This is a genomic window from Providencia alcalifaciens DSM 30120 (genome assembly GCF_000173415.1).
Classification (GTDB): Bacteria; Pseudomonadota; Gammaproteobacteria; order Enterobacterales; family Enterobacteriaceae; genus Providencia; species Providencia alcalifaciens.
In genome coordinates, this window is sequence record NZ_ABXW01000016.1 from 1 (window position 1) to 56,411 (window position 56,411).

The 56,411-nt window shown below is 42.8% G+C and carries 55 protein-coding genes and 1 tRNA gene; 38 read left to right on the forward strand and 18 right to left on the reverse strand.

Features of this window, described 5'->3' with window-relative positions; all coding sequences use genetic code 11:
• Window positions 1–666: 666 nt before the first annotated feature.
• Complete coding sequence (gene queG / locus PROVALCAL_RS04650; RefSeq protein ID WP_006657965.1) at window positions 667–1,824, reverse strand: tRNA epoxyqueuosine(34) reductase QueG; 1,158 nt, start codon at window positions 1,822–1,824, stop codon at window positions 667–669.
• A 214-nt stretch (window positions 1,825–2,038) separates the two neighbouring features.
• On the opposite strand from queG, the gene tsaE reads away from it, so the two are divergent.
• From tsaE to rplI, 16 genes are all read left to right on the forward strand, one after another.
• The gene (gene tsaE, locus PROVALCAL_RS04655) at window positions 2,039–2,503 is read left to right on the forward strand and encodes a tRNA (adenosine(37)-N6)-threonylcarbamoyltransferase complex ATPase subunit type 1 TsaE (protein ID WP_006657966.1); all 465 of its coding nucleotides are present in this window, start codon (window positions 2,039–2,041) and stop codon (window positions 2,501–2,503) included.
• Window positions 2,504–2,517: 14 nt separating this feature from the next.
• Window positions 2,518–3,843, forward strand: a complete 1,326-nt coding sequence (gene amiB, locus PROVALCAL_RS04660) for an N-acetylmuramoyl-L-alanine amidase AmiB (RefSeq protein ID WP_006657967.1) — start codon at window positions 2,518–2,520, stop codon at window positions 3,841–3,843.
• 12 nt (window positions 3,844–3,855) lie between these two features.
• Window positions 3,856–5,799, forward strand: coding sequence for a DNA mismatch repair endonuclease MutL (mutL, locus tag PROVALCAL_RS04665; RefSeq protein WP_006657968.1), 1,944 nt, complete (start codon window positions 3,856–3,858; stop codon window positions 5,797–5,799).
• The gene (miaA, locus tag PROVALCAL_RS04670) at window positions 5,792–6,733 is read left to right on the forward strand and encodes a tRNA (adenosine(37)-N6)-dimethylallyltransferase MiaA (RefSeq protein WP_006657969.1); all 942 of its coding nucleotides are present in this window, start codon (window positions 5,792–5,794) and stop codon (window positions 6,731–6,733) included. Before mutL ends, miaA begins: the two co-directional genes overlap by 8 nt.
• 107 nt (window positions 6,734–6,840) lie before the next feature.
• A complete protein-coding gene (gene hfq / locus PROVALCAL_RS04675) occupies window positions 6,841–7,137 on the forward strand; it encodes an RNA chaperone Hfq (protein WP_006657970.1) in 297 nt (98 codons plus the stop codon).
• A 92-nt stretch (window positions 7,138–7,229) separates the two neighbouring features.
• A complete protein-coding gene (hflX, locus tag PROVALCAL_RS04680; protein WP_006657971.1) occupies window positions 7,230–8,510 on the forward strand; it encodes a ribosome rescue GTPase HflX in 1,281 nt (426 codons plus the stop codon).
• 173 nt (window positions 8,511–8,683) lie between these two features.
• Window positions 8,684–9,895, forward strand: a complete 1,212-nt coding sequence (gene hflK, locus PROVALCAL_RS04685) for an FtsH protease activity modulator HflK (protein ID WP_006657972.1) — start codon at window positions 8,684–8,686, stop codon at window positions 9,893–9,895.
• Between the two features lie 2 nt (window positions 9,896–9,897).
• Window positions 9,898–10,899 carry a protease modulator HflC gene (gene hflC / locus PROVALCAL_RS04690; protein WP_006657973.1) on the forward strand — a complete coding sequence of 334 codons (1,002 nt, stop codon included), beginning with the start codon at window positions 9,898–9,900 and terminating at the stop codon, window positions 10,897–10,899.
• 285 nt (window positions 10,900–11,184) lie between these two features.
• The gene (locus tag PROVALCAL_RS04695) at window positions 11,185–12,486 is read left to right on the forward strand and encodes an adenylosuccinate synthase (RefSeq protein ID WP_006657974.1); all 1,302 of its coding nucleotides are present in this window, start codon (window positions 11,185–11,187) and stop codon (window positions 12,484–12,486) included.
• A 292-nt stretch (window positions 12,487–12,778) separates the two neighbouring features.
• Window positions 12,779–13,201, forward strand: a complete 423-nt coding sequence (gene nsrR, locus PROVALCAL_RS04700; RefSeq protein ID WP_006662386.1) for a nitric oxide-sensing transcriptional repressor NsrR — start codon at window positions 12,779–12,781, stop codon at window positions 13,199–13,201.
• A gap of 41 nt (window positions 13,202–13,242) precedes the next feature.
• Window positions 13,243–15,720, forward strand: a complete 2,478-nt coding sequence (gene rnr / locus PROVALCAL_RS04705) for a ribonuclease R (protein WP_039861614.1) — start codon at window positions 13,243–13,245, stop codon at window positions 15,718–15,720.
• A gap of 82 nt (window positions 15,721–15,802) precedes the next feature.
• Window positions 15,803–16,540 (forward strand): 23S rRNA (guanosine(2251)-2'-O)-methyltransferase RlmB, encoded by a 738-nt coding sequence (rlmB, locus tag PROVALCAL_RS04710; RefSeq protein WP_006657978.1) that lies wholly within the window; start codon window positions 15,803–15,805, stop codon window positions 16,538–16,540.
• 153 nt (window positions 16,541–16,693) lie between these two features.
• Entirely contained in the window at window positions 16,694–17,089 is a 396-nt protein-coding gene (gene rpsF, locus PROVALCAL_RS04715) for a 30S ribosomal protein S6 (RefSeq protein ID WP_006657979.1), read from the forward strand.
• An 8-nt stretch (window positions 17,090–17,097) separates the two neighbouring features.
• The gene (priB, locus tag PROVALCAL_RS04720; RefSeq protein WP_006657980.1) at window positions 17,098–17,415 is read left to right on the forward strand and encodes a primosomal replication protein N; all 318 of its coding nucleotides are present in this window, start codon (window positions 17,098–17,100) and stop codon (window positions 17,413–17,415) included.
• 4 nt (window positions 17,416–17,419) lie between these two features.
• Window positions 17,420–17,647 carry a 30S ribosomal protein S18 gene (gene rpsR, locus PROVALCAL_RS04725; RefSeq protein WP_000135199.1) on the forward strand — a complete coding sequence of 76 codons (228 nt, stop codon included), beginning with the start codon at window positions 17,420–17,422 and terminating at the stop codon, window positions 17,645–17,647.
• A 38-nt stretch (window positions 17,648–17,685) separates the two neighbouring features.
• Window positions 17,686–18,135, forward strand: a complete 450-nt coding sequence (gene rplI / locus PROVALCAL_RS04730; RefSeq protein ID WP_006657981.1) for a 50S ribosomal protein L9 — start codon at window positions 17,686–17,688, stop codon at window positions 18,133–18,135.
• 90 nt (window positions 18,136–18,225) lie between these two features.
• Here the strand turns inward: rplI and PROVALCAL_RS04735 are convergent, their stop codons facing one another.
• Entirely contained in the window at window positions 18,226–18,990 is a 765-nt protein-coding gene (locus tag PROVALCAL_RS04735) for a CDP-diacylglycerol diphosphatase (RefSeq protein ID WP_006657982.1), read from the reverse strand.
• Window positions 18,991–19,159: 169 nt separating this feature from the next.
• Window positions 19,160–19,780 (reverse strand): LysM-like peptidoglycan-binding domain-containing protein, encoded by a 621-nt coding sequence (locus tag PROVALCAL_RS04740; RefSeq protein ID WP_006657983.1) that lies wholly within the window; start codon window positions 19,778–19,780, stop codon window positions 19,160–19,162.
• 208 nt (window positions 19,781–19,988) lie between these two features.
• Between PROVALCAL_RS04740 and bamJ the strand changes: the two genes are divergently transcribed.
• Together bamJ and cysQ are read left to right on the forward strand one after the other, a co-directional pair.
• Window positions 19,989–20,609, forward strand: coding sequence for a BamJ family beta-barrel-assembly machinery protein (bamJ, locus tag PROVALCAL_RS04745; protein ID WP_006662392.1), 621 nt, complete (start codon window positions 19,989–19,991; stop codon window positions 20,607–20,609).
• A gap of 136 nt (window positions 20,610–20,745) precedes the next feature.
• Entirely contained in the window at window positions 20,746–21,480 is a 735-nt protein-coding gene (cysQ, locus tag PROVALCAL_RS04750; protein ID WP_006657985.1) for a 3'(2'),5'-bisphosphate nucleotidase CysQ, read from the forward strand.
• Window positions 21,481–21,543: 63 nt separating this feature from the next.
• Here the strand turns inward: cysQ and mqo are convergent, their stop codons facing one another.
• The 4 genes from mqo to PROVALCAL_RS04770 all read right to left on the reverse strand — a co-directional run bounded on the left by mqo (window position 21,544) and on the right by PROVALCAL_RS04770 (window position 25,026).
• Window positions 21,544–23,037: a malate dehydrogenase (quinone) gene (gene mqo / locus PROVALCAL_RS04755; protein WP_006657986.1), complete on the reverse strand. Its 1,494-nt coding sequence runs from the start codon at window positions 23,035–23,037 to the stop codon at window positions 21,544–21,546.
• Between the two features lie 8 nt (window positions 23,038–23,045).
• Entirely contained in the window at window positions 23,046–23,435 is a 390-nt protein-coding gene (locus tag PROVALCAL_RS04760; RefSeq protein WP_006662395.1) for a cupin domain-containing protein, read from the reverse strand.
• 464 nt (window positions 23,436–23,899) lie between these two features.
• Entirely contained in the window at window positions 23,900–24,493 is a 594-nt protein-coding gene (locus PROVALCAL_RS04765; protein WP_006657989.1) for an NUDIX domain-containing protein, read from the reverse strand.
• A 119-nt stretch (window positions 24,494–24,612) separates the two neighbouring features.
• Window positions 24,613–25,026, reverse strand: coding sequence for a YgiW/YdeI family stress tolerance OB fold protein (locus PROVALCAL_RS04770; protein WP_006657990.1), 414 nt, complete (start codon window positions 25,024–25,026; stop codon window positions 24,613–24,615).
• Window positions 25,027–25,203: 177 nt separating this feature from the next.
• On the opposite strand from PROVALCAL_RS04770, the gene qseB reads away from it, so the two are divergent.
• Window positions 25,204–25,866, forward strand: coding sequence for a quorum sensing response regulator transcription factor QseB (gene qseB / locus PROVALCAL_RS04775; protein ID WP_006662398.1), 663 nt, complete (start codon window positions 25,204–25,206; stop codon window positions 25,864–25,866).
• Window positions 25,863–27,215 carry a quorum sensing histidine kinase QseC gene (gene qseC, locus PROVALCAL_RS04780; protein ID WP_006657992.1) on the forward strand — a complete coding sequence of 451 codons (1,353 nt, stop codon included), beginning with the start codon at window positions 25,863–25,865 and terminating at the stop codon, window positions 27,213–27,215. The genes qseB and qseC overlap by 4 nt, the downstream gene beginning before the upstream one ends.
• A 196-nt stretch (window positions 27,216–27,411) precedes the next feature.
• Here qseC and PROVALCAL_RS04785 read toward each other — a convergent pair whose 3' ends face one another.
• On the reverse strand, window positions 27,412–27,975 hold the full coding sequence (locus PROVALCAL_RS04785) for a YtfJ family protein (protein WP_006657993.1): 564 nt from the start codon (window positions 27,973–27,975) through the stop codon (window positions 27,412–27,414).
• 288 nt (window positions 27,976–28,263) lie between these two features.
• Here PROVALCAL_RS04785 and PROVALCAL_RS04790 point away from each other — a divergent pair, with 288 nt between their 5' ends.
• Window positions 28,264–28,470 carry a DUF1107 domain-containing protein gene (locus PROVALCAL_RS04790; protein ID WP_039861619.1) on the forward strand — a complete coding sequence of 69 codons (207 nt, stop codon included), beginning with the start codon at window positions 28,264–28,266 and terminating at the stop codon, window positions 28,468–28,470.
• Between the two features lie 116 nt (window positions 28,471–28,586).
• On the opposite strand, the gene paeA is transcribed toward PROVALCAL_RS04790, so the two are convergent.
• Both paeA and msrA read right to left on the reverse strand, forming a co-directional pair.
• Window positions 28,587–29,951 carry a polyamine export protein PaeA gene (paeA, locus tag PROVALCAL_RS04795; RefSeq protein ID WP_006657995.1) on the reverse strand — a complete coding sequence of 455 codons (1,365 nt, stop codon included), beginning with the start codon at window positions 29,949–29,951 and terminating at the stop codon, window positions 28,587–28,589.
• A 166-nt stretch (window positions 29,952–30,117) separates the two neighbouring features.
• The gene (msrA, locus tag PROVALCAL_RS04800; protein WP_006657996.1) at window positions 30,118–30,747 is read right to left on the reverse strand and encodes a peptide-methionine (S)-S-oxide reductase MsrA; all 630 of its coding nucleotides are present in this window, start codon (window positions 30,745–30,747) and stop codon (window positions 30,118–30,120) included.
• A 133-nt stretch (window positions 30,748–30,880) separates the two neighbouring features.
• On the opposite strand from msrA, the gene tamA reads away from it, so the two are divergent.
• The 3 genes from tamA to PROVALCAL_RS04815 are packed head-to-tail and all read left to right on the forward strand — an operon-like array spanning window position 30,881 to window position 36,741.
• Window positions 30,881–32,623 carry an autotransporter assembly complex protein TamA gene (gene tamA, locus PROVALCAL_RS04805; RefSeq protein ID WP_006657997.1) on the forward strand — a complete coding sequence of 581 codons (1,743 nt, stop codon included), beginning with the start codon at window positions 30,881–30,883 and terminating at the stop codon, window positions 32,621–32,623.
• On the forward strand, window positions 32,620–36,390 hold the full coding sequence (gene tamB / locus PROVALCAL_RS04810; protein ID WP_006657998.1) for an autotransporter assembly complex protein TamB: 3,771 nt from the start codon (window positions 32,620–32,622) through the stop codon (window positions 36,388–36,390). The genes tamA and tamB overlap by 4 nt, the downstream gene beginning before the upstream one ends.
• 3 nt (window positions 36,391–36,393) lie before the next feature.
• A complete protein-coding gene (locus tag PROVALCAL_RS04815; RefSeq protein ID WP_006657999.1) occupies window positions 36,394–36,741 on the forward strand; it encodes a gamma-glutamylcyclotransferase family protein in 348 nt (115 codons plus the stop codon).
• A gap of 190 nt (window positions 36,742–36,931) precedes the next feature.
• Here PROVALCAL_RS04815 and ppa read toward each other — a convergent pair whose 3' ends face one another.
• Window positions 36,932–37,462: an inorganic diphosphatase gene (gene ppa / locus PROVALCAL_RS04820; protein ID WP_006658000.1), complete on the reverse strand. Its 531-nt coding sequence runs from the start codon at window positions 37,460–37,462 to the stop codon at window positions 36,932–36,934.
• Between the two features lie 137 nt (window positions 37,463–37,599).
• The gene (fbp, locus tag PROVALCAL_RS04825; RefSeq protein WP_006658001.1) at window positions 37,600–38,607 is read right to left on the reverse strand and encodes a class 1 fructose-bisphosphatase; all 1,008 of its coding nucleotides are present in this window, start codon (window positions 38,605–38,607) and stop codon (window positions 37,600–37,602) included.
• A gap of 171 nt (window positions 38,608–38,778) precedes the next feature.
• On the opposite strand from fbp, the gene mpl reads away from it, so the two are divergent.
• Complete coding sequence (gene mpl, locus PROVALCAL_RS04830) at window positions 38,779–40,158, forward strand: UDP-N-acetylmuramate:L-alanyl-gamma-D-glutamyl-meso-diaminopimelate ligase (protein WP_039861622.1); 1,380 nt, start codon at window positions 38,779–38,781, stop codon at window positions 40,156–40,158.
• 45 nt (window positions 40,159–40,203) lie between these two features.
• On the opposite strand, the gene PROVALCAL_RS04835 is transcribed toward mpl, so the two are convergent.
• On the reverse strand, window positions 40,204–40,614 hold the full coding sequence (locus PROVALCAL_RS04835) for a DUF6122 family protein (RefSeq protein ID WP_006658003.1): 411 nt from the start codon (window positions 40,612–40,614) through the stop codon (window positions 40,204–40,206).
• Window positions 40,615–40,721: 107 nt separating this feature from the next.
• Complete coding sequence (gene argR, locus PROVALCAL_RS04840; RefSeq protein ID WP_039861624.1) at window positions 40,722–41,192, reverse strand: transcriptional regulator ArgR; 471 nt, start codon at window positions 41,190–41,192, stop codon at window positions 40,722–40,724.
• A 471-nt stretch (window positions 41,193–41,663) separates the two neighbouring features.
• Between argR and mdh the strand changes: the two genes are divergently transcribed.
• Window positions 41,664–42,602: a malate dehydrogenase gene (gene mdh, locus PROVALCAL_RS04845; RefSeq protein WP_006658005.1), complete on the forward strand. Its 939-nt coding sequence runs from the start codon at window positions 41,664–41,666 to the stop codon at window positions 42,600–42,602.
• 198 nt (window positions 42,603–42,800) lie between these two features.
• On the opposite strand, the gene PROVALCAL_RS04850 is transcribed toward mdh, so the two are convergent.
• Window positions 42,801–43,118, reverse strand: a complete 318-nt coding sequence (locus PROVALCAL_RS04850) for a helix-turn-helix domain-containing protein (RefSeq protein WP_006658006.1) — start codon at window positions 43,116–43,118, stop codon at window positions 42,801–42,803.
• Between the two features lie 514 nt (window positions 43,119–43,632).
• Between PROVALCAL_RS04850 and PROVALCAL_RS04855 the strand changes: the two genes are divergently transcribed.
• Both PROVALCAL_RS04855 and PROVALCAL_RS04860 read left to right on the forward strand, forming a co-directional pair.
• The gene (locus tag PROVALCAL_RS04855) at window positions 43,633–43,989 is read left to right on the forward strand and encodes a DNA-binding protein (protein ID WP_006658007.1); all 357 of its coding nucleotides are present in this window, start codon (window positions 43,633–43,635) and stop codon (window positions 43,987–43,989) included.
• Window positions 43,990–44,089: 100 nt separating this feature from the next.
• Window positions 44,090–44,443: a DNA-binding protein gene (locus PROVALCAL_RS04860; protein WP_006658008.1), complete on the forward strand. Its 354-nt coding sequence runs from the start codon at window positions 44,090–44,092 to the stop codon at window positions 44,441–44,443.
• 62 nt (window positions 44,444–44,505) lie between these two features.
• Here PROVALCAL_RS04860 and ispB read toward each other — a convergent pair whose 3' ends face one another.
• Complete coding sequence (ispB, locus tag PROVALCAL_RS04865) at window positions 44,506–45,477, reverse strand: octaprenyl diphosphate synthase (RefSeq protein WP_006658009.1); 972 nt, start codon at window positions 45,475–45,477, stop codon at window positions 44,506–44,508.
• 334 nt (window positions 45,478–45,811) lie between these two features.
• On the opposite strand from ispB, the gene rplU reads away from it, so the two are divergent.
• The 3 genes from rplU (at window position 45,812) to cgtA (ending at window position 47,705) form a co-directional block, all read left to right on the forward strand.
• A complete protein-coding gene (rplU, locus tag PROVALCAL_RS04870) occupies window positions 45,812–46,120 on the forward strand; it encodes a 50S ribosomal protein L21 (RefSeq protein ID WP_006658010.1) in 309 nt (102 codons plus the stop codon).
• A gap of 19 nt (window positions 46,121–46,139) precedes the next feature.
• On the forward strand, window positions 46,140–46,397 hold the full coding sequence (gene rpmA, locus PROVALCAL_RS04875; RefSeq protein ID WP_004905922.1) for a 50S ribosomal protein L27: 258 nt from the start codon (window positions 46,140–46,142) through the stop codon (window positions 46,395–46,397).
• A gap of 132 nt (window positions 46,398–46,529) precedes the next feature.
• Entirely contained in the window at window positions 46,530–47,705 is a 1,176-nt protein-coding gene (cgtA, locus tag PROVALCAL_RS04880) for an Obg family GTPase CgtA (RefSeq protein WP_006658012.1), read from the forward strand.
• A gap of 85 nt (window positions 47,706–47,790) precedes the next feature.
• On the opposite strand, the gene dacB is transcribed toward cgtA, so the two are convergent.
• Window positions 47,791–49,239, reverse strand: coding sequence for a serine-type D-Ala-D-Ala carboxypeptidase (gene dacB, locus PROVALCAL_RS04885; protein WP_006658013.1), 1,449 nt, complete (start codon window positions 49,237–49,239; stop codon window positions 47,791–47,793).
• Between the two features lie 256 nt (window positions 49,240–49,495).
• On the opposite strand from dacB, the gene greA reads away from it, so the two are divergent.
• Complete coding sequence (greA, locus tag PROVALCAL_RS04890) at window positions 49,496–49,972, forward strand: transcription elongation factor GreA (RefSeq protein WP_006658014.1); 477 nt, start codon at window positions 49,496–49,498, stop codon at window positions 49,970–49,972.
• A gap of 118 nt (window positions 49,973–50,090) precedes the next feature.
• Here greA and yhbY read toward each other — a convergent pair whose 3' ends face one another.
• A complete protein-coding gene (yhbY, locus tag PROVALCAL_RS04895; RefSeq protein WP_006658015.1) occupies window positions 50,091–50,384 on the reverse strand; it encodes a ribosome assembly RNA-binding protein YhbY in 294 nt (97 codons plus the stop codon).
• A 259-nt stretch (window positions 50,385–50,643) separates the two neighbouring features.
• Between yhbY and rlmE the strand changes: the two genes are divergently transcribed.
• From rlmE to PROVALCAL_RS04925, 6 genes are all read left to right on the forward strand, one after another.
• On the forward strand, window positions 50,644–51,273 hold the full coding sequence (gene rlmE / locus PROVALCAL_RS04900) for a 23S rRNA (uridine(2552)-2'-O)-methyltransferase RlmE (RefSeq protein ID WP_006658016.1): 630 nt from the start codon (window positions 50,644–50,646) through the stop codon (window positions 51,271–51,273).
• A gap of 57 nt (window positions 51,274–51,330) precedes the next feature.
• On the forward strand, window positions 51,331–53,298 hold the full coding sequence (ftsH, locus tag PROVALCAL_RS04905; protein ID WP_006658017.1) for an ATP-dependent zinc metalloprotease FtsH: 1,968 nt from the start codon (window positions 51,331–51,333) through the stop codon (window positions 53,296–53,298).
• 70 nt (window positions 53,299–53,368) lie between these two features.
• The gene (gene folP, locus PROVALCAL_RS04910) at window positions 53,369–54,217 is read left to right on the forward strand and encodes a dihydropteroate synthase (protein ID WP_006658018.1); all 849 of its coding nucleotides are present in this window, start codon (window positions 53,369–53,371) and stop codon (window positions 54,215–54,217) included.
• Window positions 54,210–55,547, forward strand: coding sequence for a phosphoglucosamine mutase (glmM, locus tag PROVALCAL_RS04915; protein WP_006658019.1), 1,338 nt, complete (start codon window positions 54,210–54,212; stop codon window positions 55,545–55,547). Before folP ends, glmM begins: the two co-directional genes overlap by 8 nt.
• Window positions 55,548–55,796: 249 nt before the next feature.
• Window positions 55,797–56,141: a preprotein translocase subunit SecG gene (secG, locus tag PROVALCAL_RS04920; RefSeq protein WP_006658020.1), complete on the forward strand. Its 345-nt coding sequence runs from the start codon at window positions 55,797–55,799 to the stop codon at window positions 56,139–56,141.
• 121 nt (window positions 56,142–56,262) lie between these two features.
• A tRNA-Leu gene (locus tag PROVALCAL_RS04925) sits at window positions 56,263–56,352 on the forward strand.
• Window positions 56,353–56,411: the final 59 nt, after the last annotated feature.

Below are 56,411 nucleotides of genomic sequence, written 5' to 3' on the forward strand. Positions count from 1 at the left end.
CTTAGTATCTCCTCAATATACTTCACTGATTTTTAGTTTTATAGCTAAGCATTAATACTTATTTTGGCTTTCAGCGTCTATTCTTTGCGCACAAACAATTTTTATCATGAGAATCCAAGATCCTTTTATTATTTATGATCTTTTTAGGATCCAAGTGAGTTTTTTGCTTGCATTCATAAGCAGAGCGCCATAGAATAGCCACCCCTTAGCAATAGGGCACTCTATAAGAACTTCGACTAAAAATGGCGAACGTTCTACTGAATAGTAAAAAATCCTATTTTTGCCATTTCAGCTAAAATTTCTTCTCAACCTGATTTTTTACCAACTTTACTTTAGTTAGTTAAGTGAAATTCAGCGTTTTTTATTATTTCTTTCCATGAGAAAGTTATCCACAATTTGAGTGGGTCTGGGTTCAATCTATCCTAGACGGAAACACTTTACTACACAGAGTTATCCACAGGTTGCGTGTTGGTTAACTTTTGACTATCACAAAATGAATATTCATCGTTTTTACTTTAATCCATTGAAATTAAAGTAAAAAAATATTTGTTCAAAATGTGCTGAGCACAACTTGCAAATCCTTTACCTATTGTCGGCTAAGCCTTTTTTTATTTTATTCACATCAGTTTGACAATTTACTACTTAGGATATAAGGGTGGGCTTTTTTTAGGCGTCTCGCGGTAAACCTTTAGTAATTGCCCTAACAAGACGTTTTTGTTGCGAAGTTTGAATTGTGACTTGATTTTCTTCTCGGCGCTTTAATTGCTGCTCAATAGACCATTGGAAGTGTTCGTCTAGCATTGGGTTCATTCCAAGACGATTTTGCAATGCGAGGACAATACTATCTTGATAGGGCGCGTTACCCAAAGCGACACTGACATTTCGAAGCCATTTAATATAGCCAATGCGGCGGATTGCCGATCCTTCTGTAATACGTAGAAATTTCTCTTCACTCCATGAAAAAATATCTAATAGCTCTGGCGTATGCAATGCAGCCCTTGGGCTAAAATCGCTTTCATCAGTGAGCTGAGAAAAGCGATTCCATGGGCAGATGAGCTGACAGTCATCACAGCCATAAATTCGATTACCCATCAATGGGCGAAATTCCTCAGGAATTGCACTATCTAATTCAATGGTCAGATAGGAAATACAGCGTCTTGCATCGACAGTATAGGGTTCAACAATCGCACCTGTCGGGCAGGTTGTCATGCAAGCAACGCAGCGCCCACATTGTTCTTCAACGGGTTGATCGACAGGAAGTGGCAGGTTGATCAGTAACTCACCAAGAAAAAACCAAGATCCCGCATGTTGATTAAGTACCAATGAGTGCTTACCAGTCCAACCTAACCCCGCTTTAACCGCTAATGGACGTTCAAGGATAGGGGCTGAATCAACAAACGGGCGAAAGTTTATGTCATCGGAACATTCAAACTGTTGGCAATAGTCTAAGATTTGATCTCCAAGCACTTTTAAGCGTTTTTTTAATAGCTTATGATAATCTCGACCGAGAGCATAGCGACTGACGTAGCCTAGCTCAGGGTTGTTAAGTGTGCTGGCAAAAGCCGCCTTCGCAGGGAGATAATTCATGCGGACGCTGATGACCCGTAGTGTGCCGGGATGTAATTCGTGGGGTCTTGCCCGCATCATGCCATGGCGATTCATCCACTCCATGTCGCCATGATATTGTTTATCCAGCCAGGCTTGGAGCTTGGGTTCCTCAAGGGTAAGATCCGTATCGCAAATACCGACTTGTTGAAAGCCAGCATCGATGCCCCATTGCTTAATATTTTGGGCTAGAAGTTCAAGATTGAGGCGTGTGGACATGGGAAATATCTAGATAAAAGTGGATTCGCAGGCACTCTAACACGATCGTTTGATTTCTCAAAATCAACGGATCTTGTGGGGGCGATCTTAGTCGGATATTTCCGATCTCGATGTTCCAACAATGTTAAATAACAAAAATAGATCCGCTTGAGTTAAAATAGGCGTTAATATCAATCTTGAATAGATCTCATCATTATAATTGGCTGCACCAACTATGAAAGAACGCACAATACAACTTGCTAATGAAGAGCAAACCGTAGCACTAGGGCGCACGATTGCAATGGCTTGCAAACAAGGCGCGATAATTAACCTTTATGGGGATCTTGGCGCGGGGAAAACAACGTTTAGCCGTGGATTTTTGCAAGCGTTGGGTCACAAAGGCCATGTTAAAAGCCCAACTTATACATTAGTTGAGCCTTATGAATTAGCGGATAGACATGTTTTTCACTTTGATTTATATCGTTTAGCCGATCCTGAAGAACTTGAGTTTATGGGGATTCGCGACTATTTTTCTGACACCTCCGTCTGTTTGGTTGAATGGCCACAGCAAGGCAAAGGCTTCTTACCTGAAGCGGATCTTGAGATCCATTTAACGTATCAAAATGAAGGGCGTCAGGCTCGCGTTGTCGCTTTTTCGGCAACCGGAGAGTCATTATTGGAAGCGTTAACGGTATTCTAAGGAACATATAGCTCATGATGAATGCATCGATGAACAGAATAACTACCAAGGGTATTTTTTCTTTTTTCCTATTATTGATGATGTTTGTATTGGCTTTGGTGACATCGACCGCCAAAGCTGCATCACTGTCTAATATTCAAGTCAGTAATAGCCCTTCACAGGCTCAAGTTACATTAACATTTGTTGATGGAAAGCCTGATTATTCGTACTTTCCGCTGCATTCACCAGAACGTTTAGTGATAGATGTCCAGCAACGTGGTGAAATTATTGGCTTACCATTAAAGCTCGCTAAAGGGGATTTAGTGAAGCAAGTACGTGCAAGCCAAGCGCCAGATAGCCAGCACAAACGTATTGTACTTGAGCTTGCCCAAGCGGCGAAAACGAAAGCGACCGTTCAGCAGGTTTCAGGTCAATATCAGGTCATATTCACTTTATCTACAGGTAAAGGACAGGCATCAAGCTCATTTAATAATACCGTGATGCCAACACAGTCTGCGGTCACGCCATCCACACGAAATTCGCAACCTGCTCAGCCTGCGCAAGAAAAATCATTAAAAATGAATGCGCCAGCCACAGCACCTGCGGCGGTTCCAGTATCAACAACACCGACTAAAACTTTGCCAAAAGGCACCAAGCAGGTCGTGATTGCTATTGATGCGGGTCATGGAGGGAAAGACCCTGGGGCAATCGGTAAAAATGGATATAAAGAAAAAGATGTTACCCTGAGTGTCGCGCGTAAGCTGTACCAGAAATTGGATGCAGACCCGATGTTTAAACCTGTTATGACAAGGGACGGTGACTATTTTATTTCAGTGAGTGGTCGTTCGGATGTTGCCCGTAAAAAAGGTGCCAACATGTTAGTGTCTATCCACGCGGACTCTGCACCTAACAGTAGCGCTCGCGGCGCCTCTGTATGGGTGTTATCAAACCGCCGTGCAAACAGCGAATTAGGTAGCTGGTTAGAGCAACGTGAAAAACAATCTGAGCTTTTAGGTGGAGCAGGAGATGCATTGAGCGGTGCGGATCCATACCTCAGCCAAGCCGTATTGGATTTACAATTTGGGCACTCCCAGCGTGTTGGTTACGATGTAGCAGTTCATGTGATTCAGCAACTAAGAAAAATTGGTAACATTCATAAGAAAACACCAGAACATGCGAGCCTTGGGGTACTGCGTTCCCCTGATATTCCATCAATCTTAGTCGAAACGGGGTTTATTAGTAACACTTCAGAAGAGCAGTTACTGAAATCGAATGACTATCAGGAAAAAGTGGCAGATGGTATCCATCAAGGGCTACGTCAGTACTTTTTAGCCAACCCGCTGCAAGCAGCGCCAAAATAAGTGAATTAGGTTATGGCAATCCAGATCCTTTCTCCTCAATTAGCAAACCAAATAGCGGCTGGAGAGGTGGTCGAAAGACCCGCCTCTGTTGTGAAGGAATTAGTAGAAAATAGCCTTGATTCTGGTGCGACTCGTATCGACATCGAGATAGAGCGAGGGGGAGAAAAGCTGATCCGCATTCGGGATAATGGCTGCGGGATCAACAAGGATGAGTTGGTTCTTGCTTTAGCACGCCATGCTACCAGTAAAATTGCGACATTGGATGATCTCGAAGCCATCATGAGCATGGGCTTTCGTGGCGAAGCCCTTGCCAGTATTAGCTCAGTTTCTCGACTGACATTAACCTCCAAGCCTGCGGAACAGAGTGAAGCATGGCAATCTTATGCAGAAGGTCGTGACATGCAAGTGACGGTGAAACCTGCCGCACACCCTAATGGCACGACGGTAGAAGTGCTTGATCTCTTTTACAATACACCTGCTCGTCGCAAATTTATGCGTACAGAAAAAACCGAGTTTGGGCATATTGATGAGGTTGTGCGGCGTATCGCACTTTCCCGCCCTGATGTTGCGATGAATCTGTCTCATAACGGCAAGTTGGTGAAACAATACCGAGCTGCGCAAGATGCTAACCAGCAAGAGCGCCGTTTAGGCGCCATCTGCGGCACAGGGTTTATGCAAGGCGCGCTTGCACTTTCTTGGGAGCACAGTGATTTAGGCATCAAAGGATGGGTCGTTGCTCCTTCAACGTCCCCGTCAGGCATCAATGATATTCAATATTGCTATGTGAATGGTCGCATGATGCGCGATAAGCTGATCAACCATGCTATTCGTCAAGCTTATGAAGGGCATTTAGAGGATAATCAGCAACCTGCCTATGTACTGTACTTGACGATTGACCCCAAACAAGTTGATGTCAACGTTCATCCTGCCAAGCATGAAGTACGCTTTCATCAAGCCAGACTTGTACACGATTTTATCTACCAAGCGGTACGAACCGTATTGCTCAATGCACTTACTGAGAGTGAACTTCCCGGAGTTGAGTCAGTGACTGTTGAAGTTGAAAATCGAGCATCAGCTGGAGATAACTATTTTGCTTCTCCAGTGGCAACGACAACACAAAAACCGCAGCAATCTCAACATATTCATACTCAAGAGTCTCAAGTTTCTTACGGCGATAAAAACAGTGGGGCGATGATAGGCAAAAACCGTTCTTTTTCTTCGGGCAATATAGGAACATATAACCCTGCACCAAGTTATGAACGTAACACCGGAGAGCTGTATCAGCGCTTAATGTCCATTCCGGTTGAACCTGAAGATAAAAAACCGTTATTTCCAGAAAGAAAACCATTGAATGTCAGCCCAGTAGAACACCAGTTTGTAGCGAAAAGTGCGGATGACTATCAATTCGGTAAAGTATTGACAATTTACGCAAAAAACTTTGCATTAATTGAGTCTTCATTAGGGATAATCCTGTTATCCTTAAATGAAGCGAACTACTTATTAAAGTTGGCTCAGTTGATGCCAGAAAATGGCGGATTAAAGCCTCAGCCGTTGTTAATCCCCTTAAAATTGTCACTAAAAAGTGACGAAATAGAGGTTTTGCAGCGTTATAAGGAACAATTGACACTATTTGGTATCGATGCTTCGATATTTCATGGAAAAGTGACTATTCATACGGTATCGTTACCGTTAAGAACGCAAAATTTATCGCAGCTTTTTTCTGATTTAATTGTGTTTTTGTCGACAAAAGAAAGCATTCCAAATGAAAGTATCGCACAATGGCTCGCAAGTGCGATTTCACAGGCAAAAACCGAAGAAAGTTGGAGTTTAGCTCAGGCAGTTCAACTGCTGGCTGATGTTGAGCGGATTTGTCCGCAGTGGGTAAAAAATCCACCGCCAACATTATTACAATTAATTAATTTACAACCTGTGGTAGCTACACTAACAAATGAGTGATTTAGTAACTCAAAAAAGACCCAATGCCATTTTCTTAATGGGGCCAACGGCTTCAGGCAAAACGGCATTAGCCATCGAATTACGCAAGCATTTGCCTGTGGAGATTATCAGTGTCGATTCGGCACTGATTTATCGAGGAATGGATATTGGCACGGCGAAGCCTAATAAAGAAGAACTTAGCCAAGCTCCGCATCGTTTAATTGATATTCTTGATCCTTCGCAGCCTTATTCTGCGGCAGATTTTCGTCGTGACGCATTAAATGTAATGGATGAAATTACGTCTCAAGGTAAAATTCCATTATTAGTTGGCGGAACAATGCTTTATTTTAAAGCTTTATTAGAAGGTTTATCGCCGCTGCCCTCTGCTTCACCAGAGGTTCGTGAGACAATCGAACAAATAGCACAAGAACACGGTTGGGCTGAAGTACATCGTCGTTTAGCGGACGTTGATCCTGTTTCTGCGGCACGTATCCATCCTAATGATCCACAAAGATTATCCCGAGCTTTAGAGGTATATCTCATTTCGGGACAAAGTTTGACTGAAATGACTCAAACAGCGGGCACGGAATTGCCTTATAATGTGTTTCAGTTTGCTATTGAGCCACAAGATCGTAAAATTTTACATGAGCGTATCGAACAGCGTTTTCGTTTAATGCTAGATGCAGGGTTTGAAGACGAAGTTAAAGCGCTATACCAACGGGGTGATCTTCACGTTGATTTACCTTCCATTCGTTGTGTAGGTTATCGCCAAATGTGGTCTTATCTTGATGGTGAGATAGATTATGATGAAATGGTTTATCGAGGGATTTGTGCGACGCGCCAATTGGCTAAACGGCAGATCACTTGGTTGAGAAGCTGGGATAATGTTCATCGGTTAGATAGTGAGCAACCTCAGCAAGCGCTTGACACCGTTATACAGGTTATTAGTGCATAGGGCTATTCTTTGTGTACAATTAAAGCGTTAAGCGTAATTTTTGAGTAGTAATTTTTAGGAATCGTAAGATTCTCATTTTAAAAACAACAAAATAAGGAAAACATAGAATGGCTAAGGGGCAATCTTTGCAAGATCCGTTCCTGAACGCATTACGTAGTGAAAGGGTTCCGGTCTCTATTTATCTCGTTAATGGTATTAAATTGCAGGGTCAAATCGAATCTTTTGACCAATTTGTTATTTTGCTGAAAAACACAGTGAGTCAGATGGTTTATAAACATGCTATCTCTACTGTTGTTCCAGCACGCCCTGTTTCTCATCATCGCGGTACTGGTACTGCTGGCGCAGGCAATGGCAACTACCACGGTGGTGCTTCTGCTGGGCAAGATGGCGAATCAGCTGAGTAAGACTGTACGCTAAAAACAAGGAAAGCATGGGTAGGGAGACTATACCTATGTCTTTCCTTTGCAATTATTGTTTAGCCTAAAGAGGTTGCACCTTGTTTGATAGGTATGAAGGCGGTGAACTAGCTGTACTTGTTCATGTTTTTTTTGATCAAGAAAAAGACGTGGATAATTTGGCAGAATTTGAGTCCCTAGTGACTTCTGCAGGGGTAAAACCTGTACAAATAGTGACTGGCAGCCGTAAGGCTCCCCACCCAAAATACTTCGTTGGGGAAGGGAAAGCTGAAGAAATCGCTGAAGCTGTTGAAGCAAGTGGCGCGGATGTGGTGTTATTTAACCATACTCTTAGCCCTGCCCAAGAACGTAATCTCGAACGGGTTTGCCAATGTAAGGTCGTGGATCGTACAGGGGTAATTTTAGATATATTTGCACAACGTGCGCGTACGCATGAAGGTAAACTTCAAGTTGAATTAGCTCAATTACGGCATTTATCCACTCGTTTAGTGAGAGGATGGACGCACCTTGAGCGACAAAAAGGCGGGATTGGCTTACGCGGTCCTGGTGAAACTCAGCTTGAAACCGACCGTCGTTTATTAAGGGATAAAATCAAACAGATCTTATCTCGTTTAGGGCGTGTCGAAAAACAGCGTGAACAAGGTCGTCAATCAAGAAGCAAAGCGGATATCCCGACCGTTTCTTTGGTTGGTTACACTAACGCAGGAAAATCCAGTTTATTTAACCGGATGACGTCAGCGGATGTTTATGCTGCAGACCAACTATTCGCTACGCTAGATCCAACGTTACGTCGTATTGATGTTGATGATGTTGGAACGGTTGTTTTAGCGGATACAGTGGGTTTTATTCGTCATCTTCCACATGACTTGGTTGCCGCTTTTAAAGCGACTCTGCAGGAAACCCGTGAAGCGAATTTATTGCTCCATGTGATTGATGCAGTTGATGTTCGTCTAGATGAAAACATCCAAGCAGTTAACAGTGTATTGGAAGAAATAGACGCAAATGAAATTCCAACACTTTTAGTGATGAACAAAGTTGATATGCTCGACGATTTTGTCCCGCGTATTGACAGAGATGAGGATAACAAGCCAGTTCGTGTCTGGGTTTCAGCGCAAACAGGCGAAGGTATCCCTTTGTTGCTCCAAGCATTAACGGAACGTCTTTCAGGTGAGATCGCACATGTTGAATTGCGTTTACCACCGAATGAAGGTCGCTTACGGAGCCGTTTTTATCAACTTCAATCCATCGAACGTGAATGGCAAGAAGAAGACGGCACTATTGGACTTGAGGTGCGTATGCCAATGGTGGATTGGCGACGTTTATGCAAACAAGAGCAGCAATTACCTAACTATGTTGTTTAAAGATGAGGTTAAAACAGCCGATTGGTTGAATTAACCGCAACACAGTTAGGCAATGGAATTGATATTAAGAGCCCAATATCCTCAGTGTGATTCAAGACGCCAATTGGTGAAATGAACGATGAGAAATATCGCTCTTAGCCCTAAAAATCAATCATAAAGAATGGAGCTAAAACATGGCGTGGAATCAGCCCGGTAATGACGGACAAGACCGCGATCCGTGGGGAAGCGGCAATAAAGGCAGCAACTCTGGCGGGAACAAAGGTGGTCGGAAACCTGGGGCTTATGATCTCGACGATCTCTTTCGTAAAATAGGCAGCAAGCTTGGCGGCGGCGGGAACAAAGGTGGTGGTGAAGGCAATAATAAACAGTCATCACCAATCAGCGGTCGTTTAGGTATTTTAGCACTTGCAGCGGTTGTCGTGGTATGGGCCGGTTCTGGCTTCTATACCATCAAAGAGAGTGACCGTGGCGTAGTATTACGTTTTGGTGAATATAGTGGCATCGTCGGACCAGGTCTGAACTGGAAACCAACGTTTATCGACCAAGTTGTTCCTGTGAACGTTGAAACTGTTCGTGAGCAAGCAACTAACGGCATGATGCTAACGTCTGATGAAAACGTGATTCGCGTTGAAATGAACGTTCAGTACCGTGTGACTGACCCAGCTCAATACTTGTTCAGTGTGACGAACCCTGACAACAGCCTGCGCCAAGCGTTAGATAGTGCTGTGCGTGGTGTTATTGGTCAATCTGCCATGGAGCAAGTATTGACTACGAATCGAGCCTTTATCCGTGATGTGACACAGAAAGAGCTTGAAGCGACAATTGCACCGTACAAAATGGGTATTACTCTGCTGGACGTCAACTTCCAAGCGGCTCGTCCGCCAGAAGATGTAAAAGCGGCATTTGATGATGTAATCTCCGCAAGGGAAGAAGAACAAAAAACGATTCGTGAAGCGCATGCCTATCGAAACGAAGTTCTACCTCTCGCGAAAGGTAACGCACAGCGTATGATCGAAGAAGCTGAAGCTTATAAGGCGAGCGTCGTCTTTAAAGCCGAGGGTGAGGTCGCAAGCTTTGCGAAAATGTTACCTGAATATCGTGCAGCACCTGAAATTACCCGTGAACGTTTGTACATCGAAACGATGGAACGCGTATTAGGTAATACACGTAAAGTCATTGCGAACGATAAGAGTAACAGCATGTTAGTGCTGCCACTGGACCAGATCATGCGTGGAACCAATGGTAACGTCGCACCTGCGTCAAAATCGAATCCATCATCGGCAAGAATGACGAACTCCAATAATGGTTCATCATCCGTGGGTTCAGCACCTGCACAGCCAAACAGCCCTGTGCGTGGTGATGCAGTTAGAGTAGGGAGACAATAATCATGCGTAAGTCGTTTATTTTTATAGTGATTGCTGTTTTGGCAGTTGCCTACGCATCAATCTTTATTGTTCCACAAACTGAGCGTGGCATCGTTTTACGCTTTGGTAAAGTTCTGCGTGATTCTGAAAACAAACCGATCGTTTATGAGCCGGGTCTGCATTTCAAAGTTCCATTTATTGAAACTGTGAAAATGTTAGATGCACGTATTCAGACATTAGAAATCCAAGCTGACCGTTACCTGACAAGTGAAAACAAAGACTTAATGGTAGATTCATACCTGAAATGGCGTGTCACTGACTTTAGCCGTTACTATGTAGCGACTGGTGGTGGTAACCCATTCCAAGCAGAAACCCTGTTGAAACGTAAGTTCAGTGACCGTTTACGTTCTGAGTTTGGTCGTTTAAGTGTTAAAGACATCATCACTGATTCTCGTGGTCGTTTAACTGTTGATGTTCGTGATGCACTGAACAAAGGTACGGCAACCGACGAAGCGACTAAAGAAGCAGATGCAGCGATTGCAGATGCTGCGGCGCGCGTTGAAAAAGAGACTAACCTGAAGCCACTGGTTGTGAATGCGAACAGTATGGCGGCGTTAGGTATCGAAGTTGTCGACGTACGTATCAAGCGTATTGAATTACCAAATGAAGTTTCTGAAGCCATCTATGCACGTATGCGTGCAGAGCGTGAAGCGGTAGCACGTCAGCATCGTTCACAAGGTCAAGAAGAAGCAACTAAAATTCGTGCTGTAGCGGATAAGACGGTAACAGAGACACTGGCAGAATCAGAGCGTACTGCACTGACCCTGCGAGGTGAAGGTGATGCAATGGCGACAAAACTGTTTGCTGATGCATTCAACCAAGATCCTGAGTTCTATGCGTTCATTCGTAGCCTGCGTGCTTATGAGCAAAGCTTCAAAAGTGGTGATGACGTGATGGTGCTTAGCCCAGACACTGACTTCTTCCGCTTTATGAAAGCACCGACTAAGCTACGTGCAACGGATTAAATGATAAACAACTTAAGTTACGTGCAACGAACTTAAATTACTGTTAATCTAATAAAGAAAAGCCCGCTTCGGTGGGCTTTTTTTCGCCTGTCGTTTTAAGTTGCGGATTTTTCAGGGAAAATTTTAGCTGCTCAGGTTGAGGCAATTCACTTTGAGTCTACGACAGAAATAAAACTACCATTTTACTTGCTTTCTAGAAAAAAATTTTTGTAATGCCAAAATATCACTGGAACAGTTCATTTTTGATGGTAGAATTCATTTTTAAGCAACCGAGTGTATTTCGAAATGGGTAAGAACGTTGTCGTACTGGGCACCCAATGGGGTGACGAAGGGAAGGGCAAGATCGTTGACTTGCTGACAGAGCGTGCTAAATATGTAGTTCGTTATCAGGGCGGCCATAATGCTGGCCATACTCTTGTTGTAAACGGTGAAAAAACCGTTCTCCACTTAATTCCATCCGGTATTCTTCGTGAAAATGTCATCAGTATTATTGCTAATGGTGTTGTTCTTGCGCCTGATGCTTTAATGAAAGAGATGAAAGAACTGGAAGATCGCGGTGTTCCTGTTCGTGAGCGTTTACGCATCTCTGAAGCATGCCCTCTGATCCTGCCTTACCACATCGCATTAGATAATGCGCGTGAAAAAGCGCGTGGCGCAAAAGCGATTGGTACAACGGGTCGTGGTATCGGTCCTGCATACGAAGATAAAGTTGCTCGTCGTGGTCTGCGTGTTGGCGACTTATTCGATAAAGCAACCTTCGCTGTAAAATTAAAAGAAATTATCGATTACCATAACTTCCAACTGGTTAACTATTACAAAGAACCTGCGGTTGATTACCAGCAAACATTAGATTACATCATGTCTGTTGCTGATCTGCTGACTAGCATGGTAATTGATGTTTCTGATTTGCTCTATAAAGCACATCAGAAGAATGAATTAGTGATGTTTGAAGGTGCGCAAGGTACGCTGCTGGATATCGACCACGGTACTTATCCGTATGTAACTTCATCAAACACAACGGCTGGTGGTGTTGCGACGGGTTCAGGCTTAGGTCCACGTTATGTGAACTATGTACTGGGTATCATCAAGGCTTACTCAACGCGTGTTGGTGCGGGTCCATTCCCAACTGAGCTGTTCGATGAAACTGGTGAGTTCCTGCGTGAGAAAGGTCAAGAATTCGGTGCAACTACTGGTCGTAAGCGTCGTACTGGTTGGTTAGACATCGTGGCTATCAACCGCGCGGTACAAATTAACTCTCTGTCAGGTTTCTGCTTAACTAAGCTGGATGTTTTAGACGGCTTAAAAGAAGTGAAAATCTGCGTAGGTTACCGTCGTAAAGATGGTACGGTGTTAGAAACTACACCTTTAGCAGCTGATGAGTGGGAAGGCTTAGAGCCAGTGTATGAAACTATGCCTGGTTGGAGCGAAACGACTTTTGGTGTTAAAGAAAGAGCGTTATTGCCACAAGCGGCTTTAGATTACATCAAACGTATTGAAGAACTGACGGGTATCCCAGTTGATATTATTTCAACGGGTCCAGACCGTTCAGAAACAATGATCCTGCGTGATCCGTTTGACGTTGAGTAATCACATGAACAGCGCTCACTAGGGCGCTGTTTTTTTAGCATTCCATGTTTCCTTCCGATAAATTCCCTTTTGATAAAACGCTAAAATTTCCACATAATACCTATAAAGTTGAACATTCTGTGCCATTGTAAGCATCTTTACGGGCAAGGATGGGCTAGACTGAAACTAAGGCGATATACTGTAGAAAATCGTTAAAAATGTACTTTATATGGTAGCCAGAAAACAAATATAACGAAAATGGCAGATAAGTATTTCACAACATATTTGTAGCGCCAAAAATTTTGAGGTGATTGTGCAGCTGACAAGTTTTACTGACTATGGGTTACGTGCCCTAATCTATTTAGCCGCCCTAGAAAAAGGGCAGATGACGAGTATAACTCAAGTTACTGAGGTATATGGGGTTTCTCGTAATCACATGGTTAAAATTATTAATCAGCTGAGTCACCTTGGCTATGTTAAAGCTACCCGTGGTAAAAATGGCGGGATCGCGCTAGGTCAACCGGCAGAATCTATTCGTATCGGTGATGTGGTCCGTGCATTAGAACCACTCACTCTAGTCAATTGTAGTGGAGAATTTTGTCATATTACGCCTGCTTGTCGCCTTAAAGGCGCTCTGCAAAAGGCAATACAACAATTTTTACAAGAACTAGATCAATATACGCTAGCGGATATGGTGAAAGACAATAGCCCGCTGTACCAATTATTGCTCGATTAATGTCTCAGTCATTTATCACTCTGATGACAATGGAGGTAACAATGTCAAACGATCCTTTTCAGGAAAGAGAAGCAGAAAAATATGAATCCCCAATTCCAAGTAGAGAGTTTATTTTAGATCTTTTATCTAAGCGAACAGCTCCCGCAAATCGTGAAGAAATTGCACAGTTACTCAATCTCTCTACCGAAGATGAATTGGAAGCATTGCGTCGTCGCTTACGCGCGATGGAACGTGATGGTCAGTTAGTTTTCACTCGTCGTAAGTGTTATGCACTGCCAGAACGCCTTGACCTACTCAAAGGTAAAGTTATTGGTCACCGTGATGGTTATGGTTTCTTACGTGTTGAAGGCAAAAAAGAAGATTATTATTTATCTCAAGACGAGATGAAACGCGCCTTACATGGCGACGTTATTTTAGCCCAGCCTTATGGGCAAGACCGTAAAGGTCGTACCGAAGTGCGTGTGGTGCGTGTATTAGAACCGCGTAATAACCAAATTGTAGGTCGCTATTTTATTGAAGCTGGTATGGGGTTTGTCGTCCCTGATGATAGCCGTCTGAGCTTTGATATTTTGATTCCGAAAGACCAAACTTGCGGAGCCCGTATGGGGAACGTGGTTGTGGTTGAATTGGTGTCGAGACCGCAACGCCGTTCTCAAGCTGTTGGTAATGTGATTGAAGTCCTCGGAGAAACCATGGGGACGGGTATGGCGGTGGAAATTGCCTTGCGCACGCATGAAATTCCTCACTCTTGGCCACCACAAGTTGAAAAACAGGTTGCGGATTTCAGCGAGACAGTCCCCGAGTCCGCGAAAAAAGGGCGTGTGGATCTGCGCGATTTGCCATTAGTGACTATCGATGGCGAAGACGCTCGTGACTTTGATGATGCCGTGTACTGCGCACCGAAAAAAGGTGGTGGCTGGCGCTTATGGGTAGCGATTGCGGATGTGAGTTATTATGTACGCCCACAAACAGCCTTGGATACGGAAGCTCGTAGCCGTGGTAACTCCGTTTACTTCCCATCCCAAGTTGTTCCGATGTTACCGGAAGTCCTGTCTAACGGATTATGCTCGCTGAACCCAGACGTTGATCGCCTCTGTATGGTGTGCGAAATGACTGTATCAGCATCAGGAAAATTGTCGTCGTACAAATTCTATGAAGCCGTTATGAGCTCCCATGCGCGTTTAACTTACACAAAAGTATGGAAAATACTGCAAGGGGACGAAGAGTTACGCGAGCACTATAAAGCGTTGGTTCCGCATATTGAGCATTTGCACCAATTATACAAAGCCTTAGATGCGGCACGTATTGAGCGTGGTGCTATCTCATTTGAGTCTGAGGAAGCTAAGTTTATCTTCAACGCCGAGCGTCGCATTGAGCGTATTGAGCCAGTTGAGCGTAATGATGCACATAAATTAATTGAAGAGTGCATGATTTTAGCGAATATTGCAGCGGCGCGCTTTGTTGAGAAGAATGAAGAACCTGCATTATACCGAGTGCATGATCGTCCGAAAGAAGAAAGCGTCATGAACTTACGTTCTGTCTTCAGCGAGTTAGGTTTAACATTACCTGGCGGGATGAAGCCTGAACCAAAAGATTATGCTCAAGTGATGAACGAAGTGGCTGAACGTCCTGATCATGAACTGTTACAGACCATGATTTTACGTTCAATGAAACAAGCGATTTATGATCCAGAAAACCGCGGTCACTTTGGTTTAGGTCTGAAATCCTATGCGCACTTTACCTCGCCAATCCGTCGTTATCCTGACTTAACTTTGCACCGTGGTATTAAATACTTACTGGCAAAAGAGCATGGTCATGGCGATAAGCGCTGGACAGAAACGGGGGGATGGCATTCCGATATGGACAGTATGCTCCAATTAGGTGAGCACTGTTCAATGACCGAGCGCCGTGCAGATGAAGCTACCCGTGATGTGGCAGATTGGTTAAAATGTGACTTTATGCAAGACCAAGTGGGTCAAGTATTTACTGGCTTGATCACGAGCGTTACTGGTTTTGGTTTCTTTGTTCGTTTAAATGACCTGTTTATTGATGGTTTAGTGCATATTTCTACCCTCGATAACGATTATTACCGTTACGATGCGGTTGGACAGCGCTTAATTGGTGAGTCTTCTAATACAACCTATCGCCTTGGTGATGAAGTTGAAATCCGCGTAGAAGCAGTTCACATGGATGAGCGCACGATTGATTTCGCGTTAATCTCAACGACGCGCAAAGCAAAAAATCCGGGTAAAACCACCCGTGATAAGATGAAGAAAGAAGTTAAAAATGCGACACGTTCCGCTCGTCGGAAAGGGGATGTGAGCAAAGAGAAAAACTTCGAACCTGATTCTGCATTTCGTCGTTCAGAGAAGAAAGGCAAAAAAGACGCAAAGCCTGAAGGAAATGGAAAAGGAAACGGTAAAGCTAAAAGCAAAAAGCCGTCAGATAAAACCAAAAAAATCAGTGCCAAGTTAAAAGCAAAACGCGTGGCTAAAAAATCCCAAAAACAAGAGGGATAAGCGCGTTTCATGATAAAAGGTGGCGGTGATCGTCACCTTTTGATTTTCAACCAATTTAATGTTCTCAACCTAAAAGATATTTATGAGCGAAATTATTTATGGCATTCACGCCGTGAAAGCCCTGCTTGAGCGTTCTCCGCAACGTATTAAAGAAGTCTATATTTTAAAAGGTCGTGAAGACCGCCGCCTGATGCCTATCGTTCATGAAATCGAAGCGTTGGGAATTGTGGTGCAAGTAGCAAATCGCCAATGGATGGACGCACAAACAGAAGGTGCGGTTCACCAAGGGATCATTGCGAATGTTTTACCGGGAAAACAGTATCAGGAAGGGGATCTCCCGGATTTACTGGAAAGCACCGAATCGCCATTTTTGCTGATCCTCGATGGTGTTACTGATCCCCATAATCTGGGCGCATGTTTACGTAGTGCAGACGCTGCGGGCGTTCATGCAGTGATTGTCCCGAAAGACAAATCTGCTCAGCTGAATGCGACTGCAAAGAAAGTGGCGTGTGGTGCAGCGGAAAATGTTCCGTTGATCCGCGTGACTAACTTGGCAAGAACTTTGCGTTTGTTGCAAGAATATAACGTGTGGATTGTGGGTACTGCTGGTGAAGCTGACCATAACTTGTATCAAAGTAAACTGACGGGCTCAGTTGCGTTAGTGATGGGCGCTGAAGGGGAAGGCATGCGTCGCTTAACCCGTGAACATTGCGATGAGTTAATCAGCATTCCAATGGCGGGTTCAGTATCCTCCCTGAACGTTTCGGTGGCAACGGGCGTGTGCCTATTTGAAGCCGTGCGTCAACGCATCACAAAATAATTTTTGCTTAATTTGTCCCCATCTCTTGAGTTTTTTATCTGGGATGGGTATAGTTACGCGTCAATTTTTTAGCCGCACTCAACAAGTTCCTTGCCTCCGCGGGCCGCGGTTAACCCAGACAGGAGGCTAATAATCCGTAAGGAGCAACTACTAATGCGTCATTACGAAATCGTTTTTATGGTCCATCCTGACCAAAGCGAACAGGTTCCGGGCATGATCGAGCGTTACAGTGCTGTTATCACTAACGCACAAGGTCAGATTCACCGTCTGGAAGACTGGGGCCGTCGTCAACTGGCTTACCCAATCAACAAACTGCACAAAGCTCACTATGTTCTGCTGAACGTAGAAGCTCCACAGGAAGCGATTGATGAGCTGGAAACTAACTTCCGCTTCAACGATGCCGTTATCCGCAGCATGGTTATGCGCTTAAAACACGCAGTAACAGAAGCTTCTCCAATGGTCAAAGCCAAAGACGAACGTCGTGGTCGTGACATGTCTGATGATTATCAAGACGAAGAAGCAGAAGAAACTGGGGATTCTGAAGAGTAATTGCTCAGGTGATCACTAATCGTCTGGTGCTGACAGGCACAGTCTGTAAAGCGCTGATTCGAAAAGTGAGTCCGTCCGGCATTCCTCATTGCCAGTTTGTTTTAGAACATCGTTCTGGACAACAGGAAGCAGGAATGTCACGGCAAGCATGGTGCAGAATGCCCGTCATTGCCAGCGGACAAACCTTACAAACCCATACTCACAGTATAACGGTCGGCAGTCTGATTACTGTTACAGGTTTCATTAGTACCCATCAGGGACGTAATGGAATCAGTAAATTAGTCTTACATGCCGAGCAGATTGATTTGATAGATTCTGGAGACTAGCCATATGGCACGTTATTTCCGTCGTCGCAAGTTCTGCCGTTTCACAGCGGAAGGCGTTCAAGAGATCGACTATAAAGATATCGCAACGCTGAAAAACTATATCACTGAAAGTGGTAAAATTGTACCAAGCCGTATCACCGGTACTCGTGCAAAATATCAACGCCAGCTCGCTCGTGCTATCAAGCGCGCTCGCTACCTGTCTCTGTTACCATACACTGATCGTCATCAGTAATTGGTACAGTCCATTAACGACTAATAGAGGATAAGGTAATGCAAGTTATTCTGCTTGATAAAGTAGCTAACCTAGGTAGCCTGGGTGACCAAGTTAACGTTAAATCGGGCTACGCTCGTAACTTCTTAGTACCACAGGGCAAAGCTGTTCCTGCGACTAAGAAAAACGTTGAATTCTTTGAAGCTCGCCGCGCTGAACTGGAAGCTAAATTAGCTGACGTTCTGGCAGCAGCACAGGCTCGTGCAGCAGCTATTACTGCTCTGGGTTCTGTTACTCTGGCTTCTAAAGCTGGTGACGAAGGTAAACTGTTCGGTTCAATCGGTACTCGTGACATCGCTGACGCAATCACTGCGGCTGGCGTTAAAGTTGCGAAAAGCGAAGTTCGCCTGCCAAACGGCGTTCTGCGTACTACTGGTGACCACGAAGTTCACTTCCAGTTACACAGCGATGTGTTCGCAGAGCTGAACGTTATCATCGTTGCTGAGTAATCAATAATGATGATAGTTGCCATCGTTAATTCGGTGGCACAAAAAAACACCGGTAATCCGGTGTTTTTTTATATCTAGAATTTGAAGAACTTACTGATTTACCGAACACTGATAATCCAGTAATTCCCCCGTACTGCCTAAATTAAATTGCCAAACATCCATACGATTCGCTAATAATACCATCGAACCATCTTTCAGCTCCGTCACCGCCAGTCCATAGTTCCCCATGCTGTCGTTGTGCGCTTGCACATACTCATTTAACTGCTTGAAAGGGCTTGTTTGCTTATCTAACTTTTTCGCCCAATATTCATGCCCTTCCAATTGCACTGGAAAAACATGCCACTCAGATTTAATCGCATCCGCATGTTGGTTAACTAGCTCAATAACCTGCGGTTTTAGGCAAGCAATATGGATATGAAGTTGATCTTGGGAACGCCCATATTGTGAATTAATCGCTAAGGCGAGTTTATCATCGCTAATAGCGGGTTGGCCCACAGGGCTAACACTCTCACGCTCATTCCAAGCGAGCGTAAAATAATCAGGGCTATTGTCTTCAAGTAATAAAGGGGATTCGATACCACTGATTTTATCGGTTGGCAGTACCAAATTATGCACTGGACCTTTTTTATCTTTGAACAGAACATAGCGCTGGTCTAAATCAACCTTTAGACAAGATGGATTACGTTGTTCGGCGTTATCGATAGCAATACATTGTTGGCTAATGATATTCCACAGCCCATCGGCGTGGTATTTAATCCATGAAATGTAACCAATGACTCCAAGAAGGAGAAGTAAAATGATGGCGCCAATGATTTTTATCAGCTTTTTTTTGCAGGTATTGTTATTTTTCTGCATAGATTTTCCTGTTCTTTTCCCTGTTTAACCATTAAGTGTAATAAAGAACAGTGATTATACGTAGTTTATGGTGAGAGACGTCATCAAATAACGTCTCCATTGAATTTTTATTCTGAAAATAAAAGAAAAGTCGGGGTATTGTATAAAATTCCCGACGTTAAAAGATAAATTAAGGTGTTCGGTAGTAGCTTCCATCGCTTAAGCGCGTAAAACTGTACGTTTGACCATTGGCGGCGGTGATCTCCAACTGCTGAACTTCACCTTTTGTATTCGCTTTTAAACGAACTTTTTGCCCTTGTTGTAAGTTACTAAGGGGTTTCTCTGCACCTTCAACTTTTGCCATGATGAACGCATCATTTGCCTGCAAATTATTATCACGAAATAGCTGAGCTAAGGTTTTTCCTTTTTGTACGCGATAATTTTGCCATTCATTGGCAGAAGGTCGAGTTGCTGTTGGTTGTGAAGGCTGTGTTGCTGGCGGTGTAGTTGTCGGGGCTTGTTGTGTAGATTGAGCTGTTTCTGGCTGTTCTTGAATAATTTCAGGTTCACTGGGCAGTGATGGCGAATTATTGGTAGAGGTGGCTGTCGATTGCTCTGGTTGTGACAGAACCGTATCAGGTATTGGATTAGACTGTGAAGCTGGAGGAATCACAATAGGCTGGTTTGGTATGTTGTCATCCTTGTTTTGCACTGTATTAGACTTATCGCTAGCTGGCCAAAAAATGGCAGCGATAATAATGAGCGCTAAAATTGCAATCCCATAACGATGAAAAGTGGATAGTCTCAGCATGACCCCTCCTATATTTGAGGAATAATAAATCACAGACGTTTTAACGCATACTAGCACTATTTATGAGTAACTTAACAAGTTAAAGGTTAATTTAGGAGAACACTGAATAATTTATGCAGTTTTATTCTTCTGTTATCGGGTTTAGGTTTACCCATAAGAGATGGGCTGTTATCCTTGGTTTTTCTCAAAAAATGAAATGGGTATTTTCATGGCAAACCAAAACTTTGATTCAGTAGAAGCTCAAGCGAGCTACGGCATTGGTCTACAAATTGGACAGCAGTTATTAGAATCAGGACTGGAAGGTTTAGTTCCAGACGCAATTTTAGCAGGTCTGACTGATTCTTTAGAAGGTAATATGCCTTCAGTGCCAGTCGAAGCACTGCACAAAGCATTGCGTGAGATGCACGAGCGTGCAGACGCGGTTCGCCAAGAGCGCCAAAAAGAGCTGGCAGTAGAAGGTCAAAAATTCTTAGATGAAAATCAAAAGAAAGATGGCGTATCAACCACTGAATCTGGTCTGCAATTTTCTGTGATCAACCAAGGTGAAGGTGCAATTCCTACACGTTCTGATCGTGTTCGCGTGCATTATACTGGTCGTTTAATTGACGGTACTGTATTTGATAGTTCCGTACAACGTGGTCAACCTGCAGAGTTCCCAGTGAGCGGTGTAATCCCTGGTTGGATTGAAGCACTGACTCTGATGCCTGTAGGATCTAAATGGGAATTATACATTCCTCATGAATTAGCTTACGGTGAGCGTGGTGCTGGTGCATCTATTCCTCCGTTCAGCACCCTCGTTTTTGAAGTTGAGTTACTGGAAATTTTATAATTTTCTGACCGACTTACAGAAAAGAATAATAGCCTCATTAGTTTGCTATTTTGGCATAGCTAATGAGGCTTTTTTATTAGCGTAAGTATTCAGCCCTTGTTACTCTTGATAACGTCATGTCATAAGGGGAAATAAAATGCGTCAGCAGCTATGTAACCTTGCCCGAGAAGCGGGTGATGCCATCATGAATATCTACAATGGTCATGCACCATTGCAAGTTGAACATAAGCAAGATGATTCTCCCGTAACGGCTGCGGATATTGCCGCTCACCAAATTATCAACGCGGGGCTTTTGCGTTTGACTCCGGATATTCCCCAGCTTTCTGAAGAGGATCCACCTGAATGGTCGGTACGTCGCCACTGGCAACGTTATTGGCTTATTGACCCTCTTGATGGAACAAAAGAGTTTATTAATCGTAATGGCGATTTCACGGTCAATATTGCTTTGATCGAAAAAGGTATTCCTGTCATGGGGGTTGTTTTTGCTCCGGCAAAAGGGCTGATGTATTACGCCGAAGGGGAACAAGCGTGGAAGGAAGAGAATGGACAAGTACAGCGTATTCACGTTAAACCCACGATCCCCCCAGTGGTTGTTATCAGTCGTTCTCATCAAGATCCTCAATTGATAGCATACTTATCTCAATTGCCGGAGCACCGTACGGTCGAGATTGGTTCATCACTGAAATTTTGTTTAGTCGCTGAAGGTCGCGCTCAGTTATATCCACGTTTTGGACCGACTAATATCTGGGATACAGCCGCAGGACATGCAGTGGCATTAGGAGCTGGGGCGAGCGTGGTGGATTGGCAGGGGAATATGCTGGATTATTCGCCGAGGGAATCATTCCTAAACCCAGGTTTTGAATGCCGATAAATAACCCGATAATAAAAAGTCGGGCAGTGTAATCTACCCGACTTAATGGAACAAACTTGATACTTAGTTATCTAACTGTAGCACTTTAGCGGTTGCTGCTCGGATATCTAAGCATGCCTTAGCATCCTGTTTTAAATCAATACCATAAGTTGGAATGATGTTCTTCAGGCGTGCTTCCCAGCCATCTGCGGAGAGCTGATCCGCGAAGCAAGTTTTCAAGACATTGAGGGCGATAAAGGCAGCGGTTGATGCGCCAGGTGATGCGCCCATTAATACGGTGAACGATTTATCTGCACTCGTAATCAGCTCAGTACCGAACTCCAATACGCCTTTTTTCACAGGATCTGGCTTAATGATCTGTACGCGCTGACCTGCAACCACTTCTTTCCAATCTTCATGTTGAGCATCAGGGTAGAATTTTTGCAGCATAGCAAATTGGTGTGCAGAGGTTTGCAACACTTGTCCCACTAAATATTCAGCAAGTGACCAATCGTCTTTAGCGATAGCCAGCATTGGCTCGATATTGTCCAGTCGAATGGAATCGAAAAGATCTAAGTAAGAGCCGTGCTTTAAGAACTTGCTAGAGAAACCGGCATAAGGTCCGAACAGTAGTGAGCGCTTTCCACCAATAATACGGGTATCTAAGTGAGGAACCGACATCGGTGGCGAGCCTTTGTCTGCTTTACCGTACACTTTCGCGTGGTGGCGAGCGGCAATTTTTTCATCGTCACAACGCAACCAAATCCCGCTAACAGGGAATCCGCCGTAACCTTTACCTTCAGGAATGCCTGATTTTTGCAGTAGTTCAATAGCTCGTCCACCTGCACCGACAAACACGAATTTAGCGGACGTGATGGTTTTTTCGTGAGTGACAAGGTTCTTCACTTCTACGTTCCAGCGCCCATCAGGAGTCTGTTTTACATCAATAACTTCATGTTTATAGTGGAGAGAGAAACCGCTCTGTTCACTCAATTGTGCCATCAGTAAATGGGTTAAGGCGCCGTAATCGACATCTGCCCCTGTGATAACGCGAGTGACTGCAATTTTGTCATTAGGATCACGACCTTCGACGACTAATGGCGCCCACTCATCAATCTGTTTTAGATCATCGCTGTATTCCATATTTTGGTAGCAGTGATGGGCAGACATCTGGCGGAAGCGTTGCTGTAGGAATTTAATGTTGTCTGCACCAGACACAAAGCTCATGTGCGGGCATGGGTGGATAAAGTCCCGTGGATTTTTAATTTTTCCTTTGGTGACTAAGTAGGACCACAGCTGGCGAGACAGGTCAAATTCGGTATTTACTTCAAGGGCTTTGCTGATATCAACCGTTCCGTCAGGATTTGGTGGCGTATAGTTCATTTCACAGTTTGCAGCATGACCTGTACCTGCGTTGTTCCATGGATGAGAGCTTTCTTGCGCACAGTCATTCAGTCTTTCGAATACAGCAAGAGTGAGATTAGGCTCCAACTCTTTAAGAAACGTACCGAGTGTTGCACTCATGATCCCAGCGCCAATTAGCGCGATATCAACATTTTCTGCAATGGGTTTTGTCATGGAAATACCTATTTTTTATTGGGAGTGAAACACAAATCGGTGCCTTCTTGATACACCACATAGGCGCGTCTCCAAGGTTCATCACCAATCAGACGCCATTTATGCCCTGTTCCAGTATTGTCTTGAGCCAGCAAGATATCGCCTGGCTTAATAATAAATGTTGAGCCATCTTTAGTTTCGAACTCTAATGTGCCCGTGAGTGTGATGACATAACGAGGAACGGGGTCTTTGTGCCAGTCCCAAGAGCCGCCCGAAACTGTTTCACGAAACGTGAGCTCATTGACGGCAATGACAGGGCTTTGGTCATCTCCACGAGCGACACCATTAAGCTCAACAGTGCCTTCTTCAAATAGAGAATTACCATCTTCACCTGTCCACATACGAATACAACGGATCATCTTATTTAGCTCCTAATAATATTGCGTAATAACTAAGATAATGTTCAGTGTTTCGATTTTTACCTTAACGAGAAAAAATAGTTAAATTTAGAAAATATGATGTCTTCAAATCTAAAGTTTTTTAATGATAAGGTCAAAGTTAATATTTTTAAGTTGAAGAGTGTTATTGAAAAAACACTATTTTGATTTTTTTTTTGATGATTGTTTTTGGATGAGTTGGTTTGATATATTTTTGATTAAAATCAACGCGATAAAAGATAATACTTTTTTGATTAAATAAACTCTATTTTATTCTTTTTATTATCATGTTGTGATGCTCAACAATGGAGAGTGTAATAAATTGTAATGTATAAAAAATAAATGAATAAAATAGAAAAATAAAGGGTAAAGAAGTCATTTAGTGATGTTTATATAGTGCTCTCTAAAATAGTCAGGGTAAAAAGGATATTTTTACCCTTTACGGATTAATTACTTTTTAGGTTTAGAATTCCGCTTAAAGCAAGATGTTGAATAAGCATGATAGTTTTACCATCCATGATCTCCCCATGTTTGATGGCAGCAAGTGCATCAGGAAATGACCATTCCATGACTTCAATATCCTCACCTTCATCAGCCAGCCCACCGCCTTCACTTTGGCGATCTTTATCGCTGTATTGTGCAATATAAAAATGCAGTTTTTCAGTGACTGAACCGGGACTCATAAAAGCTTCAAATACTTTTTCGAGATTATCGATTTTATAGCCAGTTTCTTCTTCTGCTTCAGCAATAATTCTGGCTTCTGGAGATGACCCTTCCAGTAATCCCGCTGCGGCTTCAATAAGTAATTGTTTATATCCGGAAACGTACATCGGCATACGGAATTGGCGGATCAGAATAATGCTATTTTTGGCTTTGTTATATAGCAAGATCACGGCGCCATCACCACGATCATACACTTCACGCTCTTGCTTCTGCCAAGTGCCATCGTGTCGCTGTAGTTCATAGGTATATTTTTTAAGTATATACCAGTTATCTGACAGTAATTTTTCGCTGATATTCCTAACGTGAGGTTGTTTCATAAATAAGTGCAAGCAGAGACAAGGTAAAGATAATCTAGCACTATAAACAGAGAGGGGAAATAGGCATCAAATAGCAAAAAGCCAGCAAGGTTTATTTGCTGGCTTTTTGTGGGGGTAAATTATTTAATGATTTGCAGCTGTTTCACATCAATTTCTTTTGAGTTCCAATCTTTATCAACTTCACCACGAATTTCGATTTTATCCTTCGGTGTTACATTCACACCATTGAAGCGTTTTTGGCTAATTTCGACGGTAATGGTACCAGTGCCATCGGTAAATTCGTAATGTTTTTTATCCAGTTGTTTGACGAGGTTTCCGCGTAAAATAACCCAGCTATTGTCTGATAATTCAAGCGCTTTAGCGACGGTAGTTTCACTTGCATTAGGACCATTAAATCCGCCATCTTGGGTTTTCATGGTGTCGGTGTTGGTGGTGTTGGCAATTTCACCAGGACCTGAAAAACCACCAGTAGCAGCGAAAACAGGGGCAGTAGCAAGTGCAGCGATTAAGGTGATTAAAGGTAATTTTTTCATTTTTGTTTCTCCATGAGTAACCAGAAATTTGGTCTATGGGATGTATTTAACCAAGTAAATCTTAACAGAATCTTAAGAACTCAAATTAATTAAATATATTTTTAATTTGGGCAATCACCACTGGTCATCGTGAATTGAATAAGATAAATATAACAATATTCGATGTGGAGGTTAACTATGCGTATTTTATTAATAGAAGATGATCGACTTATTGGCGATGGATTAAAGGTGGGTTTAACCCAATTGGGATTTACCCTCGATTGGTTTATGGATGGTAAACAAGGTCAGCAAGCTTTGTTTGATGCCCCTTATGATGCCGTAGTACTGGATCTCTCTCTTCCTCATATCGATGGTATGGATATTTTGAAATTTTGGCGTAAGCAAGGGCGCGATGAACCTGTATTGATTTTAACGGCTCGCGATGCGCTTGAACAACGGGTGAATGGACTACAACAGGGAGCAGATGATTATCTGTGTAAGCCTTTTGCATTGGCAGAGGTTGCTGCTCGTTTACAAGCACTGATTCGTCGGCGCAGTGGGCAGCTCTCTCCAACCTTGGTGCATGGCGATGTGGAGATGGACCCTTTAGCGATGACCGTGACTTATCAAGGAAAACCCGTACAGTTAAAGGGTAAAGAACTGGCATTATTGTCTCTGTTTCTACATAACCCGAAAAAGGTACTGTCCCGTAGTGCAATAGAAGAAAAGTTATATAACTGGGATGAGGAAGTATCTAGCAACTCAGTTGAGGTACATATTCACCATTTACGGCGTAAATTAGGCAGCAAATTTATTCAAACAGTTCATGGTATTGGCTATCGACTGGGTGATGAAGAATGAAAACATTCAGTTTAAGACTCAAATTGACGTTAATGTTATTGCTCCTTGCCGTCATGACATGGGGAATTGCGAGCTCTCTTGCGTGGTATCAAACCTATAAAACCATTAACGAATTATTTGATACTCAACAAATGGTATTTGCAAAACGCTTGTCAGTGCTACCAACGGATATCGATTTACCCCAAGCATCGTTGAGTAAAACTAAGCGATTATTACGAAAAAATCGAGGTAGCCAAGATGATGACGCGCTGGCATTTGCGATTTTTACACCAAGTGGTGAGATGGTCCTGAATGATGGAGATAATGGACGCAAAATTGAGTTCCAATTTACTCGTGAAGGATTCAGTGAAGGCACACTGAAAGGTAGTGATGATGAGTGGCGTTTTGTTTGGCTAAAATCTATAGATAATCAATATATTATTGCAGTTGGGCAAGAATGGGAATATCGCCAAAGTATGGCTAACAGTATTATGCTTTCCCAGTTAATTCCGTGGCTGGTGGCATTACCTATTATGTTGATAGTCTTTTTGTGGTTGCTCACTCGAGCATTAAAACCGCTGCGGGATGTAGCAAAACAGTTACGACAAAGAAAGCCGGATGAGCTGAGCCCTGTCATGGTACCGACGATTCCCAGTGAGGCTAAGCCAATCTTGGATTCCCTTAATGGATTATTTTCCAAAATAAACCAAATGTTTGTGCGTGAGCGGCAGTTTACCTCTGATGCTGCCCATGAGTTACGTAGCCCGCTTGCTGCATTGAAAGTACAAACGGAAGTGGTACAAATTGCAGGAAGCGATGAGGCTATTCGTCAGCATGCGGTCGCGAATCTCTCGGAAGGTATTGATCGAGCAACTCGACTGGTCGATCAACTATTGACGTTATCTCGCCTAGAATCGTCTAACCAGTTGGACGATGTGGGGGAGGTGAGCTGGTCAGACTTAATTGAGCAAGCGGTAAAAGAGAGTGAGCGGGAAGCGCAGCAAAATCAGGTGACTTTGGATGTATCGATTGTCGAAACACCGCCACCTTTTAAGGGGCAAGCGCTTTTACTGTCCGTATTGCTAAGAAATCTGCTTCATAATGCCATTCGTTATGGTAAGCCATCGGGTAAGGTGGAGATCAACTTATATCGCCATTATTTAGAAGTAAAAGATAATGGTGCTGGGGTATCTTCTGAAGTGCTGGCTCGTTTAGGTGAACGTTTTTATCGACCGCCGGGACAAGAAAAAACAGGTAGTGGTTTAGGCTTATCAATTGTTAAACGTGTGGCTCAGCTGCACCATCTTAATGTGACATTTAATAATGTTACTGAAGGTGGATTCTGTGTAACTATTCATTGGAATGAATAATTTTGTTTGTTTTATGCGTAATGCTGCATAGAATTGCCGCGGAATAATCGACTATTTTTACATCTTATTGGGATGTGATTTTGCGGTAATATCCACTGAAATTTGATCATGATAAACGAAATTTCTGTGCGCAGGCTCATTTTTGCGCACAGAAAAATATCGCATGCCTATGATACACAAAACCTTATCGGTTCACTTATTGTTTTCTTAATTCTGCGACAATCACGCTAATCGCTTTATTAATTTCTTGTGGAGTGAGCGCGCCATCTTTATAAAATAAAACATTACCTTGTTTGTTGAGAATAATAATGGCAGAACTTTCTGGTGCAAGGCTCCATGCATTCTTCACTACGCCATCGCTGTCTATTATGAATTGGGAGTAAGGAAACTCTTTTTTACTGTCTTCTACGCTGTTTTTGACAAAAACACCTGTACCGAACATGGCATCATCAGTATTGATAATGCTGGTGGTTTGGTATTTATCATGAGGGAACTTAGCTTGCTTAATAGCTTCAATAAGTGGGGCATTGAGCTCCTTGGCTGATGAGCGCCCAGCGATATGTTGGATAGTGCGGACTTTGCCCGCAAGTTGTTGGCTCTTCCATGGCTGATAATCGAACTTACCTGCGTTATCTAACAGGAGCTCACCTTTATCGGTAACGGTCACGGCAGGGACGGGTTGGTTTAATTGAATGTTAATGGCAAATCCTGTTGAAGATAAACCGAGTAAGCAGGCTAATAAGAACAGTTTTTTGATCATAAAAAGTACCTTTAGAAATCATTGTCGTTGTTGTGTAGGGTGGGGATTTCAGGTGTTGCTAGTTATAGCATAGCTCATCGGATGAGTGGTAAGGCAAAAATTAACAAACTGATAAAATTCAGCATAAAAAGGAGGTTTTGGGTGGATTTAACAGAGTATTGACAATGTCATGTTATGTCAGCATTTTGAATAAAATTGCAATTCTAGAACCAAAAAAAATTTTCTAGTCTATGATTACTGAACGGTATGCAGTGGGATATCGTCAGAACAACATGGAGATTCGTTCTAATGAAAATTTTTAAGCATTATAACCCATCGAAAATTGCTCTTTATGTGAAAACATTATTCAGAGGTAGGCTCTACATTAAGGATTTTGGAGCTTTCGAATTCAATAATGGAAAAATTTTACCACCCAAAGTGAGCGATAAAAACCATTACAATGTAATGAATGAAGTGAACAAGCAAGTGGTGCTATTACGAGCTGAGTTGGGCTAGAAAAGAGATTAGCTAGTTAAGTGTTCGGCTAATAATTTTCAAGCACTGTAGAATAACAACGCCACATTCAGTGGCGTGTTCGTTCTAAAGTAGAAGTAACAAAAACGGCTTGGCGACTAGTGTTTATCTGATGAGTGTGATGTATCGTTAGCCGTTTTATTGTTTTCAGTCCCCGGCTGAATCACAACTGCTGATGGCGTATTTGTAATACGTGTTACTAGCAGTTGGTCAATCTTGTAGTTATCAATATCGACCACTTCAAATTTGTAGCCTGCGTATTTTACAAAATCCGTCCGCTTCGGCATTTTTCTTAAGCGATACATCATAAAGCCAGCGATGGTTTCATAGTTGCTGAAATCTGGGAATTCGTCGATATCCAAGATACGTTGCACGTCCTCAATCGGCGTACCTCCGTCAACTAACCATGAGTTTTCATCACGGGTAATAATTTGCTCTTCTTGACCTGGACCAATTAAGTCGCCCATCAGGGTGATCATCACGTCATTGATGGTGATAATCCCCATCACTAAGGCGTATTCATTCAAAATGACGGCAAAATCAACGCCACTGGTTTTAAAGGCTTCTAAGGTATCAGACAGTGATAAGGTATCCGGAATCATTAATGTGGTTTGGATATGCACGCCTTCACGTAAACTCAGGCTTTGACCATTCAGTACACGGTTAAGTAGCTCTTTGGAATCTACATAACCAATCACATGGTCAATATCCCCAGCACAAACTAAAAACTTCGAGTGTGGCTGTGTGGAAATTTTATGCTTGATGCTCTCTTCTGATTCATCTTTATCAAAGAAAATAATACTTTCTCGCGGGGTCATCGCGGAAGGCACAGTACGTGACTCAAGCTCAAATACGTTTTCGATCAGCTCGTGTTCTTGCTTACGTAAAACCCCAGCGACGGCACCAGCCTCTACAACAGCAAAGATATCATCAGAGGTAATGTCTTCGTTACGTGCTATCGGTAATTTAAACAGTTTGAAAATTAAGTTAGCTAAGCCGTTAAAGAACCACACGAGTGGGCTTAAAACGACTAGGCAGAAACGCATTGGGTTAACAATACGTATCGCAATTGCTTCTGGCTTCACCATGCCAATGCGTTTTGGTGTTAAGTCAGCGACTAAAATAAATAAGCTGGTAACGATGGTAAATGACAGAATAGATGCAGCTTGCTGTGCCCATACAGGGGATAAGAATTTGATAAATAGCTCTTGCAGCGCAGGAGAGAATGCGGACTCACCAACAATACCGGCTAAAATTGCGACGGCGTTTAAACCAATTTGCACTACGGTAAAAAACATGCCCGGCATTTCTTGGAGTTTGAGAACGCGAGCTGCGTTAACGTTACCTTCATCTGCCATTAATTTTAATTTAATGCGGCGAGAGGCTGCCAATGAAATTTCAGACAGCGAAAAAAATGCGCTAATTGCACATAGTAAAAGAACGATCAGTAAACTGTTTAGCATAAATTATCCAACCCTTTAGGTAGTGAATCGTCACTTATTGAAATCCTAAAGGCAATGTAAGGGTATTCCATTTCAATATTAATTAGCGCCTTAGCGCGGTGGGTATCGCGCTAAGTATAGCACTAGCCTATTTTATCTGGCTATATATTCGTCATTATAAAATTATTTAGGCAGGTAAGCAGACGCCAATTCCTCCCAGCCCACAATAACCATTTGGATTTTTATACAGATATTGCTGGTGGTAATCCTCCGCAAAATAGAATGTATCAAGTGGACGAATTTCTGTTGTGATTGGGCGATGGTCCTGCTTTTCAGCCATAGCGTGTTGATACGCATCACGAGTTTGTACCGCTTGTTGGTACTGTTCATCTGACACTGTATAAATAGCAGAACGATATTGCGTGCCAATATCATTACCTTGGCGCATACCTTGTGCCGGATCGTGGTTTTCCCAGAATAGTGCGAGCAATTGTGCAAAACTGATTATTTGCGGATCAAAAACCACCCGTACGACTTCAGTATGCCCTGTTAGTCCAGTACACACCTCTTCATAGGTTGGGTTCAGAGTTACGCCGCCACTATAACCTGCGGATGTGGAGAAAATTCCCGTTTGTTGCCAAAATAATCGCTCTACGCCCCAGAAGCAACCCATTGCAAAATAAGCAATTTCCATATTCTTAGGAATAATCTCAATCGAATGATGGGTCACCGCATGATAAGGTGACACTTCCATTGATGTGTGACGACCAGGCAGTGCCTGAAATTCATTATCGGGCTGAAATTGATTAAAAGTCATAACGATTCCTAAATACACTCAGTATAGAAATAAAGTAAAAATTGGGATAAAAACTTGTATCAGTGGCTTATTTTACTCAAAATAAGTCGTTGCTGAGTAATAAGTCAAATTGTCTATCACCCTAGGAACAGGCGTGTCGAAATATCTTACCCTTTGTGCAGTATGCCTAACAACGGCGGTACCCGCAGCATTTGCTGCGAACCTACGCCTTAATATTGAAGGGCTTGAAGGGCAACTCAATCAGAATGTCCGTATTCAACTTTCTAATATTTCACAAGATGAAGTGGTTGCAAATGGGCGTTTTCGTGCTCGAGTAGAAAAAGCGATTCGTGAAGGGTTAAAACCGCTGGGTTATTATGATCCTACGGTGGAATTTAGTTATGAAGAAAAAACGCCACCGGCTCGTTCAATATTAACCGCTAAGGTGTTGCCAGGTGAACCCATTCTTCTTCAAGGGGTTAATGTAGTACTCGAAGGTGGGGCGAAAACAGATCCTGATTACGCCAGTATGATTAAAAAAAATACACCTAAATATGGCATCATCCAAAATGATGGTGAGTATGAAGACTTCAAAGGTAAATTTAGCAGCTTAGCTATCCGTAAAGGGTATTTCGATGCCATGATGGAAAAAAGTCAGCTAGGCATTTCTGTTGATCATCACGCCGCGTATTGGGATTTTGATTTTAACAGTGGTGAGCGCTATCGCTTTGGTAAATTAACCTTTGAAGGCTCTCAAATCCGCGAGGATTACCTCAAAAATCTGTCTCCTTTTAAAGAAGGGGAATATTACACTTCTGAACAGCTTGCGGAGTATAACCAACGGTTGGCTTCTACGGGATGGTTTAGCTCTGCACTAGTGACCCCGAATATTCAAAAAGCGCGTGAGGAACACACGGATTTATTACCAATGGAAGGCATCATGAGTCCTAGAGCTCAAAACTTCATAGAGCTCGGTGGTGGCTATGCGACGGATGTTGGTCCTCGTGTCAAAGCAACATGGAATAAGCCGTGGATTAACTCTCGCGGGCAAAGCCTAACATCGAATATTAGCCTGTCACAGCCAGAACAAGTTATTGATGCCAGCTATAAAATCCCACTCAAAGCGAATCCTCTGGAACAGTATTATGCGGTTCAAGGGGGCTTTAAACGTACAGATTTAAATGATACGCAAGCCAACACCACGACATTGAACGTTTCGCGTAACTGGGATTATTCAAGCGGATGGCAATATGGCGTGAATATGCGCTGGATGCTCAGTAACTTTACTCAAGCCGATGTCACCAATACGACCATGTTGCTGTATCCGGGCGCAAACGTGAGCCGAATTCGCCAGAAAGGCGGCGTGATGCCAACGTGGGGTGATAGTCAACGTTATTCTATTGATTATTCGAATAAAATCTGGGGGTCGGATATCGACTTCCTCGTTTTACAAGCCAAAAATGTGTGGATTCGAACGCCTTGGGAAGGGCATCGATTTATCGTGCGCGGTAATGTGGGTTGGATTGAAACTAATAACTTTGACAAAGTCCCACCTGACTTACGTTTCTTCGCAGGGGGTGACGGTAGTGTTCGCGGTTATGGCTATCAAAAGATTTCTCCAGAAGATAGCAGTGGCAAGTTAACCGGGGCATCCAAGCTAGCCGTCGGTTCCGTTGAATATCAATATAACTTCACCGGAAATTGGTGGGGAGCCACGTTTATCGATAGTGGTGAAGCGGTTGATGATTTTAAAAACAGTGATTTTAAAACGGGTGCAGGTGTTGGTATCCGTTGGGTATCTCCAGTTGGACCGATTAAATTGGATTTAGCTAAGCCTATTGGCGATCCAGATAATAATAAAATTCAGTTTTACATCGGATTGGGGACAGAACTATGAAATGGATGAAGTGGCTAAAATGGATTGCAATCACCCTTTTATTATTGTTAGTTCTGGTCGTTAGCGCTCTATATTGGGTATTAGGAACAAAGTCAGGTTTGCATTTTGCATTGAATTCAGCCACGCGTTTTGTGCCTGAGCTCACTATCGGTTCGATTGAGGGTGATATTAATGATTTAACGCTCTCAGGTGTAAAATACCAGATGCCAGGTGTGGATGTGGATGCGAAAAAGATCCACCTAGCATTACGTTTGAAATGCCTGACCAGCCGTGAAGTTTGTATCGATGATTTATCAACAGAAAGTGTGATGGTCAATGTAGATACCAGCCAGTTTCCTCCCTCGGAAGAGACTCCACCATCAGAGCCTTTAACTGAGCTAAACGCACCTTTGACGATTCGTCTTATGCAACTGGCACTGGTTGATACCCATGTTAATGTAGATGGTACCATTATTGACCTCGACAAGTTCGCGACAGGGATTACATGGCAAAAAAGAGCCATTGAAATCACCCCGACCGATATTATTAATTTAGCAATAAGCCTGCCTCCGAGTGAACCAGCTGCTGAAGTCAAACCTGCTGAACCTGTCGTACCTGAAGGTGAGCAGCAATCACTTGGTGATCAGCTTAAGGCATTATTCTCTAAACCGTTATTAGCGGATCTTCCTGAAATTATCCTGCCTGTTGATTTGAACGTTGAGGGGATCCATGCCTCTAATTTCCAGTTGAAAGGCGATACGGACATTACGATTAACAGCCTGAATTTGCAGTTAGAAAACACAGGGCAAAATGTTTTATTGAAACAGCTGAAAGTAAATGCACCTCAAGGGGATGTTGCCGTTTCAGGATCCATTTCACTGCAAGAAAAATGGCCTGTCGCATTGTCTGTGATTGGTGAAAGCCGCTTTGAAGATTTAAATGGGCAAAAAGTCGATTTAACGCTTAAAGGTGGGCTGATGGATGAGCTGATGCTGGCATTGAATCTAAATGGTCCAATTACCGCAACATTAGAAGCTCAAACTGATTTAGCACAAGCTGATTTTCCAATTGAGTTGACCTTAGAAAGTAAAAAATTAACGTGGCCGCTGGTGGGGGAAAGCCAATATAAGCTTGATGATACCCGCCTACGTTTGAATGGTCGTCCTTCCAGTTATGATCTCTCTTTACGTTCAGCCATTACAGGCAAAGATTTACCACCATCGAAACTGTTGTTAGATGCAAAAGGTAATGAAGAGAAAATTGATTTAACACGCCTGCGCTTATCCGCATTGCAAGGTAATGCCGACCTTTCTGGTGTTGCTGATTGGAGTAAAGCCATCAGCTGGAATATGGTACTGACGTTATCGGGTATCAATACAGCAAAACAATATCCAGAATGGCCTGCAAAAGTTGAAGGAAAAGTTGCCACGAGAGGCAGTATGTATGGCGGAAGTTGGCAACTAGAAATTCCTGAAATTACTTTAGATGGTCATGTTAAATCGCATATTTTAAAGGCTCGAGGTAACGCGAAAGGGAATGCGGCTGGGCAATGGGATATTCCAGATTTTAACCTCATGCTGGGTAAAAACAGCGTGAATGTAAAAGGCTCCTTGGCGGATAAATGGAATCTCGATGCCAAGATAAATGCGCCAGCACTCAATGGTTTGCTACCTGGATTAGGCGGTGTAATCATTGGGGATCTGAAACTTCGCGGTGATTTACAGGCGCCACAAGCACTTGCAGATTTAACGGCTCGCAATGTGAGATGGCAAGATCTCACCGTGGAGACCACAACGATTAAAGGTAATGTCGCAACAGGAGACCAAATTAAGGGTGACTTGTCTGTAATAGTTCGTGGATTGCATCAAGGGGATCTTGCGATTAGCAATCTGACACTCGATGCCAAAGGTAGCGAAAAACAGCACACCTTAAAATTGAATGTAACGGGAAAACCGGTTTCAGGGCAGCTTGCTCTCGCGGGTAGCTTCGATCGCCAGACTGAGGTTTGGAAAGGTAATTTAAGTAACACTTTGTTTGATACTGAAGTTGGAGAATGGCGTCTTAATCAAGCAATGTCCTTGAACTACAACAACACCACGCAAGAAGTGTTGATTGGTAGCCATTGCTGGGTAAATCCAAATGCGCGCTTGTGTGTACCTAAGCCGGTTAAGGCCGGTAAAAGCGGTAGCGCAGATATTGTATTAGAGCGTTTTGATCTTGCGATGATCAAACCTTTCATGCCTAGTGATACACGGGCTACAGGCGTATTTACTGGGCGAGCGAACGCAGTTTGGAAAGCAGATGGTAGCCTGCCACAGGTGAAAGTCGACCTGAATGGTGATGGCGTCAAAGTCGTGCAGTTTGTTGATGGTGCGCGTTTACCTATTGAGTTTGATACGCTGACATTAAATGCTGGTCTTAAAAATGGTAGAGCGGATCTGAATTGGTTATTGAAGATTGCTAACAATGGGCAATTCAAAGGAAATGTACAAATTTCTGACCTAGAAAGAAAGCGTCTCCTTTCTGGTAATATCGAAATCAATGCCATTACGTTGGGCTTAATCAAACCACTGCTGGGTGAAAAAGACATTGCAAATGGGAATTTGAATGCAAATTTACGCGTAGGTGGCTCGGCTTATAATCCATTAATGAACGGTAATGTCACGTTATCTGGCCTAGAAATTAAATCTGGTTTGATTCCGTTTGATATTCAAAATAGCCAACTAGCGATTAACTTTAATGGCACCAGTTCGGTGATGGTCGGTCAGATTAAGACCCCAGAAGGTTACCTCAATATTGATGGTGATGCCGATTGGCGAAATATCGATGCGTGGCGAGCAAAAATATTGGCAAGAGGGAACAATTTACGTGTTTCTCTGCCACCGATGATCAAAATTGATGTGCAACCTGATCTCATTTTAGAGGCTTCACCGAAGTTGCTAACATTAAATGGGAGTGTGACCATTCCATGGGCACGAATTACTGTACAAGAACTGCCTGAGTCAGCAGTTAGCGCTTCTTCTGATGTCGTCATGTTAGATGATCAATTAAAGCCAATTAACCCGAAACAGCCCTCGATCCCAATCCAAACGAATTTAAATATTAATATTGGTCATGATGTTCGTCTGGATGCGTTCGGTTTGAAAGCTCAGCTAACAGGCTTATTAAAAGTTGTTCAGAATAAGCAGGGGTTAAGCTTAAACGGCCAAGTGGATATTCCTTCTGGGCGTTTCCGCGCTTACGGGCAAGATTTGATTGTGCGTAAAGGGCAAATTCAGTTCTCTGGACCTGCGGATCAGCCATTCTTAAACTTAGAAGCAATTCGTAACCCAGATAATACAGCCGATGATGTTATTGCTGGGGTCAAAGTTACAGGACTTGCCGATAAGCCGAAAGTTGAGATATTCTCTGAGCCCGCAAAAACACAGCAAGAAGCACTTTCCTATCTGTTAAGAGGAGAAGGGCTTGATAGCGGGGATGCGAATGGGTCACAAATGACTTCAATGTTGATTGGGTTGGGCGTTGCTCAAAGTGGTCAATTAGTGGGTAAAATTGGTGAAACATTTGGCGTGTCAGATTTAGCAGTTGATACGCAAGGCGTAGGTGATAGCTCGCAAGTAGTTGTGAGTGGTAAAATTACGAACGACTTGCAAGTTAAGTATGGAGTTGGCATATTTGATTCTCTAGCGACGCTCACTTTACGCTATAGAGTCATGCCGAAACTGTATTTAGAAGCAATTTCTGGCGTTAATCAGGCTTTAGACCTGCTTTACCAATTCGAGTTTTAATATATGCGTATCATTGTTTATGGCAGTTTAAGACGTAAGCAAGGGAATCATCACTGGATGACTTATGCTCAGCTGCTAGGTGAGCATAAGCTAGAAGGCTATGAACTGTATGACCTCGGATATTATCCAGCGGTTGTTCGAGGGAATGGCACGATTGAATGCGAAGTTTATCGCATTAATCCCTCTATCTTAACTGAGTTAGACGAATTAAAGAAAAATTCGCAAGATTACGAGCGCGAGTTAATCCCGACACCTTATGGTAATGCGTGGATTTATCTCTATAAACATTCAGTTGAAGGTCTTCCCCGCATCAAAAGTGGTGATTGGCTAAAGCGCAATGAAGAAGAGTAATCCGTAGTGAATCCGTAATAAAAAAAACGCCGGCACTGTATCAGTGACCGGCGTTTTTTCATATGCACTAAGCGTGGCTCATCGTATTGAATTCTCTTTTTTGAAATACAGCCAGCTTGCGTGACAAATATTGAGATAAAAAAAAGCACTGGCAAAAACCAGTGCTTTTTCTATCCACGGAAGGGATTAATTATTTTTTTGCAGCGCGTTCGAAAGAAGCGATAATTTCGGCTTTAGCAGCTTCCGCATTCTCCCAACCATCAACTTTAACCCACTTACCTTTTTCTAAATCTTTGTAATGCTCAAAGAAGTGAGTGATTTGTGCACGCAGCAGCTCAGGAATATCGTTCACATCTTTGATGTGGTCGTATTCTTTGCTCAGTTTAGTGTGTGGTACTGCAACTAATTTTGCATCTTCACCAGATTCGTCAGTCATTTTCAGCACGCCAACTGGACGGCAGCGGATAACTGAACCTGGTTGTAATGGGTATGGAGTTGGTACTAAAACGTCAACAGGGTCACCATCTAAAGACAGAGTATTGTTGATGTAACCATAGTTGCATGGATAGAACATCGCAGTAGACATGAAACGGTCTACAAACAATGCGCCAGATTCTTTATCAACTTCATATTTGATTGGATCAGCGTTAGCTGGAATTTCGATAATTACGTAGATATCTTCAGGCAGTTCTTTACCTGCCGGTACATTGTTCAGGCCCATTAAAATGTATCCTTATGAGTGCTTAAAATAACGTGGGGGACATTATAGCCGCAAAGAGAGGTAAAACTCACTAGTTGGAGAGAAATTCGATCAAAAAAGGCGAGAGAGCCTCGCCTTCAGGTCAAACGGAATGTTGATTATTCTGCGTCAGGGTACTCACGCATAAAGGATTCCGCTTTTTCAACCATGGCTTTCGTGCCCACAAAGAACGGCACACGTTGGTGCAATTTAGTTGGGACGATGTCTAACACGCGGTTAGTACCATCGCTTGCTTTACCGCCAGCTTGTTCCGCTAAGAATGAAATTGGATTGCATTCGTACAGAAGGCGCAGTTTACCCGTAGGGTGACTTGCGGTGCTTGGGTAAATGTAAATACCACCTTTGAGCAGGTTACGGTGGAAGTCTGCCACTAAAGAGCCGATATAACGAGTGGTATATGGGCGGTGGGTTGCTTCATCTTGCTCTTGGCAATATTTAATGTATTTCTTCACACCCATAGGGAACTTGATGTAGTTACCTTCGTTAATGGAATACATTTTACCTTCTGCTGGGAACATGACTTTTTCATGAGACAGACAGAATACACCTAATGATGGGTCGTAGGTGAAAGCATGAACACCGAAACCTGTGGTGTAGACCAACATGGTTGATGAACCGTAAACTACATAGCCCGCAGCAACTTGGCGGTTACCAGGTTGTAAGAAGTCAGCTTCTGTAACTGGTTGACCAATTGGAGTAATACGGTGATAAATAGAGAAGATAGTTCCAACGGAAACGTTTACATCGATGTTCGAAGAACCATCTAGTGGGTCCATTAAAACAACATATTTCGCGTTTTCTGCACGATCACCTTCGAAAATGACGATTTCATCTTCTTCTTCAGAGGCGATACCGGCAACTTCTCCGCGCGCTTTCAAAGCCGCTTTCAGTTTTTCGTTTGCATACAGGTCAAGCTTCATCTGAACTTCACCTTGGACATTCGACACACCACTAGTGCCGAGAATGTCAACGAGTCCAGCTTTGTTAATATCACGATGGATAATTTTAGCGCCCAGTTTAATCGCTGACAGTAATGCAGTCAGCTCACCTGTTGCATGAGGAAAATCTTGTTGCTTTTCGACGATGAATTCGCCTAATGTTTTCATGACGAAGGTCCTGAATAAAATTGACAGAAATTTGCGGGTCTTTATTGTACCCTCGGGCGGAGAGTTTATCTAAATAAAGAAAAGATTAATAGGCTAATACATTTATAAACCGGTGATTGATGAGTAGAATAGTAGAATAGTGACAAACCTCATGCTATTGGATGGAAAAGAATGCACATACATATTTTAGGCATATGCGGAACCTTTATGGGCAGCTTAGCCATTTTGGCTCGTTCTTTAGGGCACAAAGTGACTGGGTCTGATGCAAACGTCTACCCACCGATGAGTACATTGCTTGAAAAACAAGGCATTGAACTAATTCAAGGATTTGATCCCGCTCAGTTAGAGCCAATCCCCGATATGGTGGTGATTGGGAATGCGATGACCCGTGGAAATCCGTGTGTTGAAGCGGTATTAGAGCGCGGTTTACCTTATACCTCAGGGCCTCAATGGCTCCATGATCATGTTCTTCCTGAGCGTTGGGTATTAGCGGTTGCAGGTACTCACGGTAAAACAACAACCGCGGGGATGCTTGCGTGGATCCTCCAAGATTGTGGCTATGAACCTGGCTTCCTGATTGGCGGTGTTCCGGGGAACTTTGATGTTTCTTCCCAAATTGGTAAGAGTCCTTTCTTTGTCATTGAAGCGGATGAGTACGATTGTGCATTCTTTGATAAACGTTCCAAGTTTGTTCATTACAGCCCTAAAACTCTGATTTTGAATAACCTTGAGTTTGACCATGCGGATATTTTTGAAAATCTAGAAGCGATTCAAAAGCAATTCCATCATTTGGTTCGTATTGTACCTAGTAGTGGCAAAATCTTTATGCCTAGTAATGATAGTAACCTCAAACAAGTCATGAACATGGGGTGCTGGAGTGAACAGGAGCTGGTGGGAGAAAACGGCGAATGGCATGCAGTGAAACTCAATCATGATGGTAGCCAGTTTGACGTGTATTACCAGCAAGAAAAAGTGGGTGAAGTGAACTGGTCCCAAGTGGGTAATCACAATATTCAAAATGGCTTGATGGCAATTGCAGCTGCTCACCATGTTGGGGTTCCTGCGAAAGAAGCCTGTTTAGCATTGGATAAATTTATTAATGCGCGTCGCCGTCTTGAGCTACGCGGTGTTGAGAATGAGGTTAGTGTTTATGATGACTTTGCTCACCATCCAACGGCAATTTTAGCGACGTTAGAGGCATTACGTAGCAAAGTTGGTGGTACTTCACGTATTATTGCTGTGCTGGAGCCTCGCTCAAATACCATGAAAATGGGGATCAGTAAGAATGATATCGCGCCAGCTTTAGGTCGTGCGGATGAGGTCTTTTTATTCCAACCCGCCAATATTCCGTGGATGGTAACGGAAATTGCGGAGCATTGTGTGCAGCCAGCGCGTTGGCACGCTGATATTGATGCTCTCGCCAACATGGTGATTGAGACAGCTCAACCTGGCGATCACATTTTAGTCATGAGTAATGGCGGGTTTGGTGGGATCCATGAAAAGCTACTCGCTGGATTGAAGCGTAAAGCGGAAGCAAAACCGGAAGAGTAATATCAAAACTTCACATAAAAGCCCTAACAGTTTGTTGGGGCTTTTTTATAGTTGCTGAAGAATTTCGGTATTTGCTGAAGTAGGGGGACCTGAACAGCTTAATACCGTACCCTGTATCTCTTTTTTCACGTTGCCTAAATAACAATCTACAGAATCAGTAAATAGATGGAACAGGCATCCGACAGCAATAGCTTTTAATTTCCAAGATGGGAAAAAGAACAGCACAACATAAGCGATTGCCGCCCAAATTGTATGCATAGGATGGAAACCCACACCGCAACGATCAGGATCAAAAATAGGATCCGCAAGAAGATGGTCGAGATCGATTACCATCGTTGAGACCATTAATAATCCAGCAAGCTTCCAATTTTTTCGCCAAAATAAATAGCCAAATAAAAAAGGCACTAAAAAATGGAAACCGTAGTGAACGATGTTTCTTAAGATCTCAAATAACACAGGTTTATCTCGATAAGAATCAGTGGAAGACGGGTCACTATAGTGCCAAAAATGAAAAGAGGGAACTCAGTTCCCTCTTTTTAGATATATAAAGCGACGGGAAAGGACTAAAGTTCTTGTTCAAAGAGAATCTGAATGGCTTCGTACAGTTCGCGAGTCGTAAAATCATTCGTTGGTGTGGAGAAAATCGTATCATCACCAGCGATGCTGCCTAAGATACCTTCAGCTTTGCCGAGGGAGTCTAGCAGTCGGGCGATGAGCTGTGCTGCCCCTGGACTGGTACGGATCACAACGACAGAGTGGTTGTAATCAACATCTAAAACTAAGTTTTTCAATGGGCTAGTAGCAGTTGGGACACCTGGCTCGGTAGGTAAACAATACACCATTTCCATTTTTGCGTTGCGGGTACGTACAGCACCAAACTTCGTTAACATTCTGGAAATTTTAGATTGATTAATGTTTTCGAAGCCTTGCTCTTGAAGCGCAATCACAATTTCTGCTTGGGAGCTGAACTTTTCCTCTTTAAGGAGTGCTTTAAAGGCTTTTACCAAGTCTTCTTGTTTCGACATAGTGCGCATAATTAACCCATCTTTTTGGTATTAAACTGAGCTGTATTATGTGGAAAAGTGCATTTTTATGCAAGATAATTGAGTTTTGATGGTTTAATGAGCGATTTAAGATACGGTTTTTCTGGTAGGAAGCGCGTGATTATCTTAAATTGTTGGTTTGAAATTTAGTTTAAAAATAATTTGGTTTAACAATAAGTTGCTGTGAAAAAAATGTTAAATTATTAATCGGTGATTAATAAAGCATCAAGTAAAATTACATTTGATGTTAAATGCAATAGCAATAAAAACTATTTGTTAAAAAAGTGCCCGTTATCTCATTAACAGATAAGGAATTTGTTTAGAATAGCCCTATTGTGTTGGTGATTTATCTTGCGTTAACACTTCTCTCTAACTGTTAAAGAATTGTTTTTTATAAGTAATGTGTTTAGTGCGTAGTCAGATGAATTCATATATTTTAAAGTACAATTAAGGAGTTTTAGAATGAAAGTTGCAGTCCTAGGTGCAGCAGGTGGTATCGGTCAGGCTCTCGCCCTTCTTCTCAAAAACCAGCTCCCAGCAGGTTCAGAACTCTCCCTCTACGACATCGCGCCAGTCACTCCGGGTGTTGCCGCTGATTTAAGCCACATCCCTACAGACGTTAAAGTTGTTGGTTTCGCGGGTGAAGATGCTACACCAGCACTGAAAGGTGCAGATGTTGTATTAATTTCTGCGGGTGTTGCACGTAAGCCAGGAATGGATCGCTCTGACCTGTTTAATGTGAACGCAGGCATTGTACGTAACCTTGTTCAACAAATCGCGGTCACCTGCCCGAAAGCACTGGTTGGTATTATTACTAACCCAGTGAATACTACCGTGGCTATCGCGGCTGAAGTCCTGAAAAAAGCGGGCGTATATGATAAAAACCGTCTGTTTGGTGTAACCACACTGGACATCATCCGTTCAAATACGTTTGTTGCTGAATTAAAAGGCAAGAAAACCCACGAAATCGAAGTGCCAGTTATCGGTGGGCACTCAGGTGTGACAATTCTGCCATTACTGTCTCAAATTCCAGGTGTTAGCTTCACTGATGAAGAAATTGCTGCACTGACTAAGCGTATTCAGAACGCGGGCACTGAAGTGGTTGAAGCTAAAGCAGGTGGCGGGTCAGCAACATTATCTATGGGTCAAGCAGCAGCTCGTCTGGGCTTATCTCTGGTCCGTGGTCTTCAAGGCGAAAGCAACGTGGTTGAATGCGTATACACAGAAGGTGAAGGTGAACACGCTCGCTTCTTCGCACAACCTGTTGTATTAGGTAAAAACGGTATCGAAAAACATTTACCAATTGGTAAGTTAAGTGCATTTGAAGAGAAAGCGCTGAAAGAGATGTTAGGCGTACTGAAAGCAGATATCGAATTAGGTGAAAAATTCATTAACAGCTAATGCTAGTTAAGATTTAACGCTTAAATAAGGGCTGAATTGTTTGATGCAATTCAGCCCTTTATTTTCATGTTTTATAAGTTTTCACTTATCAAAATAAGGGGAAATCCCCCGAAGGTGTAATAGAGTAATACCGTTCATTATTAATGAGAGAAATAATATATTTTATCTTTCAGCGCTGAATAGGAATGAAGACGAATTTTAACTGTTTTCCTCTGTTGGCTCCCTGTTTTCTATTTCTTCTATTTCTGTGACTTTTCTTGGTTTATCTCGAATCCTTCTTTCTAAGAGTTCACCCGTCATGGGGTCATAATAGCGGCTAGGCCAAATTTCGGATGGGTGAATACCTAAAAAGTTTGCGATGATCCATTCACCTTTTGGCCAAGGTCGCGATAGTGCATTTGCGAGAGTTGATGAGCTAAGCCCCGCTTCACGAGAAATAGCGGCAAGAGTTGTTCCACGTTTGCGTAATGCCGCAATGATATCTGCTGGGTGCCAGTTTGATTTCCGTAACATCATTTTTTAATCCTTTTTTCACTCAGAATCATGTAGAGTTAGTGGTACATCTAACAGAATATTGTGGTACATTCAGTACAATTATTCTGTTATTGGAAATAAAATAACAGAATTTCCCAATAATAATTTCTAATTTTTTCTTAAAGTTCATTTTTATGAAACTGTCGTTATTTTTATGAAAATAGTAGAAAGATTTAGATAATTATTGTGAGTTTAGCTAACACATTGAAAATAAAAATAACTCATCGTGGTTAGCTCTCTGTTTTTTATAATTTCTTATATTTATTCTCTTTATCGCGAAGATTTATATTTCTTAATAATGTATTGAATTATTTAAAAAGAATGAATTTCTTAATCCATACTATAAGTCTATTGATATAAAACAGAAAATACCGATATCTATATAACTTAGTAACAATTATTTTTAATATTAAAAGTAGGTATTGAAATGATTAAGAAAATAAGGAAAGTTTTTAGTTAATCGAAGTCGTCATCGTAATGACAAGGAGCGTCGATAATGATTAAAGAATGGTTAACAGCAAAAGAACTCGTTGGTCGTCAGGGGCTTCCATCAAGTACTCAGGGAATAAATGCGATGGCAAGGAGAGAAAATTGGTTGAGTCGAAAGCGAAGGGGGATTCAAGGTAAAGCACTTGAATACCATATTAGTTCGATTCCCATTGATCTCGAAGAACCAACCGTGATGTATGAAGCTCCAAGGATTTATCACGTTAAACGTGATGAGCATGCACATATTTGGCAGGAAGCGTATAACCAGCTTTCCCATGATGAGCGAGTGGCAGTTTTATCCTTCATTATGCGTAAAGGTGCTTTAGCGTTAATTGATCTTATTAATCAAAATAATCACATGTAAATTACATACTGTATTGAATCGAATAAATTTTTAGAAAAATAACTTTGGTATAGCGACAAAAGCAGGTTGCAAAATATAAGCTAAGCGTAAAAGTGATATTATGAAAAAATTGTGGTTCACTGCGAAAGAATTAGCAGGGTTAGAAGGTCTTCCATCTTCACCTCAAGGCATTAACTTGATGGCAAGAAGGGAAGGTTGGAAAAATCGTCGAAAAAGAGGTGTTCAAGGGAAGGCCGTTGAATACTATGTAGAAAGTTTACCAAATGAGATCCAAAGGCAACTCTCACTTCACGAGCCATCGACACCTTATCAAGTGCAGCGGATTGATGCGCTACAAATTTGGTCTGAAGCTTATTATCAATTGACTGAAGCTGAGCGGAAAACGTTCGTAAAATATATTCTTCGTCACGGGCTATCGTCATTATTGGCTAAAATTGAGCCTGAAGAAGAGTAGGAAATTAAAAGGGTGAAATCACTTTCACCCTTTTAATTGTTTGTGTCGTGCTCTATCTCTGGTTATGAATGACGCTGAATTGCCACATGTGCTAAGCCAATCAAGGCTTCTTTATAAACAGAGTCTTCAAGCGCATTTAAAGCATCAATGGCTTTTTGTGCCTCTTCTTGCGCACGTTGGTATGTGTATTCTAAGGAGCCACAGCGTTTCATTGTGCTAAGAACGGTTTCTAACAGATGACGCCCATTACCTTGCTCAATAGCTTGCCTGATCAGAGCTGACTCTTCTTCATTACCATGTTGCATTGCGTGTAATAGTGGGAGCGTTGGTTTTCCTTCATCAAGATCATCACCTGTATTTTTACCCAATTGAGTATTATCAGCATCATAATCCAGAAGATCGTCAACTAATTGGAATGCCGTACCAATATAGCGACCATAGTCTTGCAATGCTTTCTCTTGCTCAGGTGTTGCATTAGCTAAAATAGCGGAGGCATGGGATGCCGCTTCAAATAGGCGCGCAGTTTTACTGTAGATCACCTGCATATAGCTCTCTTCAGTAATATCAGGATCGTTACAGTTCATCAGCTGTAAAACTTCACCTTCTGCGATCACGTTGGTGGCTTCAGACATGAGTTTTAGAACACGCATCGAATCCAGATCCGTCATCATCTGGAAGGATCGTGTATAAATAAAGTCGCCCACTAATACGCTTGCAGCATTACCAAATACCGCATTAGCTGTCTGTTTCCCGCGACGCATATCCGATTCATCGACCACATCATCATGCAATAAAGTGGCTGTATGGATAAATTCGATTAATGCAGCGACTTGGATATGTTTGTGTTCAGAATAGCCAAGGGATCGTCCCGCAAGGATCGCGATCATCGGACGGATCCTTTTTCCGCCCCCACTCACGATGTAATAACCTAATTGATTGATTAATGCTACGTCTGAGTTTAATTGGCTGAGGATCGCTTCATTTACTGCTGACATATCCTCGGCTGTCAGTTCAACGATAGATTCTAAATTCATTGTAATATATTCATATTATTAGTTTTTGGGGAATTCCCTAAGTCAAAAATGGGAAAACCGATATCACAGTAATGACGTAAGCATAACACTATTAATAATAAGATTATCGGGTGAAATGCAAAAAATGTTTAAATAAGTAACAATTCAAGATATTCCTGATAAATCAGCTGGAAAAAGATATGACTGATAAAAAAGTCGTATTTTTTGTAATCTAACTGCATTATAGGCTTGTGTTCTGCTGCTTTTTTGCGTAGAATTCGCGCCCTATTGTGAATATTTTATAGCGTGCTCTGGAATTGAAATATTTAGCGAGTACGCGGAAAGCGGAGTTAATATGTACGCGGTTTTCCAAAGTGGTGGTAAACAACACCGAGTTAGCGAAGGTCAAACTGTCCGCCTAGAAAAGCTGGACATCGCAACAGGTGAAACTGTTGAATTTGATCACGTTCTGATGGTTGCTAATGGCGATGAGATCCAAATCGGTGCTCCTATCGTTGAAGGCGTTAAAGTGAAAGCGGAAGTAGTTGCACACGGTCGTGGCGATAAAGTTAAAATCGTTAAGTTCCGTCGTCGTAAACACAGCCGTAAACAGCAAGGTCACCGTCAGTGGTTCACTGATGTTAAGATCACTGTCATCGCTTAAGATTTAGGAGAGCAGATTAATGGCACACAAAAAGGCTGGTGGTTCGACTCGTAACGGTCGTGACTCAGAAGCAAAACGTTTAGGTGTTAAACGTTTTGGTGGTGAAGCTGTATTAGCAGGTAGCATCATCGTTCGTCAACGTGGTACTAAGTTCCACGCAGGTAACAACGTTGGTTGTGGCCGTGACCACACTCTGTTCGCATTAGCGGACGGTAAAGTTAAATTTGAAGTTAAAGGTCCTAACAATCGTAAATTTATCAGCATCGAAGCTGAATAAGTTTTCTGACTTTTAATTTTTGAATTAAAGCCCTGCAAAAACCTTTTGCGGGGCTTTTTATATTCAGAATACGCCATCTCTGGGTAATACCGCCATTCGGCACTATAATGGCCAGCAGACGGAGAAAGAATTATGAAATTTGTAGATGAAGCCAAAATTTTGGTCGTGGCAGGAGATGGTGGCAATGGTTGTGTCAGCTTCCGCCGTGAAAAATATATCCCGAAAGGTGGACCTGACGGTGGTGACGGTGGTGACGGTGGAGATGTCTACTTACAGGCAGACGAAAACCTTAACACGCTGATTGACTATCGTTTTGAAAAATCATTTCGTGCAGAGCGTGGTCAAAATGGTCAAAGCCGTGAGTGTACAGGTAAACGTGGTCAAGACATCACGGTAAAAGTCCCTGTAGGAACGCGTGTACGCGATCTTGGCACCAATGAAGTACTCTGTGACATGACTCGTCACGATCAACGCCACATGGTCGCTAAAGGCGGTTTCCATGGGCTTGGTAACACCCGTTTCAAATCTTCTGTTAACCGTGCACCGCGTCAGCGTACCATGGGAACAAAAGGTGAAACGCGTGAGATCTTATTAGAATTGATGTTACTTGCGGACGTAGGAATGCTGGGGATGCCGAATGCGGGTAAATCCACCTTTATTCGCTCCGTATCAGCTGCAAAACCAAAAGTTGCAGATTATCCATTTACTACCTTGGTCCCAAGCCTGGGTGTGGTACGTATGGATAACGAGCAAAGCTTTGTAGTTGCAGATATTCCTGGGTTGATCGAAGGCGCGGCAGAAGGTGCGGGTCTGGGGATTCAATTCCTGAAGCACTTAGAACGCTGTCGTGTATTACTGCATCTTATTGATATTTGCCCAATTGACGAATCGGATCCAGTAGAAAATGCCAAGATCATCGTGGGTGAATTAGAGAAATACAGCGAAAAACTGGCACAAAAACCACGTTGGTTAGTCTTCAATAAAGTGGATATCTTAGGTGAAGAAGAGTCTGCAAAACGTGCAGCCGAAATTGCCAAAGGTATGGGCTGGGAAGATAAGTATTATATGATTTCTGCGGTGAACCACGAAGGTGTGAAAGCACTGTGTTGGGATATCATGGAGTTCATGAATACTCAGCCGCGTAATATGGCAGTTGAAGATGAAAATAGCCAACCAGAAAAAGTTGAATTCATGTGGGATGATTACCACAAAGAGCAGCTTTCTGGTGCTGAAGATCTTGATGACGACTGGGATGATGATTGGGATGAAGATGACGACGAAGGTGTCGAATTCATTTATCAAAAATAAGCATTCTTAAGTCACATAAAAAGGCACAACCTTCGCAAGTTGTGCCTTTTTTATTATCTAGATCCTAAAAGGATCTTTGATAGGATCAGTTCTTCTGATAGAGATCGCGATAAAGGCGGCTTTCAAAACGAACCAATGGTACCCGGCGGCTGTTGTATTGACTTTGTGGAACTGCATAAGCAGAAATAAACTGAACAAATGCCACTTTTTCGCCACTCGCAGTTGTGATAAAGCCCGCGAGGTTATAAACGCCTTGTAGTGCGCCTGTTTTCGCTGATACTTTGCCATTGACTCCAGCTTCATCCAAGCCACCACGATAACGTAATGTCCCGTCATGCCCAGCAAGTGGCAGCATTGAAATGTAATCGAGCTGCTGATCATTTTTCGCGATAAATTGCAAAACTTGCATCATTGTCGCAGGGGTGATCAAGTTATGGCGAGATAAACCAGAACCATCGACCATTACTGTGTTGCCCAAATCAATACCTGCTTTTTGTTTGAGAACTTGTCTAACCGCATCAGAGCCTGAGCGCCAAGTACCCGGTACACCATAATAATCCCGACCAATGGTTCTAAAAACAGTATCAGCAATCATGTTATCTGATTTTTTCAGCATGATTTTTAATAGATCATGCAGTGGTTTGGATTCTGTTTTGACGAGTACTTGAGACTGAGGTGTTGGTTGAGTTCGTTTTTTAACCGCTCCGGATAGCTCAATACCTGCAACCTGTAGTTCATTTTTGACGATAGCACCTGAGTAACTGGCACCATTTTGTACAGCAAATGCGAGTGGCAAGGGGTCGCTACGTTGGGTTAAGCAGCCTGTTAAGGTATAGCGATTTAATTCGCCAGGAACAACGTCTAACTCGCAGTAACGAGCTTCTGGTGAGCCTTTAGCGAGGGTTTTGACTTCACTAAACATATTAACGGGGTAGAAACTCGCTGTTTTGATATATGCCATCTCCCCAGCTTTATCTGATGGGTAAAGGGAAACAGAAAAACAGTTTCGATCAATAATTGCGGCAGCCGGCGGAGCACTAAAACACTGTGTCATGTCGTTCCATACCCAGCCAGGTGCTTTATCATGGCTAGCAAAAGCTGAAATATCGACAATAAGATCACCATCGACTTTATGTATGCCGATTTGTTTCAAGGCATTGACCATATTTCGAATTTGCTGGCGCGTTAAGGTTGGGTCTCCACTAAAACGGATTACCAAGTCCCCAGATAATGTATTGTTATTCAACTTTCCATTGGTTTCAAAGTTAGTCACAAAACGGTAGTCAGGACCAAGTTGTAATAATGCAGCAAGGGCAGTAACAACTTTTTGTGTACTGGCGGGCAGAGCCATCTGTTGAGCGTTATAATCGATAAGAGGGGTATTACTTCCTACTTTTTGCGCAACCAGAGCAAGGTTAGTGCCGTCAGGGAGATACTGCTTGTAATCATCGATAGGGATAGCAGAAGCTTGCGACGTGATGAAGGCAAGCCCTAAAGTGAAGATTAATTTTCTGGTTGATGTTAGTAGCGACATATATTTCACGCATTAGGGTAGACATAGTGCACATACTAAAGTGTAATGCCCAATAAAGTAAACGATGATCCGCTATTAACTCTCAGTTAAAATAGCGAACAGTATGATAAGATAAGTCATTAAGTTGGTCTGATTGAGTTATTGACACCCTAAGTTGTTGAACACCCCCTACATACCCTGGTGTTCGGTGTACTGTTGTTACAAAATCAGGAAGATACTTTTTTTTAGATAGGATTGAATTAGAGGTATTTATCAAATGAAACAGATTCCAATGACGGTATTTGGTGCTAACAAGCTAAGAGAAGAGCTCGAGTATCTGAAATCTGTCCGTCGCCCTGAAATTATTGCTTCGATTGCTGAAGCTCGCGAACATGGCGATTTAAAAGAAAACGCGGAATATCATGCTGCGCGTGAGCAACAAGGCTTTTGTGAAGGCCGTATTCAAGAGATTGAATCTAAACTTTCTCATTCTCAAGTGATTGACGTGACAAAAATGGCAAATAATGGTCGAGTCATTTTTGGTGCGACGGTTTCTGTATTGAATGTGGATACTGACGAAGAGTTAACCTATCGAATCGTAGGTGATGATGAAGCTGACATTAAAGTGAACTTAATCTCAGTGAACTCACCGATTGCACGTGGGTTAGTGGGTAAAGAAGTTGATGATGTCGTGACAATTAAGACACCGGGCGGAGATGTTGAATTCGAAATTCTTAAAGTTGAGTATATCTGATTCCTATTTCCCTGAATTGGTTATATTATTTTACTGATTTAGAGAAAAAGGCCGCTGGCGGCCTTTTTCGTCATATAAAACATGCGTTCAATGGCATTTTTATATAAATGAGTAGTTATTATTTAGGTAAACTAATTTTGCGCTCTACTGATGGACGATAGAGAACAAGAATTTTACCGATAACTTGAACATTTGCTGCACCAGTTTCGCGAACAATCGCTTCAGCGATCAAATTTTTAGTTTCACGATCTTCGCCAGCGATTTTGACTTTGATAAGCTCATGGTGTGCTAATGAGACTTCGATTTCAGCCAAAACACCCTCAGTTAAACCATTGTTGCCAATCATAACAACTGGGTTTAAGTGATGAGCGAGACTTTTTAGGTGTTGAATTTGTTTTTTGTTAAGATTCATCGATTTTTTGCTTGGTTAGTATTGAAAATGGCATATTCTACCGCCATCTGATTACTATCACCATCTATTAATCTTGTTTGATGGTAATGAAGCAGCTAATGATTACCCGAAAGTAATCCAGTAACAGGTTGGCAGCGCGTTAACACTTTCCCAATAAACAGCGTTATTTATGTGACTTGGGTAGAAAAAATGAAGCTAACTCTCTGTAACTTGAAGAATGTCGGGAAATGTATTTCTATTAGTATAGTTGGAAAGTGCAATGGCCAATAAAAAACGTTCAGCAAGCTCCAGTCGTTGGTTGCAAGAACATTTTAGTGATAAATATGTTCAGCAAGCACAAAAGAAAGGGCTCCGCTCGCGTGCATGGTTTAAACTGGATGAAATCCAGCAAAGTGATAAGATTTTTAAACCAGGTATGACCGTTGTTGATTTAGGTGCTGCCCCTGGTGGATGGTCACAATACGTTGTTGGTCAAATTGGTCACAACGGTCGTATTATTGCTTGTGACTTACTACCAATGGATCCAATCGTCGGCGTGGATTTCCTTCAAGGGGATTTTCGTGATGATGCCGTGCTAGCTGCTTTGTTAGAGCGAGTGGGCGATAAAAAAGTACAAGTGGTTATGTCTGACATGGCCCCAAATATGAGCGGAACACCCGCAGTGGATATTCCCCGCTCTATGTATCTGGTTGAATTAGCATTGGATATGTGCCGTGCGGTATTGGCTCCTGGGGGAAGTTTTATCGTTAAAGTATTTCAGGGAGAAGGCTTTGACGAATACCTTAGGGATATCCGCTCCCTGTTTACGAAGGTTAAAGTTCGTAAACCCGAATCTTCGCGGGCACGATCGCGTGAAGTATACATTGTAGCGACAGGACTAAAACTATAGTACCCTGAGCGTTATTTGTTAACACAGTTGTAAGGTGAGGTTAATCCCTTGAGTGACATGGCGAAAAACCTAATTCTCTGGTTAGTCATCGCAGTTGTTCTGATGTCCTTGTTCCAGAGTTTTGGCCCAAGCGATTCGAATAGTCGCAGAGTTGATTATTCAACGTTTATCAATGAGTTAGCCCAGGATCAGGTACGTGAAGTTCGTATCACAGGTCGTGAATTGAACGTCAGAAAAGCGGATAACAGCCGCTACACTACTTATCTGCCTATGCAGGATGAGAAGTTGTTAGACACCTTGTTAAACAAGAATGTTACTGTCGTCGGTGAACCACCAGAAGAGCCTAGCTTACTGACATCTATTTTCATTTCCTGGTTCCCAATGCTGCTGTTGATTGGTGTCTGGATCTTCTTTATGCGCCAAATGCAAGGTGGCGGCGGTAAAGGGGCGATGTCATTCGGTAAAAGCAAAGCTCGTATGCTGACAGAAGATCAGATCAAAACAACATTTGCTGATGTTGCGGGCTGTGATGAAGCGAAAGAGGAAGTGGGTGAGATCGTAGATTTCCTACGTGAACCAGCTCGTTTCCAAAAACTCGGTGGTAAAATTCCGAAAGGTGTCCTGATGGTAGGACCGCCGGGTACAGGTAAAACATTACTCGCTAAAGCTATTGCGGGTGAAGCAAAAGTCCCATTCTTTACCATTTCTGGTTCTGACTTCGTGGAAATGTTTGTGGGTGTGGGTGCTTCCCGTGTTCGTGATATGTTCGAACAAGCGAAAAAAGCAGCTCCTTGTATCATCTTTATCGATGAAATCGATGCTGTTGGTCGTCAACGTGGCGCAGGCTTAGGTGGTGGTCACGATGAACGTGAACAGACACTGAACCAAATGCTGGTTGAGATGGATGGTTTCGAAGGTAATGAAGGTATTATCGTGATCGCGGCAACTAACCGTGCTGATGTTCTGGATCCTGCATTACTGCGTCCAGGTCGTTTTGACCGTCAAGTTGTGGTTGGTTTGCCAGATGTTCGTGGTCGTGAGCAAATCTTAAAAGTTCATATGCGTCGTGTGCCAATCGATCCAGCAGTTGATACTACGATTCTGGCTCGTGCTACCCCTGGTTTCTCGGGTGCGGAATTAGCAAACTTAGTGAACGAAGCGGCATTGTTTGCAGCGCGTGAAAATAAACGTGTTGTTACCATGGCTGAATTCGAAAGAGCACGCGATAAAGTATGGCTGGGTGCTGAGCACCGCTCACTGATGATGACTGAAGAGCAGAAAGAATCGACAGCCTATCATGAAGCTGGACACGCAATCGTTGGTTACTTAATGCCAGAGCATGACCCTGTGCATAAAGTGACAATTATTCCTCGTGGTCGTGCTCTGGGTGTGACTTTCTACTTACCTGAAGGCGACCAAATCAGTGCGAGCCGCCAGAAGTTAGAAGGAAATATCGCAAGTACATACGGTGGTCGTATTGCAGAAGAACTGATCTACGGTTATGACAAAATCTCAACTGGCGCATCAGGTGATATTCAGCAAGCAACCAGCACTGCGAGAAAAATGGTGACTCAGTGGGGCTTTTCTGACAAGTTAGGTCCAGTGTTATATTCTGAAGAAGAGGGTCCTGCATTCTTAGGCCGTTCAGGGCAGAGCTCAACTTACTCTGATGAAACTGCACGCATCATTGACGAAGAAATTAAAGCAATCATCGACCGTGGTTATCAGGTTGCACATAAAACCTTAACCGACAATATGGATATTCTGCATGCGATGAAAGATGCATTATTGAAATATGAAACAATCGATATGCCAATGATTGATGACCTGATGAATCGCCGTCCAGTACGCGCGCCAGCAGGCTGGGATGAGGATAAAAAAGTGAACAATGTTACAGGTTCATTTGGTGCTGCGGCTAGCGCATCAAAACCTGAAGCAAAGCCAGCTGAAACTCAACCAGAAGAGCCAACTGAAAAATCAGATGAAAACGATTCATCCGATAATAACGAGAGCAAGCCACAATAAGCTGTCGTGATAAGTTGAATAATTAAAAACCCCAGGTTACTGGGGTTTTTTACGTTAAGGAAAAATAATCATGCATATTAAAGCCCGAGGTCGCCTCCTTGACTTATCAACCCCTCAAGTGATGGGGATTCTGAATGTTACTCCTGACTCATTTTCAGATGGTGGCACTCATAATCGTTATCACGATGCCCTCGACCATGTTGCTAAAATGGTCCAAGCCGGTGCAACAATTATTGATATCGGCGGCGAATCAACTCGACCAGGTGCTGCTGAAGTTTCGATTAGTGAGGAGCTCGATCGTGTTGTACCCGTGGTAGACGCTATTGCAAAGCGTTTTGATGTGTGGATTTCTGTCGACACTTCGAAAGCTCAAGTTATGGATGAAGCCGCAAAAGTAGGTATGCATATTATTAATGACATTCGTTCACTACATGAAGCAGGTTCCCTTGAAGTGGCTGCAAGGCTGGGGCTACCAGTGTGTATTATGCATATGCAAGGTCAGCCGAGAACAATGCAAGATGCACCAAATTATGTGGATGTTGTCAAAGACGTTAAAGATTATCTTGCCGGTGAAATTGAACGCTGTGTGGCGGCGGGAATTGATAAACAGCAAATAATCCTCGATCCAGGCTTTGGTTTTGGCAAGAACTTGTCGCATAATTACCAGCTACTAGCGCATTTAGATCAATTTCATGATTTCGGACTACCGCTCTTGGCAGGACTGTCACGGAAATCTATGATTGGACAATTATTAAATGTTCCACCTCAAGAACGTCTTGCGGGCAGCTTAGCTTGTGCCACCATTGCGGCAATGCAAGGGGCACAAATTATCCGAGTTCATGATGTGAAAGAGACTGTACAAGCAATGCAAGTCGTTCAGATGACTCTGTCAGAAAAGGAAAAATTAGCGTATGAGTAACCGTAAATATTTTGGTACTGATGGTATTCGTGGAAAAGTAGGCGACAGCCCAATTACTCCTGATTTTGTTTTAAAATTAGGCTGGGCCGCAGGTAAAGTGCTGGCTCGTCACGGTTCACGTAAAATTATCATTGGTAAAGATACGCGTATTTCTGGCTATATGTTGGAGTCTTCATTAGAAGCTGGTTTAGCTGCGGCAGGGTTATCCGCATCATTTACAGGCCCAATGCCAACACCAGCTGTGGCTTACTTAACTCGTACTTTCCGTGCAGAGGCGGGGATTGTGATTTCAGCTTCTCATAACCCTTACTATGATAACGGGATTAAGTTCTTCTCTATTGACGGAACTAAACTGCCTGACGAAGTTGAAGAAGCCATTGAAGCTGAAATGGAAAAACCGATCACTTGCGTTGAATCAGCAGAACTTGGTCGTGCGAACCGTATCGTTGATGCGGCGGGGCGTTACATTGAATTCTGTAAAGGGACATTCCCTAACGAACAGAGCTTAAACAGCCTTAAAGTGGTTTTAGATTGTGCGAACGGCGCCACTTATCATATTGCACCAAACGTTTTCAGTGAGTTAGGTGCTCAAGTCATCACTATGGGTTGTGATCCTAATGGGATCAACATCAACGAAGAGTGTGGTGCTACTGACGTTCGTAAGTTACAAGAGCGTGTGATTGCAGAAAAGGCAGATGTGGGCTTAGCGTTTGATGGTGATGGTGACCGGATCATTATGGTCGACCATCAAGGTAATAAAGTCGATGGCGACCAAATACTGTATATCATTGCTCGTGAAGCGCTGCGTCAAGGTCAGTTAAAAGGTGGTGTTGTCGGTACTCTAATGAGCAACATGGGTCTGGAAATAGCGCTGAAGCAGCTAGGTATCCCGTTTGAGCGTGCAAAAGTGGGAGACCGTTATGTGCTCGAAAAATTACAAGAAAAAGGCTGGCGTATGGGGGCTGAAAACTCCGGTCATGTGATTTTATTAGATAAAACCACCACAGGTGACGGTATTGTCGCTGGTCTTCAAGTGTTAAGTGCAATGGTTCGTAACCACATGAGCTTACATGACCTGTGTAGCGGTATGAAGCTTCTACCTCAAATTCTTGTTAACGTGCGCTTTAAAGGCAAACACGATCCTTTGCAAAGTGAAGCGGTTGTTGCTGCGAATGAACAAGTTGAAAAAGAGTTAGCGGGTAAAGGGCGTGTGTTACTGAGAAAATCCGGTACTGAGCCTCTGATCCGTGTCATGGTTGAAGGTGAAAACGAAGACGTTGTCACTGAAATGGCAAACCGCATTGCCGATGCAGTTAAAGCGGCCGGTTAATGTTGCACATTCTCTCTTATCGCGGATAAAAACTGACCTAAGGGAGAGAAATTACTAAGCTGAGTATGATATTTCGATGGTTTGCTGTTTTTTTCTTCAATTAGTCAAATGAAATCAAAATAGACTTGCTTGTCAGCTCAGCTTTGGTTAGTATTCGCACCTGCTCAATTCCGTAATAGTGTTTTGAGTAGGTGTGCAGTATAAGGGTCATAGCATAGGCTATGCGCCGTAACTGAATAGGTAACTCAAATGTATATAGCTCTTTTAGTTGTTTTCTTGCTCGCGGCTATCGGCCTGATTGGTCTGGTCATGTTACAGCAAGGTAAAGGTGCTGACATGGGTGCATCATTCGGTGCGGGCGCTTCTGCAACACTGTTTGGTTCATCGGGTTCAGGTAACTTCATGACCCGTATGACTGGAATCTTGGCTGCTGTGTTTTTCGTTATCAGTTTAATTCTTGGCAACATGACTGCCAACAAGTATGGAACTGGTGCAGGTAGTAAGTGGGAAAACATTAGCGAACCGGCAAAAGTCGAGCAACCAACAGACGTTCCGGCAGCACCAGCAACACCAACGAGCGATATTCCTCGTTAAGTGTGAAAGATTCCGGATGACCGCATTGTGTTCTCATCAATGTAGTCCCAACTAGCAGTAACGTAGTAAGAAGTTAAAAATTTGAGGTTATTGATTGATAAATTAGTAACCTCGCCTCAGTGCCGAGGTGGTGAAATTGGTATACACGCTACCTTGAGGTGGTAGTGCCTACAAAACGGGCGTACGGGTTCAAGTCCCGTCCTCGGCACCATTATTTTAGACGACTTGTGAAGTCACAATAGTCAGTGTAAAATAGTCACGTTTCGAACG

Coding starts and splice junctions, on each gene's coding strand:
- rlmB (WP_006657978.1), top strand. CDS start 15,803: ATGAGCGAAATTATTTATGGCATTCACGCCGTGAAAGCCCTGCTTGAG.
- qseC (WP_006657992.1), top strand. CDS start 25,863: ATGAAAACATTCAGTTTAAGACTCAAATTGACGTTAATGTTATTGCTC.
- tsaE (WP_006657966.1), top strand. CDS start 2,039: ATGAAAGAACGCACAATACAACTTGCTAATGAAGAGCAAACCGTAGCA.
- rpsF (WP_006657979.1), top strand. CDS start 16,694: ATGCGTCATTACGAAATCGTTTTTATGGTCCATCCTGACCAAAGCGAA.
- PROVALCAL_RS04740 (WP_006657983.1), bottom strand. CDS start 19,780: ATGCTGAGACTATCCACTTTTCATCGTTATGGGATTGCAATTTTAGCG.
- PROVALCAL_RS04860 (WP_006658008.1), top strand. CDS start 44,090: ATGAAAAAATTGTGGTTCACTGCGAAAGAATTAGCAGGGTTAGAAGGT.
- PROVALCAL_RS04785 (WP_006657993.1), bottom strand. CDS start 27,975: ATGATCAAAAAACTGTTCTTATTAGCCTGCTTACTCGGTTTATCTTCA.
- ispB (WP_006658009.1), bottom strand. CDS start 45,477: ATGAATTTAGAATCTATCGTTGAACTGACAGCCGAGGATATGTCAGCA.
- ftsH (WP_006658017.1), top strand. CDS start 51,331: ATGGCGAAAAACCTAATTCTCTGGTTAGTCATCGCAGTTGTTCTGATG.
- fbp (WP_006658001.1), bottom strand. CDS start 38,607: ATGAAAACATTAGGCGAATTCATCGTCGAAAAGCAACAAGATTTTCCT.
- qseB (WP_006662398.1), top strand. CDS start 25,204: ATGCGTATTTTATTAATAGAAGATGATCGACTTATTGGCGATGGATTA.
- dacB (WP_006658013.1), bottom strand. CDS start 49,239: ATGTCGCTACTAACATCAACCAGAAAATTAATCTTCACTTTAGGGCTT.
- PROVALCAL_RS04770 (WP_006657990.1), bottom strand. CDS start 25,026: ATGAAAAAATTACCTTTAATCACCTTAATCGCTGCACTTGCTACTGCC.
- amiB (WP_006657967.1), top strand. CDS start 2,518: ATGATGAATGCATCGATGAACAGAATAACTACCAAGGGTATTTTTTCT.
- PROVALCAL_RS04765 (WP_006657989.1), bottom strand. CDS start 24,493: ATGAAACAACCTCACGTTAGGAATATCAGCGAAAAATTACTGTCAGAT.
- secG (WP_006658020.1), top strand. CDS start 55,797: ATGTATATAGCTCTTTTAGTTGTTTTCTTGCTCGCGGCTATCGGCCTG.
- rnr (WP_039861614.1), top strand. CDS start 13,243: ATGTCAAACGATCCTTTTCAGGAAAGAGAAGCAGAAAAATATGAATCC.
- PROVALCAL_RS04855 (WP_006658007.1), top strand. CDS start 43,633: ATGATTAAAGAATGGTTAACAGCAAAAGAACTCGTTGGTCGTCAGGGG.
- PROVALCAL_RS04695 (WP_006657974.1), top strand. CDS start 11,185: ATGGGTAAGAACGTTGTCGTACTGGGCACCCAATGGGGTGACGAAGGG.
- mutL (WP_006657968.1), top strand. CDS start 3,856: ATGGCAATCCAGATCCTTTCTCCTCAATTAGCAAACCAAATAGCGGCT.
- cysQ (WP_006657985.1), top strand. CDS start 20,746: ATGCGTCAGCAGCTATGTAACCTTGCCCGAGAAGCGGGTGATGCCATC.
- paeA (WP_006657995.1), bottom strand. CDS start 29,951: ATGCTAAACAGTTTACTGATCGTTCTTTTACTATGTGCAATTAGCGCA.
- mdh (WP_006658005.1), top strand. CDS start 41,664: ATGAAAGTTGCAGTCCTAGGTGCAGCAGGTGGTATCGGTCAGGCTCTC.
- PROVALCAL_RS04735 (WP_006657982.1), bottom strand. CDS start 18,990: ATGCAGAAAAATAACAATACCTGCAAAAAAAAGCTGATAAAAATCATT.
- mpl (WP_039861622.1), top strand. CDS start 38,779: ATGCACATACATATTTTAGGCATATGCGGAACCTTTATGGGCAGCTTA.
- rplU (WP_006658010.1), top strand. CDS start 45,812: ATGTACGCGGTTTTCCAAAGTGGTGGTAAACAACACCGAGTTAGCGAA.
- greA (WP_006658014.1), top strand. CDS start 49,496: ATGAAACAGATTCCAATGACGGTATTTGGTGCTAACAAGCTAAGAGAA.
- mqo (WP_006657986.1), bottom strand. CDS start 23,037: ATGACAAAACCCATTGCAGAAAATGTTGATATCGCGCTAATTGGCGCT.
- PROVALCAL_RS04760 (WP_006662395.1), bottom strand. CDS start 23,435: ATGATCCGTTGTATTCGTATGTGGACAGGTGAAGATGGTAATTCTCTA.
- hflC (WP_006657973.1), top strand. CDS start 9,898: ATGCGTAAGTCGTTTATTTTTATAGTGATTGCTGTTTTGGCAGTTGCC.
- msrA (WP_006657996.1), bottom strand. CDS start 30,747: ATGACTTTTAATCAATTTCAGCCCGATAATGAATTTCAGGCACTGCCT.
- rlmE (WP_006658016.1), top strand. CDS start 50,644: ATGGCCAATAAAAAACGTTCAGCAAGCTCCAGTCGTTGGTTGCAAGAA.
- argR (WP_039861624.1), bottom strand. CDS start 41,192: ATGCGCACTATGTCGAAACAAGAAGACTTGGTAAAAGCCTTTAAAGCA.
- tamB (WP_006657998.1), top strand. CDS start 32,620: ATGAAATGGATGAAGTGGCTAAAATGGATTGCAATCACCCTTTTATTA.
- cgtA (WP_006658012.1), top strand. CDS start 46,530: ATGAAATTTGTAGATGAAGCCAAAATTTTGGTCGTGGCAGGAGATGGT.
- glmM (WP_006658019.1), top strand. CDS start 54,210: ATGAGTAACCGTAAATATTTTGGTACTGATGGTATTCGTGGAAAAGTA.
- ppa (WP_006658000.1), bottom strand. CDS start 37,462: ATGGGCCTGAACAATGTACCGGCAGGTAAAGAACTGCCTGAAGATATC.
- rpsR (WP_000135199.1), top strand. CDS start 17,420: ATGGCACGTTATTTCCGTCGTCGCAAGTTCTGCCGTTTCACAGCGGAA.
- PROVALCAL_RS04815 (WP_006657999.1), top strand. CDS start 36,394: ATGCGTATCATTGTTTATGGCAGTTTAAGACGTAAGCAAGGGAATCAT.
- queG (WP_006657965.1), bottom strand. CDS start 1,824: ATGTCCACACGCCTCAATCTTGAACTTCTAGCCCAAAATATTAAGCAA.
- folP (WP_006658018.1), top strand. CDS start 53,369: ATGCATATTAAAGCCCGAGGTCGCCTCCTTGACTTATCAACCCCTCAA.
- rplI (WP_006657981.1), top strand. CDS start 17,686: ATGCAAGTTATTCTGCTTGATAAAGTAGCTAACCTAGGTAGCCTGGGT.
- bamJ (WP_006662392.1), top strand. CDS start 19,989: ATGGCAAACCAAAACTTTGATTCAGTAGAAGCTCAAGCGAGCTACGGC.
- rpmA (WP_004905922.1), top strand. CDS start 46,140: ATGGCACACAAAAAGGCTGGTGGTTCGACTCGTAACGGTCGTGACTCA.
- PROVALCAL_RS04850 (WP_006658006.1), bottom strand. CDS start 43,118: ATGATGTTACGGAAATCAAACTGGCACCCAGCAGATATCATTGCGGCA.
- hflK (WP_006657972.1), top strand. CDS start 8,684: ATGGCGTGGAATCAGCCCGGTAATGACGGACAAGACCGCGATCCGTGG.
- hfq (WP_006657970.1), top strand. CDS start 6,841: ATGGCTAAGGGGCAATCTTTGCAAGATCCGTTCCTGAACGCATTACGT.
- miaA (WP_006657969.1), top strand. CDS start 5,792: ATGAGTGATTTAGTAACTCAAAAAAGACCCAATGCCATTTTCTTAATG.
- PROVALCAL_RS04790 (WP_039861619.1), top strand. CDS start 28,264: ATGAAAATTTTTAAGCATTATAACCCATCGAAAATTGCTCTTTATGTG.
- yhbY (WP_006658015.1), bottom strand. CDS start 50,384: ATGAATCTTAACAAAAAACAAATTCAACACCTAAAAAGTCTCGCTCAT.